Raw genomic sequence first — 57,671 nt, forward strand, 5'->3', positions numbered from 1 at the left:
GTTTTGCCAATCAGCAATTTTTCTTTTTAAGAATTGATTGTTTATTTGCGTAAAAAAACACCTCCCACATTCTCGTAGGAGGTGTTGATATCCATCAATACCAGTTGACAGATACCCCTAATACTAAGCAAAGGCAGGTCTTTCCTCATGAATATTTTAATAGAAATCGAGCAGAATTTGGTGAAATCAGGCGGTTTATTTGAAGCTGAACAGATTATTTTAAAAGGTGTGCTGGAGTTAGGACAAGCGATTATGCAAAACTTTTTTAATGATTTTGATAGATATAATTTACCTCTTGAATATCCTTTGGTTGAATAGGATATTCGGTACTATTTGGATACATTAAAGATGAAGGATCAGAAGAATTATGTTGTAAACCAATAGCATGTCCTAATTCATGCATAATTGTATGAACACGATGCCCAAAAGAGTAATTAAAATAAGGGTTTTGTAAGAAGTAATTATTTAATGTTATTTGTGTTTGACCGTGGTAGGTAAGATTATTTCTATCAAAATATGTTTGAGTATAACCATCAAATGAACTATTTGGATTATTATTAGCACTTATTTTGATATTAGCAGACAATGGATTATTTGATAAATAAAAATGGAATGCTCCAGTACTATTCCAGTTATTAATTGCAGTTATTGCAGCTTGTCTAATAATTGGATCATTTGAATTTATATATACGGAAGCATTATTAGTTGGCCAATGGGCTTCCGGTAGATTGTATCCTGGAACAGCTTGATAATTTCTATTATTATTGTTTTGATACTGGTTATTCCGGTTATTGTTTTGATACTGGTTATTCCGGTTATTGTTTTGATACTGGTTATTCCGGTTATTGTTTTGATACTGGTTATTCCAGTTATTATTTTGATACTGGTTATTCCAGTTATTATTTTGATACTGGTTACTCCAGTTATTGTTTTGATACTGGTTATTCCAGTTATTATTTTGATACTGGTTATTCCAGTTATTGTTTTGATACTGGTTATTCCAGTTATTATTTTGATACTGGTTACTCCAGTTATTATTTTGATACTGGTTACTCCAGTTATTATTTTGATACTGGTTATTTCTGCTTATTGTCCATGAATAATTCCACCATGGATTTGTATTGTTAGATAATCGATAATAACATGTTTCAAAATTCGTTTGATTTTTAATTAAAGCACTACTATCTATATTAGTACTCTGAGATTTATTAGAGATTGGACATAAATTATTACTTATATTAATCTTATTACTATTTGTAGGCAAAGTATCAGCATTAGCTACCATTGAATTAAGGCCACTAATGCCTAAGACAGTAGCTCCAATAGTTAGAGTTGTTTTTAATTTATTCACTATTATTCCTCCTAAATTAAAATATTTTAAGCAAGACTTCTAATGAGGTCTTGCTTTTTTTTAATAGTAAGCAATGATGAAAAGACAAAACTATTATTCTTACCACAAAAATATGAATCGTTTATTAAAGTAAGATCAAGTTTTGTCTTAAGAGTTTCGCTATCAAAGATAACATTATTTCCAATAATAAATTCAGCAATGTATTTAGAATTTTTCATTACTAATAAATTATTAACGTCTTTTAATAATGACGGTCTTATTGGTAGAAAATCTTTAGCATTTTTTATAATCTCATTATTTGTTCCACTTTTTTGACAAAAGATTAAGTATTTCATTTAAATTAGCCTCCTAATGTAAATATATAAAAAAATCTTAATAATTTAAAATATAAAATTTCCTTTATCTACTGGGATATATATATTATTAAAAAAATAGATATAGACAGAACAGTAATCAGCTGATATAAATAATATAGTAGCAAATAAAATTTAAAAAATACCATTGATTAAGCAATCATTTTAAATTTATAGAATGATACATGCTTAATTAATTTTGATAGATGCTGTGAAAATTAATATATCAATTTCGCAAATTTTTATATCGGTCTATAAGCTGATTGCAATGCTATTATATAAGAAAAGATATTATAAAAGCAAATTACTATATTGATATATAAATATTTAATTTATGTATAAAGCCTTATTGTCTGGTTATCTAATTGTAAAGAGGGAAGGATTGCTATATATGGAAGAAAAAAATAGTGATATTAAGATTCCTAAGGTCACAAGAACAATACAGTGTGTAAATTCTAATGATAATACAATTATGCGAAGTTTAGTTCAAACAGTATCTTTTTACCCTACAGTTATTTATGATGCGAACGATGGTGAATTAATTAGTGTTAATTATCCAGATTACAAAAATTTTGAAAAAATAAAGTCACCAGAAATTCCTGGTTATACGCCTAATAGAGAAAGTATTCCTACTGAAAAAATAATTTATACATCAAAAAATTTAATTAAAAAAATAAAGTATGCACCTATAAAAAAGAAAACAACTATAAACTTTATTGATAAAGTAACAGATTCAATAATGAGTGCTAATACGTATATCAATAAAGATAATGAGGATATTAAAAAAATAATTTCAAAGTCTATAGCAGCTTATGAAAAAAAAGGATATGAGCTAAATTTTAATAGCTTTGAAAATAGCAGATTACAGCAAGGAGAGGTTTATTCGATAACGTTTAATCATAAAACTACCCAGTTTATGACTAATAAACATTTTAATTTGGAAACGCCGCTAAATCCTTTTTATGACAAAGGTCCGAGAGTTATTAAGGAATACTTAGATCTTAAACGTAAAACAACATATAAAGTAAAATATTTAGGTGTTGAAGAAAAAAATGCACCTACTGATAATTTACAAATTATTGATTGGGATAGAGTAATTACTGCTGATAATGTAACAGGAGAAATAATCCAGAAGACAAAATGGAGACCTAATAAAAATAAGTATGAAATAGTAACTACGCCGGTTATTAAAAATTACCATGCAGATAAAAAACAAAGTACAGGTAAAAATGTTGTTATGGATAATATAGTTGAAGAAATTAAGTATGTACGGAATGGAAAAATTATCCCAATAACAGAAAATGGAACAAGATTATTGCCAAATAGATCATTTTTTTATCGAACTTCAGAAACTGATCCTACAAAGGTGGAGAAAACACAAGTTTTACCGAATATTCCTGGGTATTTTATAGACCAAAAAACAATAAATATTAAGAATTATAATAAAGATACTAAAGTAATTTATGCGACTAGTAATAAAAATCAAAAATTAGTACCCACGATTTCTTTTAATGAAAATGTCCAAAAAAGTTTAACTAATTTTGTGAAGTTTAAGAATAGTTAGCAGGGAGAAGTGAAATGTTACAATATACTAGCCATACATTAAATAGCATAGACATAAAAACTGATTCAAAGAGTCCGTTAAATCCTTTAGAAGGAGATATTATAGAATGTCTCATTAAATTTAAAATAAATAATAATACTAAACCTTTCGATTCTTTTTCAATTAAAATTTCAAAAGATTTAATGTGTTCCTATATAGGAGATTTAAACTTTTATGATGAAAAGAAACGAAAAATAGCCAACTTTAGTTATGATTATGATAGACAATGTGCTGTTTATACTTTTACAGATTATGTTGAAAAGCATAAAAATATTAAGGGGGGGGTACTTTATTATTTTAAGGTAAATTCACGGATAGTTACTAAAAGTACTAAAAATTTAAAGTGCATGATTAATATTGATAATTATAATTATTCGTTTTTTTATAATGTGAAGTATTCTCAAAATAAAACACATATTTCATCAGGTGTAACCGATTATAACCTTTCAAAAGGAATCATAACTGAAATTTTTTATATTACACCAAAAAATCTAGATTTAAAAAATGTAACATTACTGTTTAATTCAAATAATAATAAAGAATTATTAGTAAACAGAAAATCTACAAGAGTAGAAATATATGATAATACCTTTAATGTTAATCTCCCAGAAAGCTTTGGTGTGAACCATAAATATTTAAAAAATATTTCATGTCAATTTCCGGTAGTGGAAGAAGATATGTTTGTAGATAAACTAAATACTGTTTCTTTTAAAAAAAACCAAATGAAACTTAATTTACCATCAAACAAATCGTCTACATATATTATAAAAATAATTACTAAAGTAGATTCGGTTAAGGAAAAGTTAGTAATAGAGACAGCACTTACTGATAACGTTAATAAAAATAATAAACTATGTGAGTTTATAAAAGCTGTTGCTGTTAAAGATAGTGTTAGGATTTTAAATCAGGTACAAATTCAGACATTTGTCATTAAAAAAATTGGAGCATGTTTAAAGTCAATTTCTAAACCGTGTTTGTTGTATTGTAACATTTAGTTTATTGTGGAGGCATATTAATGAAATATACAGAAGAAAATTTTAATGAAAAATGGCAACAATTTCTTATTAAATTTTATAAAGAATTTGATACAGAAGAAAATCAAGAGACAATACAAAACTTTATAAAGCAAAATGAAGTTGATTTAGAAGATATAGGCTTAGCTTATGAGCATTTATATCAACAACAACGAGAAGATAATATAGTAAGAAATGCAATTTTCTATTTCATAAGCGATTTAGATATGGAAAACTTTAATAAAGAATGGGATGACTTTATTAAGAATTTTAATAATAAGTTTGAAAGTGAAGACAATCAAGAAGTAATAAGAAATTTTGCTAAGAAGAATAGCCCTAATAATGAAGATTATTCCTTGGTATATGAGCATCTATATCAACAACAAAGAACTGATAAATTATTAAAATTAGCGCTACTACATTTTAACAATCTTGAAATGTAGTTGAAAAGTTTAAGTAATATCCTATAGGTATTATAAAGTCAATAACTATTAACTTAAGAGATACATTAGTAGGTGGGTAGGAGTGAGTTCATGCTAAATAATTATTTACCTATAATAGGATTATCAACTAGAAATTTTTTAAATGGAGATATTCCAACAGGCTATGATGAAAATACTATTCATTATAGAGAAAAGTTAATGGAAATAAAAAATAAGGACTTAAATATAGAAGAGTACAATGTTAAAAATGAAAGAAATCTAGAAAATAAAATACATTCGATGCCTTCTATATATATAAATCCTAAGTACCAAGATGAGCATGGTTTAAATGATAATTTTTTTGGAATAAATCACGGAACTATTATATCTAATTTTAATAATTTAAATAGTAAAAAAGAACAATCTTTATGTAGCCGTTATAATGCAAACTATGTATCTAGTTTGTTAGATTTTAAAAAAGTATCTAAGCTAACAGGAACTGGTTTATTGAGTAATACTACTGACTATATTAAATCTATTGAAATAGTATACACATTTCCTATGATGAACTGTAAAGTTAATGATGATTCAATTCATGTTGTTGTTGATGAATCTAGAATAAGAGATATTGATGGATTAAGTTTTGCTGATGAAAATGGAGATCGTATTTCACGGTTTAATATTAATTATAGTTATATGGGAGAGACTCATAAATTCTATAATTTAAATTCATTACTTAAGATAAAAAACTTTAAATGGGAAAATGTTACGTCAATAATTGCATTTGGTTCGTTAATGCCACATAGTAGCTACCATATTAATATTCCATTCAAAATCATCAATTTTAATGATGCATTATTAAATAATAATAAAAAGGCAACATTTTCTTTTAATGAATTTGCTTTGTATGATTTAACAGGGAAAGATGTTTTAATGGAACTCGCATCAAATAAAAAACTAATAAATGCGGGATTAAATAAAGATGCAATCTATGATTTAGTTTCAGATAGACATACATCATCGAATTTAAAAATTAGAGTAAGTACTCCTGTTTTATCGCTTGACGATTATAAAAATCAAAAAATTGTTCCAGTTATTCAAGATGGAACTTGTAAATACAGAGTTTTATTTGATAAAGACATTCAAGAACAAATGCCTAAAATCTCAGATATTGATAATATCATTACTAATTTTCCAGACGAAAATGGAGCAATAGCAACTAATACTGAAAATGTTAATGTTTTATGGATGGGAGGATATTTTATATATTCACTTAATAATATTCAAAATATTATTAAAGATATAGGATTATCAGTCGATATAGATAAAAATGGAGAGAAACCAGCACCTTACTATTCTTATTCTACTGTAAATGGAGAAACAAAACTATATGATTTTGTCCATAATAAATACCAAGTTACTCCTCACTTTATCCCGATTGTAAAAGTTCATCGAATTCTTTATGCAGATACATTAGTAATGAAAAACGGATATAATATTTCAAATTTAAACTTTGATAACTTTGTTAAGGTTTTTGACTTAAATGAAGATAACTCTGAGCAGCAAACAGATTGCAATCGGGTCTTTGCAAAAAAGATTTCAGATAAAAGGGCAAGAATATATTATTATTTAAATGATGTTTTGAATAATAATATGTTAATTTCAAAAGAAGTTAATTTGAAAATTTTATCTAATAAGCAGGAAATAAAAATTTTTTATGTGGATTTAGATTTAAATAATACAAAAGATATTGATAGAGAGAATTTTTTGTTTGAACGTACACAGACCCTAATTGGTAATGATGGGGAATTATATAATAATAAGCTTTGGGATTTCAGTAATTTTCATTATAGGCTTGAAAGAAATGATGATGGAGCTATCAATGGAGTTTTTAATGGGGAAATACCTATTAAAAACTATTATGTATATTTAAGGCATGAAAAGCAAACGTTAGTAGAAAATAAAAATATCATTAGGACAATAAATTTGATTTTACCAAACGGTTCAATGCAAGTTATAGAACAAGTAGCCCCACTAAAAAGAATGGGAGAGAAAGATCTTGTAACCCAAAAAATTTTTTGGGAGAATTGGAATACGTTAGTTTTTCCACCGGTAAACTTTAGACCTATTAAAGGATATACGATTTATAATATTAAAAGTGAAACGGTTAATGTTAAATCTAATAACCAAGCTATTAATGTTAGTTACGTGCCTAAAAAAAATACTATTTTTATAAAATATATAGATCAGGATGAAAATGTTATTAGATCCTATAAAATTATTGGCTATACAGGCGAGCCTTTAAATTATTCAGTAGATTTAGAATTAAAAGAATTAAAAAAAGAAGGATATTCATTAGTAAAGAATAATGTGCCTCAGAATTATGTTTTTGGTAAAACAAATAATCAAAATGATGAGTACATTGTTTCTATTTCCAATAAAATAAAAAAGCAACCAATATTTATTTATTATGTTGATGTGCCTACTTCTTATGAGGGACAACTTAATCCAAAAGTAGGGAAAATTAATTATTCATTTACCCAGAAACTAGAGGTAAATAATGATGAAGATTATAAGAATACGCTTTTTGATGTGGGATCAAAACAATTTGAAATAATTCAAGCCGATTCGGGTGCAGTAAAAGGAAAATATGACGCAAATCAAAAGAAACAAGAATTTTTTGTCTATATGCAACATAGAGAAAAAACAGTTATGGAGACAAAAAAATTTATACGAAAAATTAATATAATGTTTCCTAGTAATGTGATTGAAAATGTTTCTCAAGAAGCTATTATCCAAAGAAACGGTAAATTAGATCTTGTTACAAATAAATATCTTTGGAGCACCTGGTCGGATTCTGAATTTCCAATGTTTATACCAGAGCCTTTAAAAGGATATAAAATAGAAAGCATTCCTGCTGTTAAAGTCAATAGTAATTCGAGTGACTTATCTATAAACATTTCATATATACCTCAACCATCTGAAATTTTATTACAATTTATAGATGTTGATAATAATAAAGTAATATTAGAGAAAGAAATTTATGGTGTAACTGGTGAAAAAATAACTGAAAATACAATAATAGGTATTATAAAGTCTTTAAAGAATAAGGGATATAGTTTAGAGAAAGATTTTAATGAACTGAAATTTTTAGATAAATATTCAGAATATACAATCTTTATGACTAGAAAAGAGAAAAATCAGTTCATTGATAAAGTGCAGAACAGTGATACTAAGAATAAAGACACAAAAATTAATAATGAAACAAATAATATACAACAGAACGCTGTTACTATTGTATTCCCAGAGAAACCTCAAAAAAAATCTAAGCAAAATAATAAACAAAATAAATTGGATAATTCTAACAATAATGAGAAAAAATCTAATACTAAGATAAAAGATAAGCTCAAAAAGATTCTGTTAGATTAATGAAAGGAAATTCTAGATGAAAAGGAAAAATTTAATTAATGAAAATAAAACTATTGTATTTGAAATTACATATAAAAATCCTATCTTACTTTTAATGAAAAAAAGTAAAAAAATAAAAGATAGATTTTTTATAAAAGAAGAAAACTCAAGAAAATTTCAAACTAAAAATTTTGAAATTAAATGTTTTAGAAAAAAATAAAGGATATATTGACGTACAACGTACAATACCTCTTAGGGTTGACACTTATAAATAATAAAAGTGTGAATTCTAGGAGGTGTTTTGCATTTCCAGTTATTTTACAACAGGAAAGTTAAGCTATGTAAGTCGTCTATTTCATATCTAGTCCTAGTTATCCTGAATCTCCTATACTGAGATTATCATCAGTAAGGGGACTTTTTTATTATGGAAGGACAAAATGGAATTGTTGATATTGTTGATTACGATAATTAAGATTTTAAATACAAAAATTAGATTTTATAATTAGTTTACATTTATACTTGAACAGTAATCTATATGATTATAGAGTATTCTGGTTGTTTACTTGGTAACTATTCAGTTTAGCTCCAAATCTTATAAACATTTTTAGCATTCAAAAAATTACTTAAATTAAAGAAAGCCGGGAGGAATAAATTTGCAAAATGTTTTTTTAAAATTAACTATAACCCAAAGATTTATTTTTTTTATTCAAGACACACATACTTTAATTCAGAAAATTATTGATAATATTTTTTGGGGAAATTATGAAATACAAAGATTCTTTTATAAGATAATCTTTACTACTAAGCGGGAAGCACATTACTATTTTTATCAGAGTAACTTATTAAGTTTAAGTAATTTTTTTAACAAACAAAAAAAACATATAGCATATAACCTTTTAAATACTATTTATATACGTAATGCATATAAGTACTCCAAACATAATAATTTGTTAATAATTGATAATAATGAAAGAATAAATAATTTTTTAAAAAGAAATACTTTAGCTACTGAGTATACTCATAAGGGACAATTACTAATAAAAGAAGATTTTTTCTATCAGCAAATAAAACAATTATCTAATGGGGTAAAATATTTCTGGGCTTTTAAAAATAAAGTTAAATTAGATACTTACTTAATTAGAACTCATTATGAAATTATTAGAATTAACTATTCCGATAGAATAGAAGATGCTTTGAATTCTCAATCATTAGTTATTAATTATAGTGATGCTAAAAATTATACTGCAATTGGGAGAACAATAAAAGCAAATGAGGGCAATGTCCCAGAAGCAAGTTTGGGAATCTTAAATAAAGATAGTTTACCAAAGAATACTAGTTTTTCATGGCTTTCTGTTACTAAAGTTGCTGAGGATGTTAAAATTCCAGGCAGACATACAGAACAAATTATTATACGTTTTCCTGATTCTTCTGAACAAGTAGTCAAAGTGCCTTTATATATCCCTACTCCAACTGCTATAAATGCGATAACTAGTGTGGGTATAATACCACCTCCTCATCATATTATAAAAAATCATAGTAATATGCCTAAAGGTACTATGTACATTTGGAAAAAAAAACCTGATATTAAAAAAATTGGAAACTCAGAAGGAATCATAGAATTAATTTATCCAGATCAAACACTTTTTGATATTTCTGTTACTGTGCTAGTAAAAGAAAAAGCCAATGTTAACCATGAAAAAAAACAGATAGAAATCAATAGTAGGGAATTAACTAAAATTCTACAAAAGACATCTAAAATAAAAAATTTTTTCAATAAAGTTTCTAAATTATATGCTAAAAAATGAAAAACAATATTCACTAATTTACTATATTATTATTTTGAGTTCAATAATTCTTCTAGAGACTATACCTCTTGAATTAGGGATTGCAAAAGTAAGTGACCTTTCTATGGTGCCAAATTTATCAAAGAATCAAAATGTTTTATATTTGAAACATGCTAGAATTAATCATGGTAGCGTAGTTGTTATTAATACAAATACGTCCCAATTTTATTTGCATCATACACCCGTAAACAGACCATTAATTTGTAGGGTGATTGGACTTCCTGGAGATAAAATCGATTCTAGAAAGGCTTCTTTATATGTTAATGATAGAAAAATAAACCAAGATTATATTAATCAATCACAAACTAATGAGGGTATAGGTAATTGGAACCTTGAGAATATATCTATAGAGAATAGTTGGCTAATTGATGGTAGCATACATGTACCACCACATATGTATTTTGTTTTAGGTGATAATAGATCCATAGCTAAAGATAGTCGAGTGTATGGCTTTATTTCAAGAGGTAGTATTGATGGCGTAGTTAAAGTTCCCATATGGTCAAATAAATCAACGAGAAAAGTAATAAATAAACAGTGGGAAGATTTTTATTACTAGCCATAAATTATTAATATATGACTTTAGTTTGAATACTTATACTAACAAGTTGTTCTATATAAAGTTAATGGCTTTCTGCAGCAACTTATCTACAATTTAAGGAAGTAATTAAATGAAAAAGAAGCAAAAAACTTGGCCATATGTTGTTACGATGATAATAACCTTTACTTATATAATTTTTAGTTATGCGCAGATAAAGAATAATACTTACTTACCTATAGGAAATACTAAGATTCATCTAAGCAAATCATCTGGGACTAAAAAACATGATAATATTTCAAAAAGCTCATCAAAACGTTCAATTAAGAATAGTAATTCAATGAGTAGTTCTCAAAGTATAAATCCAAAAGGTCATGAGAATAATACAATAGATAATCATTATCCAACAAAAAGTAATAATTCAGAAAAAGATTATTATTTGAATAATAGAGGAAATAATGTTCAAACTAGTAATACCATTACTAAAAAGATTATTGATAGTGATACTAGAACTACTAGTAGTTCTAGTCAAAAAACTAATCAAGAAAGTTCTCAGAATATTCAAAGCTCAATAACTACTAGTAGCAGTTCTAGTAGAGAACCTACCAATACTGAAAGTATTAGTAAAGCTAGTGATGAATCAATAAGCAACTAAAACGGTTTACTAAATTATAAATTTAAAGGAGTATAGTATGAAAAATATTAATATAGTATATACTGGTTTAAGTAAAGAACAAAAATCTTACTTTCTTTCTGGTATACTTAACGAATCATTACATAATTTATCTTATCAGGTTTTTCAAGTTAATAAAGAACTTAACCTTACAATTAATGATACAGAATTAAAAAAAGCTTTATTAACTTGGATACTATCTAGACTAAAACGTGATGAAGATTTTCTAGAACAGGCCTTATTTACTCCTTTTAGTAGATTAAATGATATTATTAATGATAGAGCCTCTTTTTTTGTAATAGATTTATCTACTTGGGACTTTTGGGAGATTAATAAGAATTTAAACGGAAATATAGGAATTCTTTCAAAAAAGAAAAAAAGTATATTTTAAAACATTATAAACAAGAACTTTTTAATATGTTGGATAAGTTTGATTATAAATCTGTTGCTGTAAATAACTTATTAACAATTATTTATCCAATAATAACAAATTATATAATAATATGCATAAAAAAATTAAATAATTAAAAGAGCAGGATTATGGTAATTTATCGCGCTCTACAATATCTGGTGTTGATATAGAAATATTACTTTCTATATCAATATCAGATTTTTAATTTTTTAAAATAAAAAAGAGGTTCACCCTCTGATATAATGAGATCGCCAAATAACATAGAAAAGAAGGTAAACTCCATGGATAAGATACAAGAACTCTTCTCAATTTAACAGACCCTCATCTAAATTTTCCTCATCATTGGCTGAAATATAAAGTAATCAAAAAGGTCCGAGTCGCACAAATCTACTGCACACTTTCCTATACCCCGCAAGCTTGTCCCAACTATGGAGTTGTTAATCATGAGCATTAAAATAAGACTTTTATCAAGTAAGCATAAATATATACAGTTTAGAGCATAGCAATTGATATTAGTAGTTAATACTTAGCGATTTCAGTGTCCTAACTATAACATTTTACTTCCGCCTCTACAGATATTGCTATTTTATGACTCTTAAGGCCAGGATTCTTTTAGATTGTTGGGCAACAAATTAAAAACAACTAAAAAGAACCGTCACAGATGACGATTCCAACTAGACCAATTTAGTCGGCGAGATTTAAATTTGTGTACCAACTAGAGATCGGTAAATTATTATAATTTCGCGCTTTTAAATTTTTAGATAATATATAAATCAGAACAACGAAATTTATCTTACTGTTATATTATTATTATTTGGATATTGTTCTATTGGTTTATTAATCCGCTCAGATGTTGAGTTTGAAGTAGATGAAGAGGTTGTATTAGATGAAGAGGTATATGAAGATGGAAAGCTGTTTTGATTATCTTTTATAGAATGTTCATTTATATTTTCTTTAGGTCTGAAAGAAGGTGAAGAAGAAAACATATTTGAATTATTAGAATATGGTTTTAAATTATAGTTATTTTCAGTAGAATTTGCCCATTTAGAGCCATAAATGGCTAATTGACGCTTATTATTAACTTTAATAGCCTGAACGTTATTTGGCATGATCCAGTCTTGAGCATGATTTTGATAGTCTAGATACTTCATAATAGCTCTATATAATAGTTGAGAAGATTTCGTATATCGTTCAGAGATACTACTACCAGGTTGAAATGGGTGATCATATCCAGTCCAAACTGCAATTGAATAATTTTTTGTATATCCAACCATCCAAGAGTCCATTACACCAGATTTCTTAGAATCTTTAGGATAATTAGTTGTTCCAGTTTTACCAGCTTGATTTACACCACTAATTTGTGCAACAGTTCCACTACCCTCTGGATCAGAAAATACACCTTTTAACATATCGGTAATCATATATGCAGTAGATTCTTTCATTGCTCTTTTTCCATTTGGACTAAATCTTTTGGTTTTACCATCTTGAGTAGTAATTGAATTAATATAATACGGCTTGTAGTATATACCGCCATTTGCAAAGGCAGCATAAGCAGCTGCAACTTGTAGGGGCGAAATATATAGTGCAATACCATTTTGAAGTGTATAGGGTTCTTTCTGTGAAATTCCTAGCTTTTTAAGGAAAATAGTGGATTTCTTAAGACCGACTTCTTGCAAAGAACGAATAGCAGGAACGTTTCTTGACTGAATTAATGCATCACGCATTGTCATGGCACCTTTATACTTCTTATCGAAATCGTAAAGAACAGTATGTGTTCCAGGAAAAGTAAAATAATTATCCTGAACAGTTTTAAAAGTTGGCCAGTCAAGATACTCAATGGCAGGACCATAATCCATTATAGGCTTAGCTGTAGAACCAGAACTACGATTAGTTTGGACTGCACGATTTAGACCATACATGATATTTCCCGTATGACGTCCTCCAAGCATAGCAATGATTTTGCCATTATGAGGGTTGATAATAGCTATCCCAGTTTGCATTTTATTATTTTGGAATGGGACAAGTTTATTTGCTGCTGTGTAAAGATATAGTTGAGCGTTTAGATCGAGGTTTGTATGAACTTTAAGACCATCTTTATACGGATTATAGCCTTGTGCTTGTAATTCATCTAAAATTTCTTTAATGTATGAGTCAATAAATTTTTCCTTAACATTTGGATCACTACTCGAAACATTTCCGTGATTGGGATCGAGACCAGAAGTAATACTTTCATGACTAGCTTGTTTAGCTTCTCCTTGAGTTATATATTTATTGCGAACCATTGCGTTTAATACTTCATTTCGTCTATTTGTAGCATATTTCAGATTTCCCGTTGCCGGATTATAATATGTCGGTGATTGGGGCATTCCAGCGAGAAGAGCAAGTTCCGAAAGATTTAACTCCATGAGGTCTTTTCCATAGTAATATTGCGCGGCAGTTTGCATTCCGTAAATTCCATTTCCCATATAAGCTTTATTAATATAAAAATCGAGAATTTGTGATTTAGTAAAATGACGTTCTACATTAATAGCAAGCCATGCTTCCTGTGCCTTCCTTTTAAAGGTCCTATCTGAATCCGCGGTAGAAAAAACAGATAATTTAACAAGTTGTTGGGTAAGGGTACTTCCTCCTTGCATGCCTGAAGAATGACCAAAAATATTAGAAACAGCTGCTCCAAATATCCGAACTAAGTCTATACCGTGATGCTTATAAAATCTGCGATCTTCTATTGAAACAATAGCATTTTTTAAAGTACTAGGAATTTGGTTATTTTTAGCATATTCTATTTTTTGAATACCTAGTCTTGAGATTACTCGATCCTGATTGTCATAAATAGTAGTAATGTTTTGTCTTGATAAATCATCTTCACTAATTTTAGGGGCACTAGAAACATAGTAAAAAAACAATATTGTAAGTGTAAAAATTAGTATGATAATTATTCCTGATAAATAGATAAAGAACTTTTTAATTAAATTATGAATGTGGAAAGTTTTTTGATTATTATTTGACATAAAATGCTCCTTTTTAGGATTAGCCTATAAAATATAGTGGGTTGCAAGAAATAACTTTCGATCGATAAATGTCAGTTGAGATATTTAGGAGGTCGAAAAGTCATGTGCTAGTTGATTTGGACCAGTTTCTCAATATTCTAGTATTTCGGAATAACTAGTCGTAGAAGGCGATTCCGATTCTCATTATTTCTACGTTTATATGGCGAATAAACATAGAAAAATAATCCTGAGTACTAGTTAATCACTTAATTAACTAATAGTTTGCACCCTTTGTCATGGTCTATGGTGATTGTTTTAACTTACTATGGAGTTGACGGTAATTTTAAGATTGCTAAGTCATGGACTATCACTCTGACAATAATCAGCCCAACTTTTACGCTTGCTGGAAAGCACCTCATCTATCTCAAATAGTCGAATTCTGACGGACTTCAATTAAAGCCCTTAATGTTTTTTCTGACCACTTAAATATTCAACTTAAATTTTATTATTAATAAATATATAAATGAAATTAAAAAATTTTCATATTCTAAATATTATCTATCTAGACGTATGAAAATTTATTGCTATTATTAAAAATTATGTTAAAATCCGAGATGTCAAATTAAATAAGAAAGAGTTATTCCTTTGCGATATGATCTAAGAATATTTTAGCCGGTATATGGTAGTGATTTTTGTGGAATTCTATTTTAATATAAACTGAGTAATTATTTATCTAAGAAATTACGTAATTCTAAATATTTACTGAGATCCTCATGGCGTAAAATATTATTATTATTTAGGTTCCATTAAGGTACCTAAGTTTGACATTCCACAGGTGGCATTATCGTATTTTGAGTGCTCCTTAATCATGATATCGCTGGTAAATACGATAACCAGGTTAATTAATTTTACAATGTCGTTTGCTTTTAAATTGTTTAAATATTTTATAACGTTATTGAGAATCAATAAACTTGGTAGATAGAGGAGGAGGATATGAGTCTTTAATGCCCAAAAATTGGCTATAGGAGTCAATTTACGTATGGAAAGATGTTTGTAGGCCATTTTTCGTCCTTTTATTTGCGGCTATCCAAAAGTCTATCACAAATGTTTTTATTCTCTAATTTAATTTTACAAATGGTATTAAGTTAAAGTTACTTAAAAAGTAAATTTATACGACAAGATATATGATTTTTATAAAAAGATACCTAGCTTCCAAACTAGGTATCAAGTTGAAACGGAATAAGGCATTAATTGATTTACCTTTAGAATAACAAGACAGTACTAAAACACTGAGCATTAAGTAAGAAATTGTAACGAGGAAATTATCACCTTCCTTTATTAGAATTGTACTGTCTTGAAAGACTAATATTGGAATCGAACCAATTATATATTAATTTAGAAATATATATTTTCACCAGAAAAATATTAGCCTACCATAACTAATTAGTTATGGCGTATTGTATGGAAATAATTATTAAAATGGCATGTATGGAGTGAATCGCTAAATAATGAGTAAAAAACTATGCTTTAAATAGTTTATTTCCATATAAAGATAAAGATACACTTAATAGAGAGATTCGTCTCTAAAATAGAATATTAAATTATATTCTATATAGATATCATAAAATAGTTTTTATTAATTTTCCTGAAATGATATTTAAAATTTTACTTATTTCTGAATATGAAGTTAAATGGAGAACATTTTTTACTTAATATGCTTATCTAACTGTGCGTGGTACTAGTACTTATTAATGTGTTTTTATAAAAAGCACAACATGATTAAATTTTAATGGGAGGAAAAATGAAGGATATTATTTAATGAAGAAAATATTGTTAATTACAATAATTTTAATAGCAAGTTGTGCAACTTTTACTGTTAATGGTGCTGCAATGTGAGATCGAAACCAAAATATCAATGACTAAGCAGATATTTTGTTACAGAAAATAATTGATCAGATAAACAATAAGAACCCTTGTTTAAAATAAGGGTGGATCTTTGTTTTAACATTTCGTACGACAGATGGTAATTCGATAGGTGGAGTTATTCGTCGTTACTATACGTAAGTGACGTTTTAGAATAGCAAAATAAAAGTAAAAAGCAGTCATAACGTACCTAGTATGAGAAAGTGATAAGGCTCGTAACATTCTTGGCTGGGATCCAAAATATGATGATGTTCATGACATTATTGCTACTGCTTGGAAGTGGCACTCTACTCATGACGATCGTGACTAAGTAATTTAAGGTAGTAGTAAATTAAGAGAAAAAATGTCCGAAGTCAGCTTATCGACTGATTTTGGATATTTTTAAAAGTTTAGATGGATAATTGTGCTTGCTGTGATTATTTATTAAAAAATAAATTAACAAAATATATTGATTAGTGAATTACTGGCATGGCATAGTTAGAAAAAGAGCTTGACGTATTAACGAAAAAAGCAGAAAATATTAGTAATTGAAATAACACATCGGGGGATGTACTAACAGAGAATATTTTGTTAGTACATCCTTTTTGCGTGGGAGGAAAAAAGGAAAATATACCATTTAGCAAAGAAACTATTGTTAGCTACAGTAGTTTTAATAGTAGGTTGGGTAGCTTTTACTGCTAGTAGTACAGCAAGTGCTGCTATGCGAAATCAAGGGCAAAATGTTGATGATCAGGCTGATGTTTTATCACAGAAGACGATTGATCGGATAAATAATAAAAATCACCATTTGAAGTAAGGTCGAATCTTTGTCTTGACGATTGATACGACTGACGGCAAGTCAATCGGCGAGGTTGCTCACCGCTACTACGCTAATCATCGTTTTCGAACTAAAACAGCCTTGTTAGTAATTGCTGTTGATGATCGGAAGGTTCGGTTACAGACTGGCTCTAGTTTAAAAACTATCTTTCCCCGAGGATATTTAGATACAATTTTAACTACTGATGTTAAAAACAATTTCCGTGATGAGGACTTTGATACTGGAGTCATGGCAATGGTATCGTCAATGAGTAATAAATTGAATAATAATACAGGGCAAAAAAAGCAAAACACAAGATCGTATATCATATATGCAATTATCGGTTTAGTAATTGCCCTAATTTTAATTTTTATCAGCATTAGGATTGCACAAAATGATGAATCTAAAGCGCAAGCAGTTAAGCTTTTAAAGCGGACTGGTAAAATTTTATTAGGTATTCTATTTGCATTAGTTGCAATTTTAGCTTTCTTTGGCAATAGCGATGATTCAGATGGTGACAGTTATGATGGCGGTGATAGTGGCGAAAACGGGAGCTGGTAAGCTGAATACATTGAGGGACGTATTGGCAGGGAATATCTGCTAATGCGTTTTTTATTTTTAGAATAGCAAAATAAAAGCAAAAAGCAGTCATAACGTACCTAGTATGATAAGATGTAAGATGATTGAAAGGATTGATTGAAATGAAGATACTTGCCATCGATACATCTAACCACCCGATGAGCGTGGCGTTGGTTGAGGATGAGCAATTACTGGCAACAACAACGCTAAACATGGTTCGAAATCACAGTATTTATTTGATGCCGGCAATTAGTAAGCTATTTAAATTAGTTCAATGGCAGCCAACGGATATTGACCGAGTAGTGGTCGCACAGGGGCCTGGTTCTTATACCGGAGTACGAATTGCAGTTACAACTGCCAAGGTGTTGGCTGATACAGAAGAAATTGAATTAGTTGGGGTGTCGAGTTTAGCAGTGTTAGCACGTAATGTTGTTCCGACGTCCGCAGCTATTATTGTTCCTTTCTTTGATGCACGGCGAGGTAATGTGTTTGCTGGTGCTTACCAATGGGAGAATGGCAAGCTAGTAAATAAAATAGAAGATCAGCACTTAGGAATTGATGTTTTACTTGACCAACTTGCCCAGTTAAATCAGCAGGTTATTTTAGTTGGTCACATGACTGATAAAATTCGGACAAAGTATGATCAACTACCGCCAAATGTGACTTTATTACCACGCCCTTATAGTATTCCATCGACTTACCAGTTAGCTCTTGCTGGTCAATTAGAAGAACCGGTTAAAGAAATTGATCCGTTTGTTCCTCATTATTTGCGGATTACCGAAGCAGAAGCTAATTGGCAGAAACTTCATCCTGGAGAAACAAGAAAGAATTATGTTCGAGAAGTTTAAAGAATGGTTTGTCAATACGACGAACCCTAATAAACGGCCAATCCTTGACTTTACACGCCGGGTTGTAATGATTTCTGGTCATCAGTATGTAGTGCGAATGGCATCAGAACCTGATATACAGTCCTTAGTGGAGATAGAGGAAAAGATCTACGGCAGGGCTCCTTGGAGTTACGCTGCTTTTCGGATTGAGCTGCAGCGTCCGTGTGATCGGCTTTATTTAGTAATTGAGGATGACCAGCGAATTATAGGCTTTATCGGTACGGCCGTTGATTGGTACCATTATGACCTTCATATTACTAATATTGGTATCACACCGAGTTATCAAAATAAGGGAATTGGCACGTACCTTATTTTGACTGCAAAAAATTATGCCCGTCATCTAAAACTGCATTCGATGAGCCTTGAAGTGCGGGTAAATAATATCTCGGCTCGTCGTTTATATGAGAATTTAGGATTTCGCAACCAGCATATTAAACCGCGTTATTACCTGGATAATCATGAAGATGCAGTTGATATGCAAGCAAATTTACTTAGGTAGAGGAGAAAGTAATTTATTATGACTGAACGCACATTAATCTTAGCGTTTGAATCAAGCTGTGATGAAACAAGTGTTGCAGTAATTGAAAACGGCACGAAAATTCTTTCAAATATTGTAGCAACGCAAATTGATAGCCACCAGCGTTTTGGCGGAGTAGTACCTGAAGTAGCTAGCCGCCATCATATTGAGCAAATTACCAAGTGTACAGATGAAGCCCTGGAACAAGCGGCTGTAGACTACGATGACCTAGATGCTGTTGCGGTAACGTATGGTCCGGGATTAGTCGGATCATTGTTAATTGGTGTGACGGCAGCAAAGGTAATTGCATGGGCTCATGACTTGCCGTTAGTTCCAGTTAACCATATGGCAGGACATATTTATGCTGCCCGCTATGTTGGTGAATTTAAATATCCACAAATGGCGTTATTGGTTTCTGGCGGACATACGGAACTGGTTTATATGCTAGCAGAACATGAATATCAAATCATTGGCGAAACGCGTGATGATGCGGCTGGTGAAGCTTATGATAAGGTCGGCCGTGTACTAGGCGTTAATTATCCAGCTGGAAAAACAATTGACGAATGGGCTGCAAAAGGTGAGGACAGCTTCCATTTTCCCCGTGCAATGGAAAAAGAGGAAAACTATGACTTTAGTTTTAGCGGGTTGAAGAGCGCTTTTATCAATACGGTTCATAATGCTGACCAACGTGGTGAAGAATTAAATAAATATGATCTTGCTGCTAGTTTTCAACAAAGTGTAATTGATGTTCTTGCTGAAAAGACGATGCGGGCATTAGATGATTACCCGGTAAAGCAACTGGTATTAGCAGGGGGAGTAGCTGCAAATCATGGATTACGGGCTCGTTTAGACCATGATATGAAAAAATATCATCCTGATGTAACGATGCTTCAAGCGCCGCTAAAATTGTGTGGTGACAATGCGGCAATGATTGGGGCAGCCGGTTATGTTAACTATCAACATGGTGATCGCGCGGGATTAGACCTAAATGCAGTACCAGGGTTGATGTTTGAACGGATTAACGATAATAATTAAACAGTTTTTTCCATAAAAAATAGGAGAGGAATAATAGGCCCTGAGTTGGCTTTTATCTCTCTCCTAAATTTTTATTTTTCACCGTTTGCTTTATTTACAGCATCCATGATGGCGTAACGGAAACCGTATTTTTCTAAGGCTTCGACGCCCTTGATTGTTGTTCCGGCTGGCGATGTTACCTGGTCACGTAAGAGGGAGGGAGCAAGTTTACTATCATAAGCAAGTGTTCCAGTTCCTTTTACCATGCTAGCGATAACTTCATATGCCGTTTGGCGGTCAAGACCATGCTTTACAGCTGCATCACTCATCGCATCCATCATTACATCAACAAATGCCGGGCCACAACCACCGACAACACCGATTATATCTAGTTGCCGTTCTGGAACCTCAATTACATCGCCAAGGCTATCTAAAACGGTCATAACCTTTGAAAGTGCCTCAGCTGGAATTTCAGCAGGTAAAGCAAGACCAATTGTTCCGGCATTAACTTCGACTGGCGTATTAGGGATGATATTAGCAATTACTTTATTAGGAAGGGCCTTTTTTAGTGTTTCGTGAGTGATACCAGCTGCAGCAGAGATAAAGATAGTATCATCATTAAGAACGGCTAAGTCTTTTGCAACGGCTGCTGTTACCGGTGCAGGCGTTGTCAGAATCACAACATCAGGTGAGAGATTAACAACTTCACTGCTTGTATTGACGAGTTTAAAATCAAGTTTTTCTGCAAGCTTAGCAACACGTGGATTAACCGGATTCATTGCACTAAGAGTAAAACTTTGAGTGTGGGTTAATCCCTTAATAATTGCGCTTCCCATGTTGCCGACGCCAATGATTGTAACTTTCATTATAAAAACCTCCAAAATTATTTGCGGACTTGACCGTTACCAGTAATCTCATATTTAATTGTTGTTAATTGTTGCAGCCCCATTGGTCCCCGTGCATGAAGCTTTTGCGTGCTAATACCAATCTCAGCGCCAAAACCGAATTCACCACCATCAGTAAAACGAGTAGAAGCATTGACATAAACGCAGGCAGAATTAATTGCTTGCTGGAAGTAACGTCCCCGAGTGATGTTATTGGTGATAATCGCTTCGGAATGGTGGGTGCTATAGTGATTGATATGGTTAATTGCATCGTCAAGCGAATCAACAATTTTAACCGTCATGATCAAATCATTATATTCCGTTGCCCAATCCTCATCGGTTGCGGGATGAATAGCCGGTACTAATTTGCGAGCATCAGTATCTCCCCGTAATTGGACCCCGTGATCAATTAAAGCTTGGGCAATAGTAGGCAGAAATTTAGTTGCAACGTCACGATGAATGAGTAACTTTTCGGCGGCATTGCAAACAGAAGGACGCTGCACCTTTGCGTTGACGGTAATATCGGTTGCCATTGTTAAATCAGCATCTTTATCAATATAGATATGACAGTTACCCGCCCCGGTTTCGATAACTGGAACGATCGCAGTTGTTACGACTCGTTGAATCAGATTACGACCACCACGCGGAATTAAAACATCGATGTAGTCGGTAAGCTTCATCATTTCATCAGCAACCGCATGACTGGTATCGGTAATGAGCTGTACGGCATCAACCGGTAATTCCTGCTTTTGCAAGGACTCGCGAAGAATTTTTACTAAGGCCGTATTAGTCTGTAAAGCTTCTTTTCCGCCACGCAAAATAACAGCATTACCGCTTTTAAATGTTAGTCCGGTTGCATCTACGGTTACATTTGGCCGCGCTTCAAAGATAATCCCGATTACACCTAATGGTACCCGGCGTTGAAGAATTTGTAAGCCATCTTTGCTAATCCAGCCCTTATCAATTTGTGCAGTTGGGTCATTTAAGTCAGCGATTGAGCGAAGACCATTAGCCATATCTTCAATCCGCTGGGCGTTAACCATTAAACGATCGGTAAATTTAGCAGGCATTGTTGTAGCATTAGCTAGGTCCTGCTGGTTTGCGGCAATGACCGTGTCCTTATTTTTGATTAAGTCATCAGCAAGTTGAATCAATGCTTTATTCTTTGTCGCTGTGTCCATTAAAGCTAGTTTATTTGCTGCATTTTGGGCTTTTTTTCCAATAGTAATTAAATCCTGATTCATTATAATGACCTCCTATTTGCCAAAACAGGTTCCGATAGTCTGTCCGTCAAAGATATCAAAGAGAATTTTCGGGTCGCGACCGTTGCACAGAATCATTTGTTTGCCTGCTTTCATCATTGTCGCCGCTGCCCGTAATTTAGTTACCATTCCACCTGTACCGAATCTTGTACTGCTTCCGCTTGCGGCACTTTTAATTTCTGGGGTTAGGATGGGAACCTTATTGATAATTTTAGCATCACTAAATTTATGTGGATCTTTATCATAGAGAGCGTCAATATCGGAAAGAACAATTAACCGGTCCGCATCAATTGCAACGGCTACCTGTGAAGAAAGCTCATCGTTATCACTAAATGTAGTATGGTGGTCAAGCTCATCTACCGAAACAGGGTCGTTTTCATTGACGATCGGAATAACATTTTGCTTAAGCAGGGTGGTGATTGTATTAAGCGTATGCTGACGGCTAACGGGATAAGCAAGGACATCGCGGGTAAGGAGAAGCTGTGCCACATGAGTTTGATAATCTAAAAATCGTTGTGAGTAGATTCTCATTAAAGCTGCTTGACCGATAGATGCGAGGGCCTGTTGTTCTTCAATTGCTGCAGGGCGTTCTTTTAATCCTAAACTAGCGAGACCGACTCCGATTGCTCCTGAAGAAACAAGGATAAGTTGGTAACCTTGGTTGTTAAGGGTCGCAAGGGTAAATGAGAGTTGATCGATTGTTCGAAGGTTAATTTTTCCATTGGGAAGGACAAGGCTGCTGGTTCCAATTTTGACAACTACTTTTTGAATTTTATGAGTCATGGCAAACACCTTTCAGAAAACAAAAAGCGTCCTTAACCGAGACACCAATTATGGCGGTACCATTCTCGTTTAAAGACGCGCTTTACACTTTTAAATTATTTTATTATTAGAAATTATTAAAGTCGTAGCAGGGTTTCGGTACTGGCGATGGCTTGCAGTCGATGGCTATCGTTCCTGGGCTGACCTACTTTTATCTACAATTAAAATTTTAAGCGGGAGAATGAGCTTTTGTCAAGTCCAATTATTTTTCATTGCTAATTAAAAAATGATTGACAAATAATTAAAATTAAATTAGAATACGGGCAACAGTTAAATATAAATCGTTTAAGATGAGTAAAAGCAATGGCGTATTAAGAGAGTTTTCGGCTGGTGAGAGAAAATTACAAAATACTTTGAAGATGGTCTTAAAAAATACAGTAATCGTGAGGGATAACTAAGCGGTTAGCGGCTGATATCCGTTATCAATTATCGAAGTTTGACATGAACTTCCTGAGGCTATCCATGTGAGTGGGTAGTAAATTAAGGTGGCACCGCGAAAATACTCGTCCTTATTTTGTTAAGGATGGGTATTTTTTTATGGAGGTGAAAGTGATGAAACGAAAAGTTGCGTTGGCGCAGATGGATATTCAATTAGGATTACCAGAAGCAAACTATCAAAAAGCGGCGCAAGCGATTAAAGCAGCTGCTAATCACCATGCAGATATTGTTGTCTTGCCGGAGATGTGGAACACCGGTTACGCATTAAATGATTTAAAAGATATTGCCGATAATAACGGTCAAAAGACGCAGCAGTTTCTTAGCAAGTTAGCGCTTGAGAATAAAATTAATATTGTTGGTGGTTCAGTCGCGATCAGTCGTGGAACTTCTTTTTATAATACGAGTTATATTTATGACAAAAACGGACAATTAATCGGTACCTATGACAAGGTTCATTTATTTGGCTTAATGGATGAAAATCAATATTTGAAGGCAGGGGTAAAGGAAAGTCACTTTGTGTTAGCTGGAATTCCTAGTGCGAGTTTTATTTGCTATGATCTGCGCTTTCCGGAATGGGTCCGCACGACTGCCCGTTACGGCGCTGATATTTTATATTTTCCAGCAGAATGGCCTAGCAGTCGGATTAAGCAGTGGAAGATAATGCTTCAATCCCGTGCAATTGAGAACCAGACCTTTGTTGTTGCGGTTAACCGGGTTGGCACCGATTTAGATAATGACTTTAATGGACACTCATTAGTTGTCGATCCTCTTGGAAATATTATCTGTGATGGGGGAGAAGATGAGCAAGTATGTTATGCCGAAATTGACTTAGAAAAGCTGGCAGAAGTACGCGGACCAATCCCGGTATTTAAGGATCGGCGTCCAGAACTTTATCATTAGGAAGGAAATGAGAACAATGAATTTTGAACAGTCTAAATTACTAGATACGCTGCCTAAACAATTTTTTGCAAATTTAGTTGCGAAGGTTAATAAAAAAGTATCAGAAGGCGTGGATGTTATTAATCTTGGTCAGGGTAATCCCGATAAACCGACACCAGACTATATTGTCAAGAGTACACAAAAATGGGTTGCCGATCCCCAAACACATAAATATTCGCTCTTTCGTGGCCTGCCAGCTTTTAAGGAAGCAGCAGCAAAGTTTTATCATGAAAAATACGGGGCTAGTTTTGACCCGGAAAAAGAAGTGGCAATCTTGGGCGGTTCAAAGATCGGCTTAGTGGAGTTGCCATGGGCATTGATGAATCCTGGCGATACCCTGCTTCTTCCGGATCCTGGTTATACCCTGCTTCTTCCGGATCCTGGTTATCCAGACTATTTATCAGGAGCGGCTTTAGGAAAAGTTAAGTTTGCGACCGTCCCCTTGCTAGCAGAAAATAATTTTTTGCCAGATTTGGATGCAATTCCAGACGAAGTTGCCCAACGCGCTAAGTTCTTTTACCTTAACTATCCTAATAATCCAACAGGGGCAGTTGCAACGCCTGCGTTTTATCAAAAGTTAGTGGCTTGGGCGAAAAAGTACCATGTGGGAATCATTAGTGATTTTGCATACGGCGCCATCGGGTTTGACGGTCAGGCTCCTGTTAGTTTTATGGAAACACCAGGTGCTAAAGATGTGGGAATCGAATTTTATACCTTTTCTAAGACTTTTAACATGGCTGGCTGGCGGATTGCTTTTGCGGTCGGTAATGAGGATATTATTGAAGCATTAAACCTTATCCAAGATCATTTATTTGTTAGTCTTTTTCCCGCCTTACAAAAAGCGGCCATTGATGCCCTGACGCTACCGGCACGAGATGCGGCGATTGCAAAAATTGTTGCTCGTTATGAAGAAAGGCGGAATGCGTTCATTAATGCTGCAGAAAAAATTGGCTGGCATGCATTTGTTCCCCAAGGTACATTCTATGCTTGGATGCCGGTTCCAACCGGTTATACCAGCGAAAGCTTTGCAGATCTGTTATTAGATAAAGCCGGTGTTGCAGTGGCGCCAGGTAATGGCTTTGGAACACACGGCGAAGGCTACGTACGGATCGGACTGTTGATTGAACCGGAGCGATTAGTTGAAGCTGTTGAGCGAATTGCTAAGTTGAATCTTTTTAATTAAAAGGAGGAAAAATTATGGCGTTAAAATATACTGTTTTAGGTGCAGGTGCAATGGGATTGCGCTTTGGTGTGCTCCTTCAAGAACTTGCCGGTGCGAAAGTTGATTTTGTTGATAACTGGGCCCCACAGGTTGAAACGATTAAGGAACAAGGGGGCGTGTATGTTTCTCGCGATCATGAAAACCGTCGCCTTGTACCGATTAGTATTTATTCACCTGAAGAGTACGATGGCGACCCGGATGTATTTATTGTCTTTGCAAAACAAATGACGCTTAGTGACCTGCTGAACCGCAGCGCACATTTCTTTCACCCTGACCATCAATATGTCTTTTCCGGAATGAATGGAATGGGGCATATTGAAAAGATTAACCAATATTTTCCTAAAGAACACGTCGTTGCCGGTACTTGTTTAATCGGAACGGTCCTCAATAAGGCAGGGGACGTTGATTTTATTGGGAAACCAGGTGCTGGTTCAATTAACTTAGCGCCCCAAGTTGGCGAACCTGATGCCCGTGTAAAGGATATTGTCGCTGATTTTACAACGGCTAATATTAATCCGCATCTTAATGATAATTTTGCTGGCACTTTGCTGACAAAGGTAGTCTTTAATTCAGTTATTAATACTATTTGTACCCTTTTTGAAATTCAAATGAGGCAGTTCATTGATTATGACGGCGCAGAAAAACTTGGTAAGCAATTAATTAATGAAGCATTTGATGTTGCAGAACGTGCAGGTGTCCAGCTGTTAAGTACCCGTGAAGAAGAATGGCAAACAATTAAGTACGTCAGTGAAGTTACTAATCCGCTCCATTATCCATCAATGTATCAAGACATGAGTAAAAACCGCCCCACGGAAGTTGACTATATTAATGGATACATTTATGAATTAGGTAAAAAGTATAACTACGAGGCCTCAACTCATGATTTCTTGCGTAACCTTGTTCATTTGGCGGAAAATACCCGCAAGTTTAGACAAAAATAGAATAGAGATTGGAAATTAATTCGGCTTCTCTCAATACAATTCTTGCGGGAGTTTAAAAATGACCAAAATCAGCTTTTTAGCCAATTTTGGTCATTTTTTAGTCCTTATTTTAATTTTCTTTATCAAATTCCTCTAGCTTTTCTGCAGCTTCTGTCCATGCCAATTCTACTTCTTCTGATTTTGCTGATAATTCATCAAGCTGCTTTTGTAAGTCCGTTAATTTTCCGATATCAGTCGCAATTTCTGGCTGGCTCATTTGTTCCTGAATAGTGGTTTGTTCCTCTTCTAATTTTGCCATCTGCTGTTCTAAATCATCAACCTGGCGCTGGATCTTCCGCCGGGCACGCTGCTGCTCTTTGCTTTGCTGGTAAGATTGCTTGCCAGCTGGCGTCTTGCCGGTGTTGGCAGCACTAGCAGGAGCAGCATCATTTGTACCTTCTTTTTCTTTGGCAATTAAGTAATCGTCATAGTTGCCCTCATAATGTTTAATACCATCATGCTCCATTGCCAAAATATCAGTTGCAACCTGGTTAATAAAGTAACGGTCATGTGAAATAAATAGAACAGTGCCGCTAAATTCGTTAATTGCATTTTCTAAGACTTCCCGACTGTCGATATCAAGGTGGTTAGTCGGTTCGTCAAGAATAAGAAAATTAATCGCTTTAAATGATAGCTTGGTTAACTCTAGGCGCGCCTTTTCACCACCCGATAGGTCATGAACGACTTTGTAAACGTCATCCCCAACAAAGAGAAAACTACCTAATAGTGAACGGATATCCTTTTCTGGTACTTCTGGATGATCATCCCACACTTCCTCAAGAACGGTTTTATTAGGGTGTAATTGCTGTTGCTCCTGATCGTAGTAGCCAATGTCAAGATTAGCACCAAGTTTAATGTTACCGCTAATTAAGGGAATCTTATGGAGAATTGATTTAAGCAAGGTTGACTTACCAATACCATTTGGACCAATGATACCAACTCGCTGTGGCTTTCGGACATTAAATGACAGCGGGCCGGCAAGCACCTGTTCATTGTAGCCCACTTTTGCCTGTTCTACGTCAAGAACTTCATTTCCGCTATCCTTTTCAGAATGAAATTGAAAGTGGATCGACTTATCATCAGTTTCAGGACGGTCAAGTCGTTCCATCTTTTCTAATTGCTTTCGCCGCGCCTGTGCCCGCTTGGTGGTAGAAGCACGGACGATATTTCGATTGACAAAGTCTTCGAGCTTAGCAATCTTTTTTTGCTGCTGATCATAGTGTTTCCATTCAGCTTGCAGTCTTTCTTGTTTATGCTTAACGAATTGCGTGTAGTTACCAGTATAGTGAGTTAAAGTTTTATTATCGAGATCATAGACATCGCTAACAACCCGATCTAGGAAGTAACGGTCGTGAGAAACAATTAGCAATGCTCCTTGGTAACTCTTGAGATAATCCTCTAGCCATGAGAGGACATTCATATCAAGGTGGTTAGTCGGTTCGTCCAAAATTAATAGCCCTGGTGCCTGCAAGAGAATTTTAGCAAGGGCTAGTTTAGTTTTTTGCCCTCCTGAAAGGGAATTGATCGGAGTGTTATAGCTATCTTCACCAAAGCCAAAACCATGTAGGATTCCGCGCATTCGAGATTCGTATTCAAAACCGCCTTGCTTTTTAAAGGTCGTTTGCAGATTATCATACGTAGAAAGAATTTGTTGATAATTGCTATCGGAACTATCAAGGTCAGCGAGTTGTTGTTCTAGGTCATGAATCTGTTTTTCCATCTTGTGTAAAGGAGCAAAAACAGTATCTAACTCTGTCCAAATACTATTTTGACTATCCAGCCCTTGATCCTGGGCAAGGTAACCAATTGTCAGGTCCTTAACTTTAGTAATAGTTCCTTCATCCGGTTCTGTGATCCCGGCAATCATTTTTAACAAGGTTGTTTTACCGGCACCATTACGACCAACGAGGGCAGTCCGGCCATGCTCCTGGATTTGCATGTTCATATTGTGAAATAAAACGTCCGCGCCGAATCGGCGTACAACGTCATTTGTCTGTAAAAGTAACATATTGAAACCTCATTTAATTACTTGAATTTGATACAGTTTTATTTTAGCAGATTTTAATTTTAAATAAAAAGTTGAAAATATTTTTGTATTTTAGTTCACAAAAAAAGGTTTAATTGCTAGAATATACTCAGACTTAAATTTCACAAAGTAAAGATTGGTAATGTCGTCCTTATTAAGGCCTAGTAATTAGTTGGCTACTTAGGCTAAAGAGGACTGTTTTAGGAGGAACAAAAGTAGAATGGCAAATAAAAAAATTCCGCGCGCAACTGCGAAACGGTTGCCGATATATTTCCGTTATTTAAATGTATTAAAGGATGCAAATAAGCAACGGGTATCATCAACTGAACTTTCAGAAGCTGTTCAAGTTGATTCTGCAACTATTCGTCGTGATTTTTCATATTTTGGTGAATTAGGTAAGCGGGGATACGGCTATGATGTTGAGAGCTTATTAAAGTTTTTCAAGGGGATTTTACATCAAGACTCATTAGTTAGTGTTGCCTTAGTAGGGGTTGGTAGTTTAGGAAGTGCTTTGTTAAACTTCAACTTCCATCAAGACACTAATTTACGGATTAGTGCTGCTTTCGATACTAAGCCGGAATATGCAAATACTGTTAAGAGCGGTATTCCTATCTACCCATCTGAGGATATGGTAAAGCAATTAAAAGAACAGCAAATTGATGTTGTTATTTTAACGGTTCCTGGTATTAAGGCTCAGCATGTTGCCGACCAATTAGTTGAGGCTGGTGTAAAAGGTATCCTTAACTTTACGCCAGTTCGTTTATCTGTTCCGAAGAATGTTCAAGTTCAAAATATTGATTTAACAAACGAACTTCAAACGTTGATCTACTTTATTAAAAACTATACTGAAGACTCAGTTGAATAAAATTATCAAGCATTGGTTTACTAAAAGCGGTAAACTAATGCTTTTTATCTACTATTTTGTTAATAGTTATACATCCAAAAAGCTTTTATCTTATTCTTTTTAATAGATGGTCAAAAAAAGTCAAAGTGTTTCTGTTGCATTTTGGGGAGAACATGTTATATTTAAACATGTGGTTAGCACTTAGAGGTTTTGAGTGCTAAAAATAAAATTATTAACAAGATGGAGGGATTAACGTGTTAAAACCATTAGGAGATCGCGTTGTTCTAAAAGCTGAAACTGAAGAAGAAAAGACAGTTGGTGGAATTGTCCTTGCTTCCAATGTAAAGGAGAAGCCAACTACTGGAAAGGTTATTGCCGTTGGAGAAGGTCGTACTTTAGAAAACGGACAAAAGCTTGCTCCAGCTGTTAAGGAAGGCGACCGCGTATTATTTGACAAGTACGCAGGTAACGAAGTCGAATATGATGGTGAAAAGTACTTAGTTGTTCATGCTAAGGACTTAGTAGCAATCGTTGAATAGTTAAATATACAAATTAAAAGTTTGAGACAAGAGGATATAATTCTTTCATCGTCTCTTTTAAAAATGAATTTAATTTTGAGGTGACATAAATGGCAAAAGAAATTAAGTTTTCTGAAGACGCACGGAGCGCAATGCTCAGTGGTGTTGACAAATTAGCAGATACTGTTAAGACAACAATGGGTCCAAAGGGACGGAATGTTGTTTTGGAACAAAGCTATGGTACACCTACTATTACTAATGATGGTGTTACAATCGCTAAGAGCATTGAATTAGAAGACCACTTTGAAAATATGGGTGCAAAGCTTGTTTCCGAAGTTGCTTCAAAGACTAACGATATCGCTGGTGACGGTACTACTACTGCTACTGTTTTAACTCAAGCAATTGTAAATGCCGGAATGAAGAACGTTACATCAGGTGCAAACCCGGTTGGTATTCGTCGTGGTATTGACAAGGCTACTGAGACTGCTGTTGAAGCATTAAAGAAGATGTCTCATGATGTAAAGACCAAGGATGATATTGAACAAATTGCTTCTATTTCAGCTGCTAATCCAGAAGTTGGTAAGTTAATTGCTGACGCGATGGAAAAGGTTGGTAATGATGGTGTTATTACCATTGAAGACTCTCGTGGAGTTGATACCAGCGTTGACGTTGTTGAAGGAATGAGCTTTGATCGTGGTTACATGTCACAATACATGGTAACTGATAACGACAAGATGGAAGCAGACCTTGACAACCCATACATTTTGATCACTGACAAGAAGATTAGTAACATTCAAGATATTTTGCCATTGCTTCAATCAGTTGTTCAAGAAGGCCGTGCTCTCTTGATTATTGCTGATGACATTACTGGTGAAGCATTGCCAACACTTGTTTTGAACAAGATCCGTGGTACCTTTAATGTTGTTTCTGTTAAGGCTCCAGGCTTCGGTGACCGTCGTAAGGCCCAACTTCAAGATATTGCCGTATTAACAGGTGGTACTGTTATTTCTGACGATCTTGGTATGAGTCTTAAGGACGCTACTGTTGATCAATTAGGTCAAGCAAACAAGGTTACAGTTACTAAGGACGCTACTACAATTGTTGACGGTGCCGGTTCAAAGGAAGCTATCCAAGAACGGGTAGACCAAATTAAGCAAGAAATCGCTAAGTCTACTTCTGACTTTGACAAGGAAAAGCTCCAAGAACGTCTTGCAAAGCTTTCTGGTGGTGTTGCAGTTGTTAAGGTTGGTGCCGCAACTGAAACTGAATTAAAGGAAAAGAAGTACCGGATTGAAGATGCCTTGAACGCTACTCGTGCTGCCGTTCAAGAAGGATTTGTTCCTGGTGGTGGTACTGCTTTAATCAACGTTATTCCTGCTCTTGACAAGATTAACGCTGAAGGTGACGAATTAACTGGTATTAATATCGTTAAGGCTGCTCTTGAAGCTCCAGTTCGTCAAATCGCAGAAAACGCCGGTGTTGAAGGTTCAGTTATTGTTAATGAATTAAAGAACGAAAAAGAAGGCATTGGATACAACGCAGCGGACGGTAAGTTTGAAGACATGATTAAGGCTGGTATCGTTGACCCAACAATGGTTACACGTTCCGCTCTTCAAAATGCTGCTTCTGTATCAGCATTGCTTCTTACTACTGAAGCAGTTGTAGCTGACAAGCCAGATCCAAATGCTAATAACCAAGCTCCTGCAGCTCCACAAGGCGGCATGGGCGGTATGATGTAATATCATCTCACCTGGTTAAATTTTAATTTTGTGGGCGGAAAGGTTCTAACGTTTGAACTCATTCAGATGTTAGAATCTTTTTTTATTTTAGGAGAAAAAATGAAAACACAGGCAAAAATTATTTATACTTATTTAGACAATGAAGGAATCGATTATCAAACCATTAACCATCCACCGGTTTACACAGCGGAAGCAGCTGATAAGTACGTGCAAAACTACCACTTTATTCGCACAAAAAACCTGTTCTTAAAAAATAAAGCCGGGTACTATTTAGTGGCGCTGCTAGAAAATAAGCGTCTTGATATGAAAAAGCTGAAGCAGCGTTTGGCAACCAGTCGTTTTTCATTTGCCCGACCAGAAGAATTAAAGGCTAAATTGCAAATTACCAGCGGGGCGGTTTCCCCATTTAATCTGATAAATGATGAAGAACACCAGGTTACTTTTATTGTTGACACTGATATTCTTAGATCTGGGCAGAAAATTGGCTGTCATCCAAATGATAATACCGCTACCATAGTTCTTGCGGTAACGGATTTACTTCAAATAGTAAAGAAATATGGCAATCCAGTGAAAGTTATTGAACTATAAAACTAATCTAAAAATCTTAAATTGTGGTAAAGTAAATGAGTATTAATTTTTAATAAAACTATAATTGAAAGGAACTAAAAAATGGAGAAAATGAAGTTCCAGAAGATAACTCTATTTTCTGGAGTAATGCTTGCCCTAAATTCCTTGATTGGTTCAGGATGGCTTTTTGGTGCAGGAACCGCTGCAAAGGTTGCGGGACCGGCAGCAATTATTTCATGGATCTTAGGAGCAATAATTATTATTAGCATCGCTCTTACTTATGTTGAACTAGGGGCGATGTTTCCAGAAAGCGGGGGGATGAGTCGTTACGCTCAGTACAGTCATGGTCCTCTATTAGGATTTATCGCTGCGTGGGCGAATTGGATTTCATTAATAACTTTAGTCCCGATGGAAGCTGTGGCGTCAGTCCAATATATGAGTTCTTGGCCGTGGACATGGGCGAATTGGACTCATCATTTTATGAAAAATGGTAATATCACGACACCAGGATTATTAGTGGTATTTATCTTTATGCTTGTGTTTACACTGATCAATTTTTGGTCAGTGAAGTTAATGACACGTTTTACTAATTTAATTTCAATTTTTAAAGTTCTGTTGCCGACATTAACGGTTGCCATGCTAATCTTTGCTGGCTTTCATCCAGGAAATTTTGGCCATAGTGTAAATACATTTATGCCTTATGGTAGTCGTTCAATCTTTGAGGCAGCTGCTGTATCGGGGATTATCATGTCATATGATGCGTTTCAGACGATAATTAATATGGGGGGAGAAATGATTCATCCTCATAAAAATATCGTTCGCGGTGTTTTGATATCAATGATAATTACAGCAGTGATTTACGTTATGCTACAGGTTGCCTTTATTGGTGCAATTGATCCTAATTTGCTGGCACAAAAAGGATGGCACGGGATTAACTATACTTCACCGTTTGCGGATATCGCCATTTTGCTTGGGATGAACTGGTTAGCTATTTTACTATATATGGATGCTTTTGTGTCGCCATTTGGAACCGGAGTCGCTTTTGTTGCTACTGCATCACGGGCACTGGCAGCAATGACCCACACCGGCCACTTGCCACAGTGGTTAGGGCGATTAGAACGGCGCTATATGATTCCCCGCTTTGCAATGGTTGTTGACTTAATTTTGGCGGTTATTATGGTGAGCTTGTTTAGAAATTGGAGCCTGCTAGCAACAGTAATTACTGGTTCGACATTAATTGCCTATCTTACTGGCCCAGTAACCGTTATTTCATTACGTAAAATGAATGCCAATTTAAAACGCCCATTTCATCCCCAATTTATGACTTGGCTGGCCCCCTTCGCGTTTGTCTTGACGAGCCTTTCAATTTATTGGACAATGTGGCCAACTACTGTTCAAGTTATTGGCGTAATTTTACTGGGATTGCCGATTTACCTCTATTATGAGATTAAATATCGTCATGCATCTGGACTACGTGATCTTCGCAATAGCTACTGGATGCTTGCTTACCTTGTCTTTATTTCAATTATTTCTTTCATTGGAAGTGAAGGCTTTGGCGGTAGAGATTGGCTAAAGTATCCATGGGATTTTGTTGTTATTATTATTTGTTCGTTGGCCTTTTATCGCTGGGCAGTTGCAAGTCGAATGAAAAAAGTCGATCCGGTTGCGGAAAAAGTAAATGCCAAAGTGAAAATGCCAGAGAAAGACTAATAAACATATTTGTAGGTTGCAAATTCAGTTAATAAATTGTAGTATTGTCACCTATTTAAAAAGTGTAAAAAATTAAAGGAGAAATAGTATGTGGCGCTATTTGAAACGTGTTTTAATCGGGAAACCGTTAAAGACCCTTGATGAAGGGCAAACACACTTAACCAAATTTAAGGCATTAGCAATGCTTTCATCTGACGCGATATCGTCAGTTGCATATGGACCAGAACAAATTACGACTGTTCTGGTAACATTATCTGCAGCGGCAATTTGGTATTCAATTCCAATTGCGGCAATTGTGCTGATCCTCCTGTTAGCGATCACGTTATCATATCAGCAAATCATTCATGCTTATCCTAGTGGTGGAGGCGCCTATGTGGTTGCTACTCGTAACTGGGGAAGCAACGGGGGATTATTTGCTGGTGGTTCATTATTAGTTGATTATATGCTGACGGTTGCCGTTTCAACGACATCAGGAGTTGAAGCTATTACTTCAGCAATTCCAGCATTATACAAATTTTCGATTCCCCTTGGAATTATCATTGTCTTATTAATTATGTTTATGAACTTACGGGGAATGAGCGAGAGTGCAAACTTTTTAACTATTCCTGTTTACTTCTTCGTTATCATGATGATTATTATGGTAATTTGGGGTGGATACAATATTGTAACCGGTCATATTCATTATCGGGCAATTGTTGATTATGGTACCCCTGTTTCCGGAATGTCATTTGTCTTACTGATTCGGGCTTTTTCAGCGGGTTCGTCATCGTTGACCGGGGTTGAAGCGGTAAGTAATGCTGTTCCAAACTTTAATAAGCCAAAAGAGAAAAACGCATCGACAACGTTAGCGATTATGAGTGCTATCTTAGCCTTCTTCTTTATCGCAGTTATCTTCTTTAGCTTTTATCTTGGTGTAGTACCAAACTCACGGACAACAATTCTCTCACAGATGGCTGCCCAGATTTTTGGTGGACATGGCTTAGGTTTCTACCTTTTACAGCTTTCAACAGCAATGATTTTAGCTGTGGCTGCTAATACTGGGTTCTCTGCTTTCCCAATTCTTGCTTTTAATATGGCGAAGGATAAGTACATGCCACATGCATTTATGGATCGAGGAGACCGGTTAGGCTACTCTAATGGAATTATTTCATTAGCCGTTGGGGCAATCATTCTAATCCTGATTTTCCATGGTCAAACTAATATGTTAATCCCATTATATGCTGTTGGGGTGTTTGTTCCGTTTACATTGTCACAATCAGGGATGATTATCCATTGGTTCAGAGAACGGGAAGGGTTCTGGTTAGGAAAAGCATTCATTAACTTAGTTGGGGCGTTGATTTCCTTTGTTCTTGTCGTTTGCCTTTTTTGGCAGCACTTTGCTAATGTTTGGCCATACCTAATTATCATGCCGCTTCTCCTTTGGATGTTCCATGCTGTTCACCGTCATTATGTAAAAGTGGCTGCGCAGTTACGGGTGGCTGAAAAGACAAAAGTTCAGTTGCACGATTATGATGGCGCAACGGTCATTGTGCTGGTTGGTAATGTGACACGGGTAACACGTGGTGCGATTAACTATGCACGGTCAATTGGTGATTATGTCATTGCAATGCATGTTTCCTTTGATGAGAATCCGGGAAAGGAACACAAGACGGCAAATGAATTTAAAGCAGAATACCCAGATGTCCGTTTCGTAGATATTCATTCTTCATATCGGTCAATTGCTAAACCGACATTACGGTTTGTGGATGTAATTGCTAAACGAGCTGAGGCAAGAAATTATTCTACCACTGTCCTCGTACCACAGTTTATCCCTAAGCACCCATGGCAGTTAGCATTGCATAACCAGACGAGTGTTCGCCTGCGTGCATTATTAAATTCCCGGGAAAATATTATTGTTGCCAGTTATAACTACCATCTTCAAGAATAGTGATTTGAAAAAGAAAGTACTGATTTAATGAATAAGAAACAGATTTTATGGGGATTTCTATTTGCAGTCGGCCTTTTTATGGCGGCAAGCTACTCTATTGATAATCGTGGCTTTCACTCTGGAATATATGGCATCATTGGCTGTATCTTTATCTTAGTTGCATATACAGGAATGAATTGGCAAAAACTACAAGCGCAGGACCAGCATACAAGAAAGATTTTAATACTTTTAAGCAGTATTCTTGGAGTTATCGTTATCCTTGATATCGCTGAGATAATACTGGCATAACTAAATAAAATAGAATCAATGTGGAGGCACGGCAATGTCCTCTGCAAGTACAATTAGGCCTCTAGGGTTCGGCATTAGCGGACTTTAGAGGCTATTTTTGTTGAAACCTTACTTTGTATTGACCGGAAATTGTAAGGAGTGATAAGGCATGTTAATGGGACGCTTAATAAAGCAAGCTAACAATACGATAAATCAACGAATGAACGCGTTCGCACAGCAGTATGGATTAACGGGCACGCAAATGTCGGTTATTAACTTTTTAGACCATTTCCCGGGAAATACCTGTGCTCAGCGGGAAATTGAAAGAGAGTTTGACATCAAAAGATCGACAACTACTATTCTGTTACAACGAATGGAGAAAAAAGGCCTGATTACAAGACAACCTTCACCGACAAACCAGCAATCTAAGATAGTTTCTTTAACTAGTAGCGGGGGAAAGCTGATCCCGATTGTAAATGATTATATTGAAAAAAGTGAAATATGTTTAACTGATGGCTTTGATAAAGACAGTGTTAAGAAAATTAAGCAATTTTTACAGGAGGTTAGTGAACGGTTAAATGAATAATGAAAAAATACCAACAAAAGTAGTTGCTGCGATTATTGCTACTGGATTAATGTCGTTTTGTGGAGTGATTGTTGAAACCGCAATGAATATTACATTTCCCATTTTGATGCGGGAGTTTGCGATTACAACCAATACAGTCCAGTGGATGACTTCAATATACTTATTATTGGTGGCAATTATTGTACCGTTATCAGCAATCTTAAAAAGTTCAGTTAGGACAAAAACATTGTTTACGACTGCAAATCTTTTATTTATTACCGGGGTTGTTATTGATGCCTTTGCGCCGACCTTTAGTTTGTTACTGTTGGGACGAGCAGTTCAGGGGATTGGAACCGGAATTGCACTACCACTGATGTTTAATATTATTATGGAGCAGGTACCGCAAAAGAAAGTTGGCCTTATGATGGGAATCGGTAACCTTATTACTGGGATTGCCCCTGCTATCGGACCAACATTTGGCGGAATTATTGCCAGTCAGCTTAATTGGCGGTGGGTCTTTTATTTGCTACTTCCATTATTGTTCCTCTCACTTATTTTGGGAGAATGGGGAATTATGCAGAAGTCAGTTATTAACCGGCAGCGGGTGGACTTGTTTAGTATGCTAATGATTATTTGCTTATTTACCGGTTTGGTAACAGGATTTAGCAATCTTGGTAGTCAGGACTTTATTAGCATTAAGGTCGGTGGTGCGCTTTTAATTGGTGTTTTAGGAATGACTGGTTTGATCTTGCGCTCCCTTACAATTAGTCAGCCAATCTTACAATTACGGTTATTTAAAAGTCACTCATTTACTGGACATGTGATCGGCTTCTTCTTAACTCAGATAATTTCGCTTGGCTTTGCATTCTTATTGCCTAATTATATTCAATTAGTAAATGGGAACACCGCAATGGTTGCAGGACTGGTTGTTTTACCCGCTGGATTTGCCGGGGCAATATTTGCACCATTAGGCGGGCGGATTTTAGATCGTTTCGGTGCTCGACGCCCAGTCATATTTGGAATCACTTTATGCTTAATATCATTGGTAATTTTTACCCTAATGGCTCGTCATTTGAGTAACATTGTTATTGCTTGTGTATATATTCTTTATATGGCCGGCATGGGAATGTGTATGGGAAGTGTAATGACCAATGCATTAACAGTAATTGGAAAAGAAAATGTACCGCAAGGAAACGCGATCTTAAATACGTTGCAGCAGTTTGCTGGTGCAATTGGTACTTCCATTGTCGCGATGATTGTTGCAAGCAGTCAGGCTAACTTGCATGTTACTCGTAATGTTGCAACAGCGATAGGAACACAACATGCATTTATCCTATTAACCGTTTTCGCAATAATTGTTTGGGTAAGCTATTATCGATCAGTTAAATAATTAAAAATAGAAGGTTCATTAGAACTCAAGAGTAAATTGCTTGAGTGTAATGACCTTCTATTTTGTATATGGAATTTCATTAAAGCGGTGTGGTCCTTCGGTAATTTGTAATTGGTCATTAAAGCGATCAGTAAGACTTTTCTTGACCATTGTTAGTTCGTCTTCGTTAACATAAATGCTGGTAACAACATTTACCCCATATTCTTCGCCAGCTATTTCAAGCTGGTTTTCTTTTAAGTAGTATAAAAGGGGATCGTGTTGGGAATAAGATACTGTTATTTTGAGAGTTGCCTGTTTGACCCGTTGAATAAGGCCAGCTTGATGGATTGCTTCAGTAGTAGTGTTGCTATAAGCCCGGATTAGGCCGCCAGCACCGAGTTTAATTCCGCCAAAATAGCGCGTAACGACCGCTACAACGTCATGAATCTTGGCTAGCTTAAGTGATTCGAGCATTGGTACACCAGCAGTACCGCTTGGCTCACCATTATCACTTTCGCGTTGAATTTGGTCATTATCACCGAGCATATAGGCATAACAATTATGGTTTGCCTTTTTATTTGCTGCTTGAATGCTGGCGATGGTAGCTTGAGCGTCCTCTTCCGATGCGATACGAGCGATAGTACATATAAACCTAGATTTTTTGATTACCTGTTCATATGAAGTGTTTTTAGCAATTGTAAGGTATGGTTCTGTCATTTTAAACTTCCTTCATGTTATTTTGAATTTTTTACGTATATATAACTATAGGGAGGGATTAGATGGATTTTAGCGATTATTATGGCCGCCGTATTTTAGAACGTCGAGTAGGACAAGTGCCGGCTGGAGTACAGGCGCTTCCTACTATTGAGATTGGGGCCAATACCATTAGATGTTGCCGTTGCAATCATATAACACCTAAAATGAAGGCAGCGTTACCAGAGAATGAGTATTATTGTCCACATTGTATTAACCTCGGCCGTGTTTCAACATTAACTAGATTTTATCATGTTCCAGAGCCAAATCAATTTAAGATAAACTATCCGGTTTTAACATGGAACGGGAAACTATCGGCCTTACAACAAAGGGCTTCCGAAAAAGTTTGTCGAGGAATGACCGCCCATTTGCACCAGCTACTATGGGCGGTAACGGGAGCAGGTAAAACAGAAATGATGTTTGCGGGGATTGCAGCTGCTATTGAACGTGGTGAGCGGATTGGGATTGCGTCACCACGGGTGGATGTGTGCCTAGAGTTATTTCCGCGGTTGAAAGCTGCTTTTGCTAATTGTGATATTGTCCTTTTGCATGGTCGTCAAGAATTGCCATATCATTATGCCCAGGTAACAGTTTGTACAACGCATCAATTGTTGAAGTTTTACCATGCGTTTGATAATTTAATTATTGATGAAGTTGATGCCTTTCCCTATGCGGCAAACGATGCATTACTATATGCGACGAGGCAATCATTAAAAGAAAATGGTGGGTGTCTTTACCTGACTGCAACGCCGGGTGATGTTTTATTGCGGGAGGTTAAACGGCAACGGCTTACAGTCAGCTATCTACCATTACGGTACCATGGACACTTGTTACCCCAAATAATTGTTAGGTTAATATTTGAATGGCGTAAGTACTTGAAAAAGGATTGCCTTCCTTCTGCGGTTATTCGCCAATTGCAAAGGTCATTAGAAAGCCGTCACCGCTTTTTGCTTTTTATTCCGCACGTCGCCGATTTAAAAAGTATTGAATTAGCGATCCGGCACGTATTCGCGGGGAAACGTTTTGCAACTGTCCATGCTAATGATCCAGAAAGGCTACTTAAAGTACAAAAAATGAGGGATGGTGAATATGATTTTTTGATTACAACCTCTATCCTTGAACGTGGTGTAACCTTTCCGGCGATTGACGTATATGTATTAGGAGCGGATGATCCGGTTTTTTCTTCATCTTCATTGGTTCAGATTGCTGGGCGGGCTGGTCGAGCAAAAAGCCGCCCGGATGGGACCGTTATTTTTTGGGTTAATAGTAATAGCCATCGTGTCAAGCAGGCGGTCCGCCAAGTAAATTACTTAAATAAAAAGGGACAAAAGTTGAAAAATGAACTGTCTTTTGTGTAATAGAGAAATGCCGTATCAGATAACGTTGAAAGATATTTTTAGTTTTAGCGAAATTCTTACACCAGTAATTTGTGATTCTTGTAAAAATACTTTTACTCATTGGGACAGTGATAATCAATGTAAGGGATGCGGCAATGGGAAAGCAGAAGGACGGCTTCGGCTATGCAAAGAATGCCAACGCTGGCAGCAACTCTATGGCTGGCATTTATATCATCGCGGACTTTACCACTATAATGATGCGATGAAAAATTACATGCAACGGTATAAATTCAATGGCGATTATCGCTTGCGGCTAGTGTTTCAACGAGAATTTAGCAGGTTGGTTAACCACAGTAAAGCAGATATTATTGTGCCGATCCCAATATCAACTGCAACGATGCAAACGCGGGGGTTTAATCAGGTAGTTGGTCTATTACGAGAAGTTCAGTATCAGACCGTTTTACAAGTTATCGTAGAAGATAAGGCTGCCCAATCCAGCAAAAGCAGAAAAGAACGTTTAGAAACGACACAACCATTTAGTTTGATTTCACCAGAAAAAGTTGTTAATAAAAGAGTGCTGTTAGTTGATGATGTTTACACTACCGGACGGACTTTGTACCATGCAGCAAGCCTCCTTAAGCAAGCGGGCAGCCAATGGATTGGTAGCGTTTCATTAGCACGTTAAATTCTTTTTAAGATATATTAATAAAGTTTGTTAATTAACAAGAACTAATCTATAATAAAGATAGGATATGAGAAGAGTGGTCCTTCTGATATCAGATCAAGCAGATGCTTGGCTGAAAGGAGAGAAGTACAATGTTAAAGTTCAATATTCGTGGTGAAAATGTCGAAGTTACTGAGTCAATTCGTGATTATGTGGTAAAACGAATCAGTAAGCTTCAAAAGTTCTTTGAAGATAGCGTTGAAGCTACCGCCCACGTGAACTTAAAAGTTTATCCAAACCGGACGTACAAAGTGGAAGTTACTATTCCGCTTCCATACTTAACGTTACGGGCAGAAGAGACTTCTAATGATATGTACGGAAGCATTGATTTAGTTACAGATAAGCTTGAACGGCAAATTCGGAAGTACAAGACAAAGGTTAACCGTAAGTCACGTGAAAAGGGCTTAAAGAACCTTGAATTTATTCCATCTGATAATGACAGTGCAGAAAGTCATGATGATGAATTAAAGATTGTACGGACAAAGCAAGTTTCATTGAAGCCAATGGATCCTGAAGAAGCTGTACTTCAAATGGATATGCTTGGACATGATTTCTTTATCTTCCAAGATGCTGAAACAAATGGCACAAGCATTGTTTACCGTCGTAACGATGGTCGCTATGGCTTAATTGAAGCTGAATAGTCAATGCCAAATAATTACTAGGAGCGCGGATGAGAAATCATTGGCGCTTTTTATATCGCAGAAAAGGGCCGCTATCATAATCTTAAACATTTATGCCAATAATTTTTATTTATGTGTTGAACGTGGTAAAATATTATGGTTAGAATAAAAAATATAATTGGCTTGAGTAGTACTTTTTTATTAATTTTGGACTTAAGCCAGAAAGTAGGAAGGACGCTTTTATGGCCAATATTCTAAAAAAATGGATTGAAAGCGATCGTCGAGAATTACGGCGAATTAATAAAATAGCAAATAAAGTAGAAAGTTATGCTAAACAGATGTCTGAATTGACTGATGAGCAGCTTCAAGCAAAAACTGACGAATTTCGGGAACGTTATAAAAAGGGTGAATCCCTAGATCATATGTTACCAGAAGCATTTGCAGTTTCTCGAGAAGGAGCCAAGCGGGTTCTTGGCTTATACCCATTCCACGTTCAAATAATGGGTGGGATTGTTCTTCACGAAGGTAACATTGCCGAGATGCGGACTGGTGAAGGTAAGACTTTGACCGCCACAATGCCAGTATATCTTAATGCCATTTCTGGTAAGGGTGTACACGTTATTACGGTTAATGAATACTTATCCAAACGTGACGCTACCGAAATGGGACAGCTTTACAATTGGCTTGGCTGTTCCGTTGGTGTTAATAATTCTGAAATGAGTCCTGATCAAAAGCGGGAAGCATACAAAGCAGATATTATGTACTCGACCAATAGTGAGATTGGTTTTGACTATCTTCGTGATAACATGGCCGTTTATAAAGAAGACCAAGTTCAGCGTGGCCTAAACTATGCCCTAGTTGATGAAGTTGACTCAATCTTGATTGATGAAGCGCGGACGCCATTAATCATTTCAGGACCCGGAACCGGAACTTCAAAATTGTATAAGCAAACGGATCGTTTCGTTAAGCAATTAAAGAAAGACGTTGATTATAAAGTCGATCTTGAATCAAAGACAGTTTCGTTGACTGATGAAGGAATTAAAAAGGCTGAAAAATACTTCAACTTAAGAAACCTTTATGATCCTGAAAATACAGCGCTGACTCACCACTTGGATCAGGCTTTACGAGCTAACTACATTATGTTCTTGGATAAGGATTATGTTGTTCAAGATGGTGAAGTATTGATTGTTGATTCCTTTACCGGCCGGGTAATGGAAGGTCGGCGTTTCTCCGATGGTCTTCACCAGGCTATTGAAGCTAAGGAAGGCGTGGAGATTCAAGAAGAAAATAAGACAATGGCTAACATCACGTACCAGAACTTATTCCGGATGTACAACAAACTCTCAGGGATGACTGGTACTGCCAAGACTGAGCAGGAAGAATTCCGTGAAATTTACAACATGGAAACAATTACAATTCCGACAAACCGGCCAGTTCAACGGAAAGATGAACCAGACTTGCTTTACCCAACACTCCAAAGTAAGTTTGCAGCGGTTGTCGATCGGATTAAGAAGCTCCATGCCAAGGGACAGCCAATCCTAGTCGGAACGGTTGCTGTTGAGACTTCTGAATACCTATCACACCTTTTAGATAAGGAAAATATCCCACACGTTGTTTTAAACGCTAAGAACCACGCTAAGGAAGCTGAAATCGTTAAAAATGCCGGTCAAAAAGGTGCTGTAACTATTGCCACCAACATGGCTGGACGGGGAACCGACATTAAATTAGGTCCCGGTGTCCGTGAAATTGGCGGACTTGCAGTTATTGGGACTGAACGACATGAGTCACGACGGATTGATAATCAGCTTCGTGGACGTTCTGGACGTCAAGGGGATCCAGGTTTATCTCAGTTCTACCTATCCCTAGAAGATGACTTGATGAAGCGATTCGGTGGTGACCGGATTAAGGCCTTCTTGGAACGAATGAAGGTTAATGATGACGATGCTGTTATTAAGAGCCGTTTCCTAACTCACCAGGTTGAATCAGCACAAAAACGGGTTGAAGGTAACAACTATGACTCACGGAAAAACGTTTTGCAATATGATGATGTAATGCGTGAACAGCGTGAAATTATCTATAAAGAGCGTCAACAAATTATTACAGAAGATAAGTCATTGAAGTGGGTCTTAATGCCGATGTTTAAGCGGACGATTCAGCGTGAGGTTGATCAACATACTCTTGGTGATAAAAAAGATTGGGACTTACAAGGAATAGTTGACTTTGCTGAAGAAGTCTTAATCAAGCCAGATACTATTACTGTAAAGGACCTTGAAGGCAAATCACCTGCAGAAATGGTTGATTACTTGATGACATTTGCAGAAGGAGTCTATAAAGAAAAGCAAAAGCAGCTTTACGATCCAGCACAAATGCTTGAATTTGAAAAGGTTGTTATCTTACGGGTTGTTGACTCTCATTGGACTGATCACATTGATGTAATGGATCAATTCCGGCAATCTGTTGGTTTGCGTGGCTATGGACAATTAAATCCGTTGGTTGAATACCAGACAGCTGGATACCATATGTTTGAGCAGATGATTGCTGATATTGAATACGAGACAACACGGCTCTTCATGAAGTCTGAAATTCGACAAAATGTAACACGATAATTATTTAAATTACTACTAGGTACGGCAGTAAGGTAACCCATGGCGGTACCGCTGCCGTATTGTTGTATAACGGAGGTTTGATTGTGGAATTAAGTGAAGCAAAAAAACAAGTAGAATCAATGCAAAAAGAAGTTACGCACTTCGGGAGGTCTCTTTGACCTTGACGCGCTAGATGAACGCATTGCGGAAATTGAACAGGAAATGGCTCAGCCTGATTTCTGGAACGATAACGAAAAGGCTCAAAAAGTTATTGCTGAAAATAATTCTTTAAAAGATAAGCGGGATACTTTTGTTAACCTGCGTGATCAAATTAGTGATTTAGAAACATCAATTGAATTATTAGCAGTTGAACCAGATGCCGATTTGCAAGCTGAATTTGAAGCATCCTTTGCAAAAACGCAAAAGTCGTTAGAACAGTACCGTTTAACTCAATTACTTGATGGTGAATATGATGCCAAAAATGCTATTCTTGAAATTCATCCTGGTGCAGGAGGAACAGAAGCGCAAGATTGGGGCGAAATGCTTTTACGGATGTATGTCCGCTGGGGTGAGCAGCATGGTTTTACAGTTGAGACAGCAAGTTATGAAGCCGGTGATGAAGCTGGAATTAAAAGTGTTACGCTCTTAGTGAAAGGACACAATGCTTTTGGTTACCTTCGTAGTGAAAAGGGGGTCCACCGCCTTGTTCGTATCTCACCGTTCGATGCAGCCGGCCGTCGTCATACCTCGTTCGCATCGGTAGACGTAATGCCAGAACTGGATGACAGTGTTGAAGTTGATATTGATCCATCTGACTTACGAGTTGATACATTCCGGTCAAGCGGGGCTGGAGGACAGCATATCAATAAGACAGAATCTGCCGTCCGAATTACCCATATTCCAACCAGGATTGTAACCTCTTCACAAGCTGAGCGGTCACAATTACAGAACCGTGTAACAGCGATGAACATGTTAAAATCAAAATTATACGAGTTAGAAGAGGAAAAGAAGGCAAAGAAACGGGCTGAAATTGAAGGTGAACAGCTCGATATTGGTTGGGGATCACAAATCCGTTCGTACGTTTTTCATCCGTATACATTAGTTAAAGATAATCGTAGCGGATATGAGACCCATAATGGACAAGCGGTAATGGACGGTGACCTCGATCCGTTTATCGATGCTTTCTTGCAATGGAAACTTAGTCAAAAGAATCCACAGTAGGTACAACGTCCTGCTAGAAGGGAAGTGAGTGAAATGCGTGAAAGTCAACATAAAAGATTAACGCGCTCAGGATCAGATCGGATAGTCGCTGGTGTATTTGGAGGAATCGGTAAATACTTTAAGATTCAGCCGAATATTTTAAGAATTTTATATGTTTTACTAACTATCTTTACCGGCTTTGTTCCTGGAATTATCATTTATCTTATTTTAATGATAATTATGCCCGCTGATCCGCAGAACCCGGATTTGTTAAGCTTTATAAAGTCATTTAGCGAATCACAAGGGAAATCTCAGCAGTCACAACAACGTTCTCGACGGACATTAACAGACGTTGAGGAAAAAGACATTAAAAGAAACGGAAGATCATAATGAAATTTTGGAAACGAGTATTGATTGATACAATTCTTTTTATTGCCCTTGCCGGTTTATTTGCTGGAACAGGGATGTTTTATATCACAAGTGCTTGGATTGCACCTTTAGCAAGTTTTATTTTGGCAATATTAAATGTCTCAATAAAGCCAATTCTTGTGATATTATCGTTGCCGATCAATATTTTGACCCTCGGCCTTTTTAGTGTTGTAATTAATGGAATAATGTTGCAGCTGACATCATTACTTGTCGGACCAGCAAACTTTCATTTTTCGTCATTCGGTGCTGCAATGCTGATTGCAATTATTATGGCAATCTTTAATACGGTTATTACGAGTCACGAGGAAAGATTGTAAAGGAGTGGAGAAAAATGTCAAACAGCGTGACGGTTCAAGAATTAGTTGACAAAGTTCGATTAAAAGTTTTACAGGGTGAAGACTATCTGCAACGCAAAATAACAACTAGTGATATTTCGCGACCAGCTCTAGAATTTGCCGGATATTTTAAACACTATCCAGCAGTACGTATTCAATTATTAGGAATTACGGAAACTTCATTTGCTAAGGACTTAACTCATGAGCAGCGTGAAGAATATATGACAAAGATGTGTATGCCACAAACGCCATGTTTTGTTATATCGACTAATTTGCCAATTCCCAAAGAGCTAAAGAAGGCGGCTGAAGATGCAAAAATTCCTATTTTAGGAACGCACTTAACTTCTTCACAGATCTTAAGTAACATGACCTCCTATTTATTGGAGCGGTTGGCACCACGAAAATCACTCCATGGTGTGCTAGTTGATATTAGCGGGGTTGGTGTGCTCATTACAGGCGATTCCGGTGTAGGAAAGAGTGAAACTGCACTTGAACTTGTTCGGCGTGGCCACCGGTTAATTGCCGATGACCGGGTTGAGGTTTATGCTCGTGATGAACAGACATTAGTCGGTACTGCTCCGCAAATCTTAAAACATTTAATGGAAATCCGTGGAATTGGAATCATTGATGTTTCGACTCTTTATGGAACAGGGGCAATTATGCCTTCAGACCAAATTAGTTTAATCGTCCATCTTGAGACGTGGACCCCTGATGTACAATTTGATCGGCTCGGTGACCGGGGTGATACGCAAACGATTCAAGGGGTTATTGTCCCCAAGGTTTCTGTCCCGGTTAAGACTGGTCGTAATTTGGCAATTATTATCGAATCTGCGGCAATGAATTATCGGGCTGAGACGATGGGCTACGATGCTACAGAGACGTTTGATCGTAATCTAAACCAGCTAATTAAACAAAATTCAGAGCGTGATAGCAAGAATAATAAGGGGTCGGCAAACTAGATGATTAACCTAGGAATTAAAGCGGTCTTAAATCCGATTGCTTTTCAAGGAGGACCGTTTACTGTTCATTGGTACGGGGTCATTATCGCTACTGGGGTTGTCCTTGCTCTCCTGTTAGCCGTTCGTGAAGGAAAACGGCAGGGAATTCCAGAAGATGATTTTTATGACTACCTCTTATGGGCGCTTCCGATTGCAATAATCTGTGCCCGAATATATTATGTGGTGTTCCAATGGGGATATTATTCTCAGCATCCAAGTGAAATTGTTGCAATTTGGGATGGTGGAATTGCCATTTATGGTGCAATCCTTGGTGGCTTTGGGGTGTTACTTGCTTTTTGTTATTACCGTCACCTTTCGTGCTGGCTGATGATGGACATAATTGCCCCGCCCCTTATCATGGCGCAAGGAATTGGGCGTTGGGGTAATTTTATGAATCAGGAAGCGTTTGGTGCGGTTACTACGTATGCTCATTTGGCTAGTCAGCATCTCCCGAATTGGATAATAAATCAGATGTATATTGGTGGTCACTATCGGATACCAACATTTCTGTACGAGTCATTGTGGGATTTGACAGGCTTTGTACTATTAATGCTATTTCGTCATCGAAAACATTTATTTCGGCGTGGTGAGGTTTTCTTGGCTTATGTAATGTGGTACGCATTTGGACGCTTCATCATTGAAGGAATGCGGACGGATAGTCTGATGCTTGGTAATATTCGTATTTCACAATTGCTTTCGGTAGTATTTTTCATCAGTGCATTAGTAATATTGATAATTCGTCGTCGCCAACAAAATATTCCATGGTATGATAACGGCATAAGTAAAGACTAAGTGATTGAATTAAGGAGAAAAATTATGGCAGAAAAAATTGCTGTTTTAGGTGCAGGTTCGTGGGGTAGTGTTTTAGCAAATATGCTTACGGAGAATGGGCATAATGTTATGTTATGGTCAAGAAATAAGGGCCAAGTTGAACAACTAAATAACGAACATCTAAATCCACGCTACATGAAAGATTTTGTATATTCGGCAAAGTTAAAAGCAACTACTGATATGAAAGCGGCTGTTGAAGGAGCCGATGTAGTATTAATTGTGATTCCTACTAAGGGGTTGCGAGAAGTTGCTAAGAAGTTAAACACGATTTTAACGGAATTACATCAAAAGCCATTAATCATTCACGCAACAAAGGGCCTTGAACAAAATACTTATAAACGTCCTTCTGAAATGTTGAGTGAAGACCTTTCTCCAGAAAATCGGCAGGCAATTGTTGTCCTTTCTGGGCCAAGTCATGCTGAAGACGTGGCAATTAAAGATATGACTGCCGTGACGGCGGCTTGTGAAGATATTAATAGTGCTAAACAGGCTCAGAAACTGTTCAGTAATTCCTATTTCCGGGTCTATACTAACGATGACGTTATTGGCGCTGAATTTGGCGCAGCATTAAAAAATATTATTGCAATTGGTGCCGGTGCTATTCAGGGCCTTGGCTACCATGATAATGCGCGAGCTGCTCTTATCACCCGGGGACTTGCTGAAATTCGCCGGTTAGGGGTTGCGTTTGGTGCTAATCCAATGACTTTTATTGGGTTATCCGGAGTTGGTGACCTTGTTGTTACAGCGACAAGTAAGAACTCACGAAACTGGCGAGCTGGTTACCAATTAGGCCAAGGCAAAAAACTTCAAGATGTCATTGCGAATATGGGAATGGTCATTGAAGGGGTTTATACTACTAAGGCTGCCTATGAATTGAGTCGTAAACGACAGGTTCAAATGCCAATTACAGAAGCCCTTTACCATGTTTTGTATGAGGGTGAAGACATTAAAACGGCAATTTCTCAATTAATGGATCGAGATCTTACGTCAGAAAACGAATAAGTATGGTAAAATGCTAAAGGATGGATATTGAGAGAAATTGAAAACATGGAAAGGGTTTTACAATTATGAAACGTGTTAGAAAAGCCATTATTCCTGCGGCGGGGTTAGGAACTCGTTTTCTTCCTGCAACAAAGGCTTTGGCAAAAGAAATGTTACCAATTGTTGATAAGCCAACAATTCAATTTATTGTTGAAGAAGCTCGGAAATCAGGAATTGAAGATATTGTTGTTGTTGACGGAAAGAACAAGCGCTCAATCGAAGACCACTTTGATTCCAACCCAGAATTGGAAGACAACCTTCGTTCAAAGCACAAGGACGAAATGTTAAAGATGGTTGAAGAAACGACTGATGTTAACATCTACTTTATCCGGCAATCACACCCGCGTGGTTTAGGGGATGCAGTTTTAACTGCTCGTGATTTCATTGGTGATGAACCATTTGTCGTTATGCTTGGTGATGACCTTAACAACATCAATAATAAAAATGAAGCTTTAACCAAGCAATTAATTGAAAGTTATAACCAAACCGGTGCTTCAACACTTGCTGTTATGCGGGTACCTCATGAAGATACTGCCAAGTATGGTGTAATTAACCCAAGCAAGGAAGTCACTCCTGGTTTATACAATGTAACAAGCTTTGTTGAAAAGCCTGCGCCTAAAGATGCTCCTAGTGACCTTGCTATTATTGGCCGGTATGTCTTTACTCCAGAAATCTTTGATGTATTGGCAAAGACTAAGCCGGGCAAAGGTGGCGAAATTCAATTAACTGATGCTATTGATACTTTAAACCAAACACAACGGGTCTTTGCTCGTGAATACAAGGGCGACCGCTATGATGTTGGTAATAAGTTTGGCTGGGTTAAGACCAACATTGAATACGGATTAGAACACCCACAGGTTAAAGAAGAATTACGTGAATACATTAAAGAATTAGGCGCAAAATTAGCTGCAGAAGATAAGCAAAAGGGCGCTAAAAAATAATAAGATTTGTTTCTGAAAATAAAAAAGCGATTGGATTTTCCAACCGCTTTTTTATTTTACATATCTTCAACAACTACATATTCCATGTCAAGAGGACCGTGAACACCAACGATTAAGACCATTTCAATATCACCGGAGTTCGATGGCCCGGTAATAAAGTTAATATTCGACGTCTTTAAGCTTCCTTCTTGAATTGCCTTTTGGTAGTAATCCATTGCCTGCCGTGACCGTGGTAAGATTTTACTCTTAGGAATAATTGCTAGGTAATGAGTAGGCAGGAAGTGGAACATCCGCCCTTGTTGGGGGTAGGTAGCAATAGTGATCGTGCCTGATTCAGCTAACAAGAAGTCAGCAAATCCAATTGCAGCATCACTAGCATTGGCATTAACAATGTTTTGGCGGCCTTGGCTAGGCTCCCAGTAGTAGATAGGGTCTAATTGAAGATTTTCCTGCCATTTTCCAAGTGAATAATCATTCCACTTTTGTTCGTCAAATGATGGGAGCATTAAACTCTTAACTTCTTTTTCAGCAATAAAGTTATTAAGCGTAATTCCGAGATCAGCAGCTTTTACTACTTGAAAATTAACATGGACATTTTCGCTATTCTTTTTAGCGATTGCAAGCAGCTCATCTTGTGTCTTTCCGGCAAGAGTTGTTTCCGGCAGGTCATTAACCGGTACTAATGGATCATCCTTGAGGGTATGACGGGGACGGTCGGCAGCTGCAGCGATTCGGTTTAAGAAGTCTTCTTGATTTTGCGGGTTATTTGCTTCTTTTAGGTAATCAGTCATTGTTGTGTTCCTCCTCTTCTGCATAGTGATGGTACCAGTGACGGAAATTCTGATGGTACTTTGGCGGAACAGCAAGATCACGGACATCTACCCATCCATGAGCAAGTTTTGGTGCCACTGCTGGCAAGTGATTAATTTTGCCTTCAGGGTAGAGGTTTTTAATATCTTCAGGGGTCGTCTTTTTGCCAAATGGTTCAAGAGCGACGTGTGCAAACCGCATTGCATCGTTAAATAACAATGGGGATGCAGTACCTTTACCGACTGCCTTAAGCATAGTGTTTGTCATACTATGGTCAAGGTGGAGTTTATCCATTTCCACATACCGGTGTTTCCGAATTAGCTGTTGAAGCGGAATCTTAACTGGGCAGGTTTCGGTACAGGCATCACAAAGACTACATGCATATGGTAAATCCTGGAATTCTTTGTAGCCGCCTAAAATTGGTGAAAGGACAGCGCCCATTGGTCCAGGATAGATTGAACCATATCCTTTTCCGCCGACTTGCCGGTAAACAGGACAAACATTTAAGCAAGACCCGCAGCGGATGCATTGCAGCATTGGCTCAAAGTCGGTATTGAGCATTTGCCAACGCCCGTTATCAACGACTACAACATAGAAATCATCAGGACCATCTGCTTCATCTGCTTCTTTACCCTTTGAGAATGAACAATAACTAGTCAGCTTTTGTCCAACCGCACTACGGCAAAGCACATTATCAAGAGTTTCCGCTTCTTTTAGGCTTGGTACGATTCGTTCCATTCCCATGACAACAACCTGTGTTTTGGGAATTGCCATTGTGATATCAGCATTTCCTTCGTTTGTAACAAGGTTAATCATTCCATTGTTGGCAATCGCAAAGTTACATCCGGTAATTCCAAAGTCTGCTTTCATAAAGTAGTTACGGAGGTAGTGGCGAACAAATTTAGCCATGTGTTCTGGAACATTGTCGCCTTTGTAACCAATTTTTTCAAAGACCTTTTGAATCTGATTACGGTTTTTATGGAGAGTAGGGAAAACAATATGTGTTGGTTCGTCCCAATCGTCTTCTTGAAGGATGAATTCCGCAAGGTCGGTCTCCATTAATGATAAGCCAGGAATAGTCAACAGTTCTTTATCTAGACCGATTTCAGTCGTTACCATTGACTTAGACTTAACAACGTTTTTAGCTTTTTTCTTGATTGCTAATTGTTTAATAAATGCACTGGCCTCGTCACCATCTTTAGCAAAGAAAATATGTCCGCCGTTTTTTTGGACATTTTCACTAAACTCTTCAAGGTAATCTGGGAGGTGCTTAATAACATGCTGCCGAATTTGTGCAGAAAGATCACGCCAGCCTTCCCAATTTCCTAATTGACGTCGAGCCTCAGTTCGCTTAGTAAATTGTGCATCCTGAGCTTTAGCAACGGATGCCCGCATAAATTTATCGGCTTCAGCTTCTTTTACCCGGTCGAGAAATGGCTTATCACTTGTTGCTATTCCCATCTAAAACACCCCGTTTCCGTTTGCTGGAACCATTACGTGGTCGGTATCTTTAACATAAGTAATCCGACTAGTATCAACATTATGGTTTAGTACTTCTGCAATATGCATAATTTTGATGTGCTGGCCTTCTTTACGACGGTTAATGCGGCCACCAATATTCATTAAACAGGTCTGCTCACAACCGATTAAAATATGTGCTTTTGTTTTAAGGACATTATTGGCCTTATCATCAACCATTGCTTCTGACAGTAATGGTTCCTTTGCTGAGAAGGTTCCCCCAAAGCCACAGCATAATTGGATGTTATGAAGCGGGATAAGGTTTAATCCCTTGACATGTTCGAGGAGTACGAGAGGGGCAGTTCGTTCACCGAGCAGCCGGGTCATGTGACAGGAACGGTGGAATGTAGCCGTATCATCTAGTTCAGCTCCACAATCAAGGATACCAAGAACCCGGTAGATGAATTGGGTGAGTTCAAATGATTTATCATAAAGAACCTGCGCCTTTTTAGCATATTCAGGGTCGTCTTTAAGGATATCCTTGTACTCATGGAGCATGGCAACACAAGAGCCGGTTGGACCAACGATATAATCAGCGTCAATACTTAGAAGTGCGTCAAGTTGATTCTTAAAGGTCGCAATTGTTTCTTTGTCATAGCCACTGTTATATGTTGGCTGCCCGCAACAAATTTGCTTTTCAGGGAAAACAGTTTCACAGCCAAACCGATGTAATAATTCAACCATTGCCTTACCAACATCTGGATAAAGCAGGTCGACTATACAGGAAGAAAAAATACAGACTTTCATATAAGTGTGCATTAATTGAATGCACTTCGCCTCCTTTAAATTTAGCAAAATAAAATAGTGACCTTAATTACTTATCAATATAAGTATAACTCAAATACTGGTATTATAGTGTTGAAATCGTTTTAATTATTATTTTCACATATATAATATAATAATATTCTTTATAGTCTGATAATAATATCACTTTTAAAAAGTAAGCTAAATGATAGACAAACGGATTTAAAGTAGGTATCATATTGTGTAAGAAATTATTTGAGGAGGTCAATGTAATGGCTGATACTAAACAATATGACGTTATTGTGATTGGGGCAGGTCCCGGTGGAATGACTGCTGCTATGTATGCTTCACGGGCAAACCTATCAGTTCTAATGCTTGATCGTGGTATTTATGGTGGAAATTTAAATAATACGGCAGAAATTGCCAACTATACTGGATTTAAGAGTATTAAGGGCCCAGAGCTTGCTCAGCAAATGTATGATGGGGCGACACAGTTTGGTGCTGAATATGCGTATGGCACCGTAACAAAAATAGAATTAGTTGATAATATGAAGAAAATCACAACCGATATGGACGAGACCTATCTCGCTAAGACAGTCGTGATTGCAACAGGTTCTGATCAGCGGCACCTAAATGTTCCGGGAGAAGAAGAGTTCGGCGGACGAGGTGTATCCTACTGTGCAGTATGTGATGGTGCCTTTTTCAAGAACAAGCACTTAATTGTAGTTGGTGGTGGTGACGCGGCTGTTGAAGAGGGCGTCTACCTTACCCAACTGGCTTCTAAGGTAACAGTTCTTGTTCGCCGCGATGAACTTCGCGCTGAGCCAATCATTCAAGCAGAGGCAATGAATAACGATAAGCTAGAATTTGTTTTTAATACTAGTGTAACTGAAATTGTTGGGGATGACGTTAAAGTAACCGGTGTTAAAACTCATAATAATAAGACTGGTGAAGACGGTGAAATGGCTGCTGATGGTGTATTTATCTATGTCGGAAACTTTCCAATGACATCTGCTTTTAAGAATTTAGGTATTCTTGATGATCAAGGATGGGTAAAAACAGATGAGCGGATGCGCACTTCTGAACCTGGTATATTTGCAATCGGTGATGTGCGTGATACGCCGTTGCGGCAAGTAGCGACAGCAGTAGGTGATGGTGCAATTGCTGGGCAGCAGGTTTACCAATATATTAAGTCAATGGATTAAACGGTGAAAATACTGAGTTATCAGCATTTGAGCTGCCAGTCAGCTACTGGGTTGTTGCATTACTATCTTTAAAATAGTTAAGAGGTTGAGTTAATTCTTAGCCTCGCTTTTTTTGAATAAGAGGTATTTTGCTGAATATTCCAATTATAAAGTCGGGGGTAAGATTTTTTGGTAAAACTTTAGTAAAAATTTAAGTAAAAAGCGACAGATAACATTTTATGCGGTATACTAAACAACAGAGTATGACGTAAAGGAGACATTATTGTGAGCTGGAAAGATACTTATAAGGTTTGGCAAGAACGGACAGATCTTGAACCAGGCTTAAAGCAAGAATTAGCTGCAATGAACGATGATAAAGAAATTGAGGATGCCTTTTATGGTCCATTGTCATTTGGAACTGCTGGAATGCGGGGATTAATGGGCCCAGGAATTAACCGGATGAATGTTTACACGGTTCGTCAAGCAACTGAAGGATTGGCAACCTTAATGGATTCATTAGGGGACGATATCAAAAAACGCGGGGTTGCTATTGGTTACGATTCCCGTCACAACTCCCGCAAATTTGCTCATGATGCTGCACGTGTTTTAGGTGCTCATGGGATTAAAGTTTATATCTATGATAATTTACGGCCAACACCTGAATTATCATTTGCGGTTCGTCACATGGGAACTTATGCCGGAATTATGATCACTGCTAGTCATAACCCTAAAGAATATAATGGTTACAAGATCTACGGTGAAGATGGCGGACAGATGCCGCCTAAGGAATCAGACATGATGACCGGCTATATTCGGAAGATTGATGATATTTTTGATATTGCTTTAGCTGACGAACAAGAAATGCTTGATAATGGCTTAGAAACAATCATGGGTGAAGATGTTGATGCAGCCTACCTTGCAAATGCAAAGAGCGTAACTGTTAACCCAGAATTGGCTAAAGAATACGGTAAAGATATGAAATTCGTCTTTACGCCACTATGCGGAACCGGTAAAATGCTTGGCGAACGGGCATTGCGGCAAGCTGGCTTTACTAACTATGAGATGGAACCAACTGAGGGTCAGCCAAATGGTGACTTTCCTGGCTTGGAACACCCTAATCCAGAATTTCCAGAGGCGTTTGTTCGTTCAATTGCCCTTGGAAAGAAAGTCGGAGCAGACGTATTAATTGCCACAGACCCAGATGCAGACCGTCTTGGTTGTGCTGTTCGACAACCTGATGGCGAATATCAATTGCTTACTGGAAATCAGATTGCTTCAATTATGCTTGCTTATATTTTAGAAGCTCACAAACAAGCTGGGACTTTGCCAGATAATGCTGCTGCTGTAAAGTCAATTGTTTCTACTAACTTTGCTGCTAAGATTGCGGAAAGTTATGGCGTTGATATGATTAATGTTTTAACTGGTTTTAAGTGGATTGCTGATCAGATTCATCAATATGAAACTGGCAAAGTTGATCATACTTTCATGTTTGGTTTTGAAGAAAGTTATGGCTACCTTATTAAGCCATTCGTCCGTGACAAGGATGCTATCCAATCTTTGACCTTGCTTGCTGAAGTTGCAGCTTATTACCGTAGCCGTAATATGACACTTTATGATGGCTTGCAAGAATTATTTAAGAAGTATGGATACTTCCGTGAAAAGACTATTTCTAATACTTATGCTGGTGTTGATGGTCCGGATAAGATCAAGGGCTTAATGAAGAAATTCCGTGAAGAGGCGCCAACTCATTTTGCGGGGCACCAAGTAGCAGTTACCGAAGACTTTTCTAAGGGCACTAAGATAACTGCTGATGGCAAAGTAAGTGAACTAGGTATTCCTGAATCAAATGTATTACGTTACGTGCTTGATGATGATACTTGGATTGCTATTCGCCCATCAGGAACGGAACCAAAGCTTAAGTTCTACATTGGTACAAGTGCTGATACTTTAGAAAAAGCAAATGCTAAGTTAGCCGATTTTGAAAAAGCCTTACAAGAATTTGCTGAAGAATAATTAAGTAGTTGAAGAAGACTGGGGAAAATATTTTCTCGGTCTTTTTTTAATATTTCTTGAATTTTTGGCAAAAAAATGTATGATTGTAAAAATTAACTATTTTGGGAGGAATTCGTCATGGGAATGCATGAATATTTAAAAAGTTTAAGTGATCTTGAAATGATCAATCGGGCTCCTGGATATTTTAAGTTTGAGGAGCATAACGTGGCTGCCCATTCATTTAAGGTAACTCAAGCAGCACAAATGCTTGGTGATATTGAAGAGCAGGCAGGAAATGAAATTGATTGGCGTTCCCTATATGAAAAGGCCCTTAATCATGATTACACAGAACGTTTTATTGGTGATATTAAAACACCGGTAAAATATGCGACACCAGAATTACGGTCAATGCTTGCACGTGTTGATAAGTCTTTAACAGAAAACTTTATTCAATCTGAAATACCGGCAGAATTTCGTGAGGCTTATGAACGACGATTTGCAGAGGGAAAAGATGACACGTTAGAAGGAAAAATTTTAGCGGTTGCCGATAAAATTGATTTAATGTACGAGTCATTTGGTGAAATTCAAAAGGGAAATCCAGAGCCGGTTTACATGGATATTTACAAATCGAGTTTGACCGCAATCATGGACTTTCGGGATATGGCAAGCGTGCAATATTTTCTTAAAAAGATTTTGCCCGAGTTATTGAAAGATAATGCTGATGGTAACGCTAAGAACCAGTTAGCAATTGTAACTACCCAAATTATTCAGCAATAAGTGATTAAAACTGCCTGTTTTTGCTTACTAGTTGATTTTTGCAAACGCTTTCTTATAATAGAAGTAGAAGGTAAAAGTTATCAAAGTAAAAGGAGGCGGCAAAAATGACACCTAGTATGTTTACGGGTACGTTTGCAATCTTGGTATTATGGTTAGTAGTCGATATTTTTTGGGAGTTAAGTCGGCCAAGGGATATTGTAATGCGGCGAATCTGTGCTTGGTTGAATCTAATTGCAATTATTGGCGGATTTACCGTATTTTATGGTGTAACTCATTTTGGAAATGACGGCATTGTCCCGTGGTTTATTTGCTTAAATTGGATTAACGTCATTGCCGCAGGTTTACAATTCTACTTTGGATATGCACGTCGCGGATAAATATTAAATTGATACATTAAGTGGGAAATAATCGCTTTACGGAGGAGGTTATTTTCCACTTCCTTTTTTGTAGTAA

General features: G+C 36.4%; 53 protein-coding genes, 1 pseudogene and 1 other annotated feature. Of the genes and pseudogenes, 43 read left to right on the forward strand and 11 right to left on the reverse strand.

Going from position 1 to position 57,671, the window contains the following annotated elements; genetic code table 11:
- Nucleotides 1-147 precede the first annotated feature (147 nt).
- The gene (locus H5S41_RS12145) at nucleotides 148-318 is read left to right on the forward strand and encodes a hypothetical protein (protein ID WP_182601630.1); all 171 of its coding nucleotides are present in this window, start codon (nucleotides 148-150) and stop codon (nucleotides 316-318) included.
- Here the strand turns inward: H5S41_RS12145 and H5S41_RS00775 are convergent.
- On the reverse strand, nucleotides 266-1,285 hold the full coding sequence (locus H5S41_RS00775; RefSeq protein ID WP_375139008.1) for a matrixin family metalloprotease: 1,020 nt from the start codon (nucleotides 1,283-1,285) through the stop codon (nucleotides 266-268). The two genes, H5S41_RS12145 and H5S41_RS00775, sit on opposite strands and share 53 nt — an antisense overlap.
- A gap of 92 nt (nucleotides 1,286-1,377) precedes the next feature.
- The gene (locus tag H5S41_RS00780; RefSeq protein WP_182599013.1) at nucleotides 1,378-1,686 is read right to left on the reverse strand and encodes a hypothetical protein; all 309 of its coding nucleotides are present in this window, start codon (nucleotides 1,684-1,686) and stop codon (nucleotides 1,378-1,380) included.
- A gap of 409 nt (nucleotides 1,687-2,095) precedes the next feature.
- Between H5S41_RS00780 and H5S41_RS00785 the strand changes: the two genes are divergently transcribed.
- From H5S41_RS00785 to H5S41_RS00825, 9 genes are all read left to right on the forward strand, one after another.
- On the forward strand, nucleotides 2,096-3,268 hold the full coding sequence (locus tag H5S41_RS00785) for a mucin-binding protein (protein ID WP_182601635.1): 1,173 nt from the start codon (nucleotides 2,096-2,098) through the stop codon (nucleotides 3,266-3,268).
- A 14-nt stretch (nucleotides 3,269-3,282) separates the two neighbouring features.
- The gene (locus H5S41_RS00790) at nucleotides 3,283-4,302 is read left to right on the forward strand and encodes a fibrinogen-binding adhesin SdrG C-terminal domain-containing protein (RefSeq protein ID WP_153710982.1); all 1,020 of its coding nucleotides are present in this window, start codon (nucleotides 3,283-3,285) and stop codon (nucleotides 4,300-4,302) included.
- A gap of 20 nt (nucleotides 4,303-4,322) precedes the next feature.
- The gene (locus H5S41_RS00795) at nucleotides 4,323-4,763 is read left to right on the forward strand and encodes a hypothetical protein (protein WP_153710981.1); all 441 of its coding nucleotides are present in this window, start codon (nucleotides 4,323-4,325) and stop codon (nucleotides 4,761-4,763) included.
- Between the two features lie 90 nt (nucleotides 4,764-4,853).
- Nucleotides 4,854-8,171 (forward strand): mucin-binding protein, encoded by a 3,318-nt coding sequence (locus H5S41_RS00800; protein ID WP_182601637.1) that lies wholly within the window; start codon nucleotides 4,854-4,856, stop codon nucleotides 8,169-8,171.
- Between the two features lie 16 nt (nucleotides 8,172-8,187).
- Nucleotides 8,188-8,370, forward strand: a complete 183-nt coding sequence (locus H5S41_RS00805) for a hypothetical protein (protein WP_153710979.1) — start codon at nucleotides 8,188-8,190, stop codon at nucleotides 8,368-8,370.
- 433 nt (nucleotides 8,371-8,803) lie between these two features.
- Nucleotides 8,804-9,955, forward strand: a complete 1,152-nt coding sequence (locus H5S41_RS00810) for a Rib/alpha-like domain-containing protein (protein ID WP_182601639.1) — start codon at nucleotides 8,804-8,806, stop codon at nucleotides 9,953-9,955.
- The gene (gene lepB, locus H5S41_RS00815; RefSeq protein ID WP_182601641.1) at nucleotides 9,942-10,550 is read left to right on the forward strand and encodes a signal peptidase I; all 609 of its coding nucleotides are present in this window, start codon (nucleotides 9,942-9,944) and stop codon (nucleotides 10,548-10,550) included. The genes H5S41_RS00810 and lepB overlap by 14 nt, the downstream gene beginning before the upstream one ends.
- 112 nt (nucleotides 10,551-10,662) lie before the next feature.
- Nucleotides 10,663-11,184, forward strand: a complete 522-nt coding sequence (locus H5S41_RS00820; RefSeq protein ID WP_182601643.1) for a hypothetical protein — start codon at nucleotides 10,663-10,665, stop codon at nucleotides 11,182-11,184.
- A 37-nt stretch (nucleotides 11,185-11,221) separates the two neighbouring features.
- Nucleotides 11,222-11,593 carry a hypothetical protein gene (locus H5S41_RS00825; RefSeq protein ID WP_182601645.1) on the forward strand — a complete coding sequence of 124 codons (372 nt, stop codon included), beginning with the start codon at nucleotides 11,222-11,224 and terminating at the stop codon, nucleotides 11,591-11,593.
- A gap of 809 nt (nucleotides 11,594-12,402) precedes the next feature.
- Here H5S41_RS00825 and H5S41_RS00830 read toward each other — a convergent pair.
- The gene (locus H5S41_RS00830; RefSeq protein WP_182601647.1) at nucleotides 12,403-14,625 is read right to left on the reverse strand and encodes a transglycosylase domain-containing protein; all 2,223 of its coding nucleotides are present in this window, start codon (nucleotides 14,623-14,625) and stop codon (nucleotides 12,403-12,405) included.
- A gap of 2,104 nt (nucleotides 14,626-16,729) precedes the next feature.
- Here H5S41_RS00830 and H5S41_RS11855 point away from each other — a divergent pair.
- From H5S41_RS11855 to tsaD, 6 genes and pseudogenes are all read left to right on the forward strand, one after another.
- Nucleotides 16,730-16,837, forward strand: a pseudogene (locus H5S41_RS11855) (UDP-glucose 4-epimerase GalE); the annotation flags it as partial.
- Between the two features lie 321 nt (nucleotides 16,838-17,158).
- Complete coding sequence (locus H5S41_RS00835; RefSeq protein WP_182601649.1) at nucleotides 17,159-17,323, forward strand: hypothetical protein; 165 nt, start codon at nucleotides 17,159-17,161, stop codon at nucleotides 17,321-17,323.
- A 15-nt stretch (nucleotides 17,324-17,338) separates the two neighbouring features.
- Nucleotides 17,339-17,884 carry a TPM domain-containing protein gene (locus H5S41_RS00840; RefSeq protein ID WP_182601651.1) on the forward strand — a complete coding sequence of 182 codons (546 nt, stop codon included), beginning with the start codon at nucleotides 17,339-17,341 and terminating at the stop codon, nucleotides 17,882-17,884.
- A gap of 140 nt (nucleotides 17,885-18,024) precedes the next feature.
- Nucleotides 18,025-18,750, forward strand: coding sequence for a tRNA (adenosine(37)-N6)-threonylcarbamoyltransferase complex dimerization subunit type 1 TsaB (tsaB, locus tag H5S41_RS00845; RefSeq protein WP_182601653.1), 726 nt, complete (start codon nucleotides 18,025-18,027; stop codon nucleotides 18,748-18,750).
- Entirely contained in the window at nucleotides 18,734-19,288 is a 555-nt protein-coding gene (rimI, locus tag H5S41_RS00850) for a ribosomal protein S18-alanine N-acetyltransferase (protein ID WP_182601656.1), read from the forward strand. The genes tsaB and rimI overlap by 17 nt, the downstream gene beginning before the upstream one ends.
- An 18-nt stretch (nucleotides 19,289-19,306) precedes the next feature.
- Nucleotides 19,307-20,341 carry a tRNA (adenosine(37)-N6)-threonylcarbamoyltransferase complex transferase subunit TsaD gene (gene tsaD, locus H5S41_RS00855; RefSeq protein WP_182601658.1) on the forward strand — a complete coding sequence of 345 codons (1,035 nt, stop codon included), beginning with the start codon at nucleotides 19,307-19,309 and terminating at the stop codon, nucleotides 20,339-20,341.
- A 71-nt stretch (nucleotides 20,342-20,412) separates the two neighbouring features.
- On the opposite strand, the gene proC is transcribed toward tsaD, so the two are convergent.
- The 3 genes from proC to proB are packed head-to-tail and all read right to left on the reverse strand — an operon-like array spanning nucleotide 20,413 to nucleotide 23,249.
- Nucleotides 20,413-21,186 (reverse strand): pyrroline-5-carboxylate reductase, encoded by a 774-nt coding sequence (gene proC, locus H5S41_RS00860; protein ID WP_182601660.1) that lies wholly within the window; start codon nucleotides 21,184-21,186, stop codon nucleotides 20,413-20,415.
- A 17-nt stretch (nucleotides 21,187-21,203) separates the two neighbouring features.
- The gene (locus H5S41_RS00865) at nucleotides 21,204-22,448 is read right to left on the reverse strand and encodes a glutamate-5-semialdehyde dehydrogenase (protein ID WP_182601662.1); all 1,245 of its coding nucleotides are present in this window, start codon (nucleotides 22,446-22,448) and stop codon (nucleotides 21,204-21,206) included.
- 12 nt (nucleotides 22,449-22,460) lie between these two features.
- Nucleotides 22,461-23,249, reverse strand: coding sequence for a glutamate 5-kinase (proB, locus tag H5S41_RS00870; protein ID WP_182601664.1), 789 nt, complete (start codon nucleotides 23,247-23,249; stop codon nucleotides 22,461-22,463).
- A 317-nt stretch (nucleotides 23,250-23,566) separates the two neighbouring features.
- Nucleotides 23,567-23,802, forward strand: a binding site (T-box leader).
- A gap of 38 nt (nucleotides 23,803-23,840) precedes the next feature.
- On the opposite strand from proB, the gene H5S41_RS00875 reads away from it, so the two are divergent.
- From H5S41_RS00875 to H5S41_RS00885, 3 genes are read left to right on the forward strand one after another with little or no spacing between them, the layout of a single operon-like run.
- Complete coding sequence (locus H5S41_RS00875; RefSeq protein ID WP_182601666.1) at nucleotides 23,841-24,626, forward strand: carbon-nitrogen family hydrolase; 786 nt, start codon at nucleotides 23,841-23,843, stop codon at nucleotides 24,624-24,626.
- Nucleotides 24,627-24,642: 16 nt separating this feature from the next.
- On the forward strand, nucleotides 24,643-25,848 hold the full coding sequence (locus H5S41_RS00880; RefSeq protein ID WP_182601668.1) for a pyridoxal phosphate-dependent aminotransferase: 1,206 nt from the start codon (nucleotides 24,643-24,645) through the stop codon (nucleotides 25,846-25,848).
- Nucleotides 25,849-25,862: 14 nt separating this feature from the next.
- A complete protein-coding gene (locus H5S41_RS00885) occupies nucleotides 25,863-26,828 on the forward strand; it encodes a ketopantoate reductase family protein (protein WP_182601669.1) in 966 nt (321 codons plus the stop codon).
- Between the two features lie 109 nt (nucleotides 26,829-26,937).
- Here the strand turns inward: H5S41_RS00885 and H5S41_RS00890 are convergent, their stop codons facing one another.
- Nucleotides 26,938-28,875: an ABC-F family ATP-binding cassette domain-containing protein gene (locus tag H5S41_RS00890; protein ID WP_182601672.1), complete on the reverse strand. Its 1,938-nt coding sequence runs from the start codon at nucleotides 28,873-28,875 to the stop codon at nucleotides 26,938-26,940.
- 238 nt (nucleotides 28,876-29,113) lie between these two features.
- On the opposite strand from H5S41_RS00890, the gene H5S41_RS00895 reads away from it, so the two are divergent.
- The 9 genes from H5S41_RS00895 (at nucleotide 29,114) to H5S41_RS00935 (ending at nucleotide 38,420) form a co-directional block, all read left to right on the forward strand.
- Nucleotides 29,114-29,758, forward strand: a complete 645-nt coding sequence (locus tag H5S41_RS00895; protein ID WP_153710053.1) for a redox-sensing transcriptional repressor Rex — start codon at nucleotides 29,114-29,116, stop codon at nucleotides 29,756-29,758.
- Nucleotides 29,759-29,991: 233 nt separating this feature from the next.
- Nucleotides 29,992-30,276, forward strand: a complete 285-nt coding sequence (groES, locus tag H5S41_RS00900; RefSeq protein ID WP_163705040.1) for a co-chaperone GroES — start codon at nucleotides 29,992-29,994, stop codon at nucleotides 30,274-30,276.
- A gap of 89 nt (nucleotides 30,277-30,365) precedes the next feature.
- Nucleotides 30,366-31,994: a chaperonin GroEL gene (groL, locus tag H5S41_RS00905; RefSeq protein WP_153710054.1), complete on the forward strand. Its 1,629-nt coding sequence runs from the start codon at nucleotides 30,366-30,368 to the stop codon at nucleotides 31,992-31,994.
- 99 nt (nucleotides 31,995-32,093) lie between these two features.
- Nucleotides 32,094-32,582, forward strand: a complete 489-nt coding sequence (locus tag H5S41_RS00910; protein WP_231833046.1) for a prolyl-tRNA synthetase associated domain-containing protein — start codon at nucleotides 32,094-32,096, stop codon at nucleotides 32,580-32,582.
- A gap of 81 nt (nucleotides 32,583-32,663) precedes the next feature.
- Nucleotides 32,664-34,271: an APC family permease gene (locus tag H5S41_RS00915; protein ID WP_182601677.1), complete on the forward strand. Its 1,608-nt coding sequence runs from the start codon at nucleotides 32,664-32,666 to the stop codon at nucleotides 34,269-34,271.
- Nucleotides 34,272-34,359: 88 nt separating this feature from the next.
- Entirely contained in the window at nucleotides 34,360-36,198 is a 1,839-nt protein-coding gene (gene kimA / locus H5S41_RS00920; protein WP_153710057.1) for a potassium transporter KimA, read from the forward strand.
- A 27-nt stretch (nucleotides 36,199-36,225) separates the two neighbouring features.
- The gene (locus tag H5S41_RS00925) at nucleotides 36,226-36,486 is read left to right on the forward strand and encodes a hypothetical protein (RefSeq protein WP_182601679.1); all 261 of its coding nucleotides are present in this window, start codon (nucleotides 36,226-36,228) and stop codon (nucleotides 36,484-36,486) included.
- A gap of 148 nt (nucleotides 36,487-36,634) precedes the next feature.
- The gene (locus tag H5S41_RS00930; RefSeq protein ID WP_182601681.1) at nucleotides 36,635-37,051 is read left to right on the forward strand and encodes a MarR family winged helix-turn-helix transcriptional regulator; all 417 of its coding nucleotides are present in this window, start codon (nucleotides 36,635-36,637) and stop codon (nucleotides 37,049-37,051) included.
- Nucleotides 37,044-38,420, forward strand: coding sequence for an MFS transporter (locus H5S41_RS00935; protein WP_182601683.1), 1,377 nt, complete (start codon nucleotides 37,044-37,046; stop codon nucleotides 38,418-38,420). The genes H5S41_RS00930 and H5S41_RS00935 overlap by 8 nt, the downstream gene beginning before the upstream one ends.
- A gap of 57 nt (nucleotides 38,421-38,477) precedes the next feature.
- Here H5S41_RS00935 and H5S41_RS00940 read toward each other — a convergent pair whose 3' ends face one another.
- Nucleotides 38,478-39,116 carry a YigZ family protein gene (locus H5S41_RS00940; protein WP_182601685.1) on the reverse strand — a complete coding sequence of 213 codons (639 nt, stop codon included), beginning with the start codon at nucleotides 39,114-39,116 and terminating at the stop codon, nucleotides 38,478-38,480.
- A gap of 62 nt (nucleotides 39,117-39,178) precedes the next feature.
- On the opposite strand from H5S41_RS00940, the gene H5S41_RS00945 reads away from it, so the two are divergent.
- The 11 genes from H5S41_RS00945 (at nucleotide 39,179) to galU (ending at nucleotide 50,193) form a co-directional block, all read left to right on the forward strand.
- Nucleotides 39,179-40,510 (forward strand): ATP-dependent helicase ComFA, encoded by a 1,332-nt coding sequence (locus H5S41_RS00945; RefSeq protein WP_182601687.1) that lies wholly within the window; start codon nucleotides 39,179-39,181, stop codon nucleotides 40,508-40,510.
- A gap of 7 nt (nucleotides 40,511-40,517) precedes the next feature.
- Entirely contained in the window at nucleotides 40,518-41,174 is a 657-nt protein-coding gene (locus H5S41_RS00950) for a ComF family protein (protein ID WP_231833045.1), read from the forward strand.
- A gap of 131 nt (nucleotides 41,175-41,305) precedes the next feature.
- A complete protein-coding gene (gene hpf / locus H5S41_RS00955) occupies nucleotides 41,306-41,854 on the forward strand; it encodes a ribosome hibernation-promoting factor, HPF/YfiA family (RefSeq protein WP_153710064.1) in 549 nt (182 codons plus the stop codon).
- A 221-nt stretch (nucleotides 41,855-42,075) separates the two neighbouring features.
- The gene (secA, locus tag H5S41_RS00960; protein ID WP_182601698.1) at nucleotides 42,076-44,439 is read left to right on the forward strand and encodes a preprotein translocase subunit SecA; all 2,364 of its coding nucleotides are present in this window, start codon (nucleotides 42,076-42,078) and stop codon (nucleotides 44,437-44,439) included.
- An 83-nt stretch (nucleotides 44,440-44,522) separates the two neighbouring features.
- Nucleotides 44,523-45,639, forward strand: a protein-coding gene (gene prfB, locus H5S41_RS00965; protein WP_375139007.1) for a peptide chain release factor 2 whose coding sequence is annotated in 2 segments (ribosomal slippage) — nucleotides 44,523-44,594 and nucleotides 44,596-45,639 — 1,116 coding nt in all. Because the reading frame shifts where the segments join, the coding sequence is not laid out codon by codon here.
- A 33-nt stretch (nucleotides 45,640-45,672) separates the two neighbouring features.
- Nucleotides 45,673-46,008, forward strand: a complete 336-nt coding sequence (locus H5S41_RS00970) for a PspC domain-containing protein (RefSeq protein WP_182601702.1) — start codon at nucleotides 45,673-45,675, stop codon at nucleotides 46,006-46,008.
- Nucleotides 46,008-46,364 (forward strand): phage holin family protein, encoded by a 357-nt coding sequence (locus H5S41_RS00975; RefSeq protein ID WP_153710068.1) that lies wholly within the window; start codon nucleotides 46,008-46,010, stop codon nucleotides 46,362-46,364. Before H5S41_RS00970 ends, H5S41_RS00975 begins: the two co-directional genes overlap by 1 nt.
- Before the next feature lie 14 nt (nucleotides 46,365-46,378).
- A complete protein-coding gene (gene hprK / locus H5S41_RS00980; protein WP_163705050.1) occupies nucleotides 46,379-47,341 on the forward strand; it encodes an HPr(Ser) kinase/phosphatase in 963 nt (320 codons plus the stop codon).
- Nucleotides 47,342-48,172, forward strand: coding sequence for a prolipoprotein diacylglyceryl transferase (gene lgt / locus H5S41_RS00985; protein WP_182601703.1), 831 nt, complete (start codon nucleotides 47,342-47,344; stop codon nucleotides 48,170-48,172).
- A gap of 24 nt (nucleotides 48,173-48,196) precedes the next feature.
- On the forward strand, nucleotides 48,197-49,213 hold the full coding sequence (locus H5S41_RS00990; RefSeq protein ID WP_182601705.1) for an NAD(P)H-dependent glycerol-3-phosphate dehydrogenase: 1,017 nt from the start codon (nucleotides 48,197-48,199) through the stop codon (nucleotides 49,211-49,213).
- Between the two features lie 65 nt (nucleotides 49,214-49,278).
- Nucleotides 49,279-50,193, forward strand: a complete 915-nt coding sequence (gene galU / locus H5S41_RS00995) for a UTP--glucose-1-phosphate uridylyltransferase GalU (protein ID WP_153710072.1) — start codon at nucleotides 49,279-49,281, stop codon at nucleotides 50,191-50,193.
- Nucleotides 50,194-50,249: 56 nt separating this feature from the next.
- Here the strand turns inward: galU and H5S41_RS01000 are convergent, their stop codons facing one another.
- Genes H5S41_RS01000 through H5S41_RS01010 form a run of 3 tightly spaced genes read right to left on the reverse strand, consistent with a single transcriptional unit; the run spans nucleotide 50,250 to nucleotide 53,268 of the window.
- Complete coding sequence (locus H5S41_RS01000; RefSeq protein ID WP_163705054.1) at nucleotides 50,250-50,984, reverse strand: LutC/YkgG family protein; 735 nt, start codon at nucleotides 50,982-50,984, stop codon at nucleotides 50,250-50,252.
- Nucleotides 50,977-52,464 carry a LutB/LldF family L-lactate oxidation iron-sulfur protein gene (locus tag H5S41_RS01005; RefSeq protein WP_163705055.1) on the reverse strand — a complete coding sequence of 496 codons (1,488 nt, stop codon included), beginning with the start codon at nucleotides 52,462-52,464 and terminating at the stop codon, nucleotides 50,977-50,979. The genes H5S41_RS01000 and H5S41_RS01005 overlap by 8 nt, the downstream gene beginning before the upstream one ends.
- Entirely contained in the window at nucleotides 52,465-53,268 is an 804-nt protein-coding gene (locus H5S41_RS01010) for a (Fe-S)-binding protein (protein ID WP_182599214.1), read from the reverse strand.
- Between the two features lie 269 nt (nucleotides 53,269-53,537).
- Here H5S41_RS01010 and trxB point away from each other — a divergent pair, with 269 nt between their 5' ends.
- From trxB to H5S41_RS01030, 4 genes are all read left to right on the forward strand, one after another.
- Nucleotides 53,538-54,470 (forward strand): thioredoxin-disulfide reductase, encoded by a 933-nt coding sequence (gene trxB, locus H5S41_RS01015; RefSeq protein ID WP_182601707.1) that lies wholly within the window; start codon nucleotides 53,538-53,540, stop codon nucleotides 54,468-54,470.
- A 264-nt stretch (nucleotides 54,471-54,734) separates the two neighbouring features.
- Entirely contained in the window at nucleotides 54,735-56,462 is a 1,728-nt protein-coding gene (locus H5S41_RS01020) for a phospho-sugar mutase (RefSeq protein ID WP_182601709.1), read from the forward strand.
- Nucleotides 56,463-56,579: 117 nt separating this feature from the next.
- Nucleotides 56,580-57,218, forward strand: a complete 639-nt coding sequence (locus tag H5S41_RS01025; RefSeq protein ID WP_153710077.1) for an HD domain-containing protein — start codon at nucleotides 56,580-56,582, stop codon at nucleotides 57,216-57,218.
- Nucleotides 57,219-57,322: 104 nt separating this feature from the next.
- Nucleotides 57,323-57,595, forward strand: coding sequence for a hypothetical protein (locus H5S41_RS01030; protein WP_153710078.1), 273 nt, complete (start codon nucleotides 57,323-57,325; stop codon nucleotides 57,593-57,595).
- Nucleotides 57,596-57,671: the final 76 nt, after the last annotated feature.

Origin of the sequence: Limosilactobacillus albertensis (assembly GCF_014145555.1) — a bacterium.
Taxonomy (GTDB): Bacteria; Bacillota; Bacilli; order Lactobacillales; family Lactobacillaceae; genus Limosilactobacillus; species Limosilactobacillus albertensis.

Bases quoted from the DNA above. Each gene is read 5' to 3' on its own strand.
- trxB (WP_182601707.1), top strand. From the start codon at position 53,538: ATGGCTGATACTAAACAATATGACGTTATTGTGATTGGGGCAGGTCCC.
- H5S41_RS00785 (WP_182601635.1), top strand. From the start codon at position 2,096: ATGGAAGAAAAAAATAGTGATATTAAGATTCCTAAGGTCACAAGAACA.
- kimA (WP_153710057.1), top strand. From the start codon at position 34,360: ATGTGGCGCTATTTGAAACGTGTTTTAATCGGGAAACCGTTAAAGACC.
- hprK (WP_163705050.1), top strand. From the start codon at position 46,379: ATGTCAAACAGCGTGACGGTTCAAGAATTAGTTGACAAAGTTCGATTA.
- H5S41_RS00935 (WP_182601683.1), top strand. From the start codon at position 37,044: ATGAATAATGAAAAAATACCAACAAAAGTAGTTGCTGCGATTATTGCT.
- H5S41_RS12145 (WP_182601630.1), top strand. From the start codon at position 148: ATGAATATTTTAATAGAAATCGAGCAGAATTTGGTGAAATCAGGCGGT.
- hpf (WP_153710064.1), top strand. From the start codon at position 41,306: ATGTTAAAGTTCAATATTCGTGGTGAAAATGTCGAAGTTACTGAGTCA.
- H5S41_RS00805 (WP_153710979.1), top strand. From the start codon at position 8,188: ATGAAAAGGAAAAATTTAATTAATGAAAATAAAACTATTGTATTTGAA.
- tsaD (WP_182601658.1), top strand. From the start codon at position 19,307: ATGACTGAACGCACATTAATCTTAGCGTTTGAATCAAGCTGTGATGAA.
- H5S41_RS00925 (WP_182601679.1), top strand. From the start codon at position 36,226: ATGAATAAGAAACAGATTTTATGGGGATTTCTATTTGCAGTCGGCCTT.
- H5S41_RS01010 (WP_182599214.1), bottom strand. From the start codon at position 53,268: ATGAAAGTCTGTATTTTTTCTTCCTGTATAGTCGACCTGCTTTATCCA.
- H5S41_RS00865 (WP_182601662.1), bottom strand. From the start codon at position 22,448: ATGAATCAGGATTTAATTACTATTGGAAAAAAAGCCCAAAATGCAGCA.
- H5S41_RS00950 (WP_231833045.1), top strand. From the start codon at position 40,518: ATGCCGTATCAGATAACGTTGAAAGATATTTTTAGTTTTAGCGAAATT.
- lepB (WP_182601641.1), top strand. From the start codon at position 9,942: ATGCTAAAAAATGAAAAACAATATTCACTAATTTACTATATTATTATT.
- H5S41_RS00820 (WP_182601643.1), top strand. From the start codon at position 10,663: ATGAAAAAGAAGCAAAAAACTTGGCCATATGTTGTTACGATGATAATA.
- lgt (WP_182601703.1), top strand. From the start codon at position 47,342: ATGATTAACCTAGGAATTAAAGCGGTCTTAAATCCGATTGCTTTTCAA.
- proB (WP_182601664.1), bottom strand. From the start codon at position 23,249: ATGACTCATAAAATTCAAAAAGTAGTTGTCAAAATTGGAACCAGCAGC.
- H5S41_RS00875 (WP_182601666.1), top strand. From the start codon at position 23,841: ATGAAACGAAAAGTTGCGTTGGCGCAGATGGATATTCAATTAGGATTA.
- H5S41_RS00795 (WP_153710981.1), top strand. From the start codon at position 4,323: ATGAAATATACAGAAGAAAATTTTAATGAAAAATGGCAACAATTTCTT.
- H5S41_RS00915 (WP_182601677.1), top strand. From the start codon at position 32,664: ATGGAGAAAATGAAGTTCCAGAAGATAACTCTATTTTCTGGAGTAATG.
- H5S41_RS00780 (WP_182599013.1), bottom strand. From the start codon at position 1,686: ATGAAATACTTAATCTTTTGTCAAAAAAGTGGAACAAATAATGAGATT.
- H5S41_RS01005 (WP_163705055.1), bottom strand. From the start codon at position 52,464: ATGGGAATAGCAACAAGTGATAAGCCATTTCTCGACCGGGTAAAAGAA.
- groL (WP_153710054.1), top strand. From the start codon at position 30,366: ATGGCAAAAGAAATTAAGTTTTCTGAAGACGCACGGAGCGCAATGCTC.
- tsaB (WP_182601653.1), top strand. From the start codon at position 18,025: ATGAAGATACTTGCCATCGATACATCTAACCACCCGATGAGCGTGGCG.
- H5S41_RS01000 (WP_163705054.1), bottom strand. From the start codon at position 50,984: ATGACTGATTACCTAAAAGAAGCAAATAACCCGCAAAATCAAGAAGAC.
- H5S41_RS00790 (WP_153710982.1), top strand. From the start codon at position 3,283: ATGTTACAATATACTAGCCATACATTAAATAGCATAGACATAAAAACT.
- H5S41_RS00830 (WP_182601647.1), bottom strand. From the start codon at position 14,625: ATGTCAAATAATAATCAAAAAACTTTCCACATTCATAATTTAATTAAA.
- H5S41_RS01025 (WP_153710077.1), top strand. From the start codon at position 56,580: ATGGGAATGCATGAATATTTAAAAAGTTTAAGTGATCTTGAAATGATC.
- rimI (WP_182601656.1), top strand. From the start codon at position 18,734: ATGTTCGAGAAGTTTAAAGAATGGTTTGTCAATACGACGAACCCTAAT.
- H5S41_RS00895 (WP_153710053.1), top strand. From the start codon at position 29,114: ATGGCAAATAAAAAAATTCCGCGCGCAACTGCGAAACGGTTGCCGATA.
- H5S41_RS00940 (WP_182601685.1), bottom strand. From the start codon at position 39,116: ATGACAGAACCATACCTTACAATTGCTAAAAACACTTCATATGAACAG.
- H5S41_RS00990 (WP_182601705.1), top strand. From the start codon at position 48,197: ATGGCAGAAAAAATTGCTGTTTTAGGTGCAGGTTCGTGGGGTAGTGTT.
- H5S41_RS00890 (WP_182601672.1), bottom strand. From the start codon at position 28,875: ATGTTACTTTTACAGACAAATGACGTTGTACGCCGATTCGGCGCGGAC.
- H5S41_RS00910 (WP_231833046.1), top strand. From the start codon at position 32,094: ATGAAAACACAGGCAAAAATTATTTATACTTATTTAGACAATGAAGGA.
- H5S41_RS00945 (WP_182601687.1), top strand. From the start codon at position 39,179: ATGGATTTTAGCGATTATTATGGCCGCCGTATTTTAGAACGTCGAGTA.
- H5S41_RS00975 (WP_153710068.1), top strand. From the start codon at position 46,008: ATGAAATTTTGGAAACGAGTATTGATTGATACAATTCTTTTTATTGCC.
- H5S41_RS01030 (WP_153710078.1), top strand. From the start codon at position 57,323: ATGACACCTAGTATGTTTACGGGTACGTTTGCAATCTTGGTATTATGG.
- proC (WP_182601660.1), bottom strand. From the start codon at position 21,186: ATGAAAGTTACAATCATTGGCGTCGGCAACATGGGAAGCGCAATTATT.
- H5S41_RS00800 (WP_182601637.1), top strand. From the start codon at position 4,854: ATGCTAAATAATTATTTACCTATAATAGGATTATCAACTAGAAATTTT.
- H5S41_RS00825 (WP_182601645.1), top strand. From the start codon at position 11,222: ATGAAAAATATTAATATAGTATATACTGGTTTAAGTAAAGAACAAAAA.
- galU (WP_153710072.1), top strand. From the start codon at position 49,279: ATGAAACGTGTTAGAAAAGCCATTATTCCTGCGGCGGGGTTAGGAACT.
- secA (WP_182601698.1), top strand. From the start codon at position 42,076: ATGGCCAATATTCTAAAAAAATGGATTGAAAGCGATCGTCGAGAATTA.
- H5S41_RS00885 (WP_182601669.1), top strand. From the start codon at position 25,863: ATGGCGTTAAAATATACTGTTTTAGGTGCAGGTGCAATGGGATTGCGC.
- H5S41_RS00930 (WP_182601681.1), top strand. From the start codon at position 36,635: ATGTTAATGGGACGCTTAATAAAGCAAGCTAACAATACGATAAATCAA.
- H5S41_RS00970 (WP_182601702.1), top strand. From the start codon at position 45,673: ATGCGTGAAAGTCAACATAAAAGATTAACGCGCTCAGGATCAGATCGG.
- H5S41_RS00775 (WP_375139008.1), bottom strand. From the start codon at position 1,285: ATGGTAGCTAATGCTGATACTTTGCCTACAAATAGTAATAAGATTAAT.
- H5S41_RS00880 (WP_182601668.1), top strand. From the start codon at position 24,643: ATGAATTTTGAACAGTCTAAATTACTAGATACGCTGCCTAAACAATTT.